Raw genomic sequence first — 55,904 nt, forward strand, 5'->3', positions numbered from 1 at the left:
GCACGTGGATACGGTGTTCTTCTCTCCCTACCTCGCAGCGCTCGCGCTGCCAAGTGACAAGCGATGCCTCGCAGGGGCCAGCTTGGTGCGCCGAAGGCGTCCCGAAGGGATGACGAGCATGCTCGTCACACAAGTAGGTCATCGTCAGGCTCTTAAATACAGAAAGGCTGTCCCGAAAGGGGGGGGCTTTTTTGGGTTGAGGATACGCTGATCTGCTCCCGCCTCCCGGCCTAAGTCAGTCATCACTCCCCGGATCTCATCAACACAGCCCCCCCTTGCCAACCCGGTCCAGCAGCGCCACCCTGTAAGCTCCCTTACCCATTTCGGGAGGCCACCATGTTCCTTAGTGATACCACCTCGGGCCACCTGGTCGAAGTACTGGACCTGACCGAACTGATCAATCCACGACATGCCAGCATGATGGGCCGTTATCACTACGGCGAGGAAGCCCAGGATGCCGAGATCTTCGAGAAGCGGCAGTTACGCTTTCCTTCCGGCGAAGCGTTGCCACGCTGCTGGACCGATGCGCATTACCGGGACCATGAATTACCCGGCGGATGACGGGGCTGCAATTAACGGGCTGTCCGCGGGCAGATGCAGCTTGAGCGCGGCATCATGCAGGCGCACCTGGAAGCGGGTGTCCTGAATCGGTTCACCGTCCAGATTCAGGTTCATGGTATCCGGCGTTTCAATGGTTAGACTGGTTAATCGCTGCCGCACGAACAGGCCTTCCTGCTCCGGATCCTCACGGGCTTCACGGTCAAACAGCTCGCGCACACCGGCAAGCAGATCCATTTGCGCTGGCAGGATGGCCACATCCAGTAGTCCATCGTTGATCAGGGCGTCCGGGCACAACTTCTGGCCGCCGCCTGCCTGGCGGCCATTGCCCAGGCCCAGGGCGAGAAACTCGCCATCCCACTCGAAATCCGGGCCGGAAAAGTGGCCGCGGGCCGGGCGGACTTCGGTGAACCGGGTCAGCCCGGTGAGCAGATAGGCGGCGCCACCCAGCATTTTTTTCAGATCTTCGGAGGTCTCCGTGGTGACCTCGGTGCCAAATCCGCCGGTGGCCATATTGAGAAAGTAGCTATCGTTGACCTGGATAACGTCAACCGGTGTCGCGGGTTGTTCCAAAAGGGAGAGCGCCTGTAAGGGATCGCTATCAATGCCGGCGGCGGTGGCCAGGTCATTGGCGGTGCCCAGGGGAAGAATGGCCAGTGCCAGGTCGTCTTTACCGCTTTCCATCATGGCATGGCAGAGATTGCGCACGGAGCCGTCACCGCCGCCGGCAATCAGGGTGCGGAAACCCAGGGCGAGAGCCTCGCTGACGAAACGTTCGGCATCACCCGCTTCCCAGGTGACACGCACGGCCAGCTCCCAGCCTCGATCACGCAGAGTCATGACTGCATCACGCACTGCCTCGTTGGTGGCCTGCTTGCCGTGAAGGATCAGTAGTGCACGCTTTTCACCCATGCTGCTCTCCTTGTTTGTTCTGTCAGCACTTTACCCATTCTTGGTGGGCGCCGGTATGGCAGGGTGCCGGTGTTTACAACAATTGATTTACGCATAGGCGCAGGCTTTCGTTCACATAGAGAAGCTGCCCCTTATCTTTGTAAACGAGAAAGATTATCGTTTGCAAAGATAAGGAGGTTGCCATGATCAAGACCTTGAGTTTCGGTGCCATGCATATCAGCGTTGCCTTTCTGGTGGTATGGGCGATGACCGGAGACTGGCGTATCGGTGGTGCGACGGCGTTGGTGGAGCCCTGTATCAATACGGTGGCCTACCATTTCCATGAAAAGGTCTGGAAGCGCCTGCGTACTGGTAGAAGCGGTCAATCGCAAGGGTTGCTGGTGGGATAAACTCGGTGTTTACTCTGGGCGCGGGCTTGATTAAGCTAGGCCAAGGTATACATTGATAGGGGTAAATGTAAAGTGCAGACCGGAAGCAGCGACATCGATGCCATTCGCCAGGTGGTCAACCAGGTTCTGGAAGTCCATGCCCGGGAAGAAGGCGGGCAGCGCTCCCAGGCGCGGGCCGAAATCCTGATTCACTCCATGCAGGTTTTTGCCCAGCGTGGTTTGCAACGAACCACGGTGCAGCATCTGTTGGATGCTTCCGATGTATCACGGCGCACGTTCTACAAGTATTTCCGCAACAAGATGGATGTGCTGGAAAGCATTTACCGTATTTTTATCGACAATATGCTGCTGCATTTCCACAAGGAGATGAAGCAGGCCGCGTCAGCCCGGGACATTATCCGCAATACCTCCAAGGTCTATTTCGACTACCACGTCAGCATGGGGCCGATCATCAAGCTGATGATGGAAGAGGCCCGCTCGTCGTCGTCGGCCCTGGCCCCGCACCGTGAGCGGGCCCAGGGGATTGCCGCGGAGGTACTGACCACTGAAATCAACCGTATTACCAACCGCAACTTTGATCCCCTGGTGTTCCGTACGGTGCTCTGGATTCTGGAAAACTATTCGCTCTACATCTTCGAAGACGGCGGCTTTTCCCAGGAGCGGCTGGACCAGTGCCAGCGCACCCTGGTGGGCATTGCCGAATCCCTGGTACTGGGCGAGCCGTCCCCGGGCATGCTGGAGAGCGTTAGTCCGGCTTGATGAACTTCAGTGTCATGCGATCGCTCTCGCCGATGGCCAGATAGTGATCGCGGTTTTGGTCCTTCAAGCGCAATGTGGGTGGTAATGTCCAGACGCCGGCCGGGTGGTCGGTGTCGTCTTTGGGGTTGGCATTGATGTCACTTTTGGCCAGCAGCTCAAAGCCGGCCCGCCGGGCGGCGTCGATCACATAAGCTTCGGTCATATAGCCATTATCGATCTGCCATTGCAGCGAGCGTCCCGGCGGTGCGCGATGCTCCACCACGCCCAGTATGCCTCCGGGTTTGAGCGCCCGGTAGAAGCTGGCAAACACGGCGTCCGTGTTACCGGCCTTGGCCCAGTTGTGCACGTTGCGAAACGTCAGTACCCGGTCGGCACTACCGGCGGGCGCAATCCGGGTGTGGGCCGGCGGGTAGAGGGCGCTGATACGGACCTGGTCGTACAGCGCGGGCCGGGCCTGCAGTTTCTCCCTGAACTGTTTGAGAGAGCGGCGGTAAAAAGGAATATCGCTGTCCGCGGGAAACTGGGCGGCATACAGGGTGCCCTGCTGACGCAGCAGGGGCGCCAGGATGGCGGTGTACCAGCCACTGGCGCCGGGCCAGACTTCCACCACCGTCATGTCTGGCTGCACATCGAAAAACGTCAGGGTCTGTTGCGGGTGACGATAGATGTCGCGGGCCTTGTCCGCGCCTGGGCGACTCTCGGCATGGATTGCCTCGCTGAGCGGGGAGGCCTGGGCAAGGGGGCACAGGCCCAGTAACAGGGCGAAGAGGAGCGCTTTCATTTATGCCTCCTGTCGCAACCCCCGAATCAGTACCTGCATGTAATCCGAGGCTTGCTGTTCCAGACTGCCTTCACCGGTGAGGGCCCAGGTGTAGGTGGTCCCCACCACCAGATTGATCATCATCAGGATGGTATCGCGGGTTGGCAGGGCGACAAAGTAGCCGTCTTTGCGCAATTCGCTGAAAAAGGCATCCGCCACCGGCAGGTTCTGTTCCATCAATGCCAGATACTGGCGCTGGATATCGCCCATGAAGTCACCGGCTTCCTGGATCAGGACCCGTGAAAAATCCTGGTTGTTTTCCAGGAACCGGGCCACATGGCGACACAGCGTTTCCAGCCGTTGCAGGGGCGCGACATCGCTAAGCAGGGCGGCCAGAATCAGATCGCGGATCTGATTGAGGTTCTCCTCGACAATGGTCAGCAGCAGCGCATCCTTGCTGGCGAAGAACTTGTAGATAGTGGCCTTGCCGACGCCGGCCCGCTCGGCAATGGTCTTCACCTCGGCGCTGCGGAAGCCTTCGGTGGCGAAGACTTCCTGGGCGCTGATGAGGATGCGGGCGCGGCGCGGGTCCGTCGGGTTCACAGGTATTTGATCTTCTCCAGCTGCTCGTCGAGGCGGGCCAGCTGGGAGCGGTAGTCATCCAGCTTGGCCTTTTCCTTTTCTACCACTGCGGCCGGGGCCTTATCCACAAAGCTGGGGTTCTTGAGCTTGCCTTCGGCGCGGCCCACTTCCTTGCGCAGCTTGTCGATTTCCCGGGACAGGCGCTCGATTTCCGCGTCCTTGTCGATCAGGCCGGCCATGGGGACCAGGATCTCCATGTCGCCTACCAGGGCGGTGGCTGACGCCGGCGCGGAATCTTCCGCGCTCAGCCAGGTGATCGATTCCAGCTTGGCCAGCTTGCTCAGGAACATCCGGTTGGCGTCCAGCAGGGCCTTGTCGCTGTCCTTGCCGTTATGCAGGTACAGCGGCAGCGCCTTGCCCAGGGGAATCCCCATCTCGCCGCGAATGTTGCGCACGGCGGTGATCACGGCCTTGATCCATTCGATGCCGGTTTCGGCCTGCTCATCCAGTTTGCCCGGCTCGGCGGCGGGGAAGGGCTGTAGCATGATGGTGTCGGGCTGATCGCCGGCGGCCGGTGCTTTGCCGGCCAGCGGCGCAATGCGCTGCCAGATTTCTTCGGAAATAAACGGCATGAACGGATGCGCCAGGCGCAGGATGGCTTCCAGAACGGTCACCAGCGTGCGGCGCGTGCCGCGCTTTTGCGCATCGGAGTAGTCGTCGCTGTAAAGCACCGGCTTGGATAGCTCCAGGTACCAGTCGCAGTACTCGTTCCAGATGAATTCATAGGCGGCATGGCTGGCCACGTCGAAACGGAAACTGTCCAGGGCGTCGCTGACCTCCTGCTCCGCCCGTTGCAGAGCAGAAATGATCCAGCGATCGGCGATGGACAATTCCACGTCGCCACTTTCTGCATGGATACCGCAATCCTCGCCTTCGGTGTTCATCATCACGTAGCGGGCGGCGTTCCAGATCTTGTTGCAGAAGTTGCGGTAGCCCTCGATGCGGCCCATGTCCCACTTGATGTCGCGCCCGGTGGAGGCCAGGGACAGGAAGGTGAAACGCAGCGCATCGGTGCCGTAGGCATTGATGCCATCAGGGAAATCCTTGCGCGTGCGCTTGGCGATCTGTTTTTCCTTCTGCGGCTGCATCAGGCCCTTGGTGCGTTTGTCTACCAGCTCCTCGAGCTGGATGCCGTCGATCATGTCCAGGGGGTCGAGCACGTTGCCCTTGGACTTGGACATCTTCTGGCCATCGTTGTCACGCACCAGACCATGTACGTAGACCTTCTTGAAGGGCACCTCACCGGTGAACTTCAGGGTCATCATGATCATCCGTGCCACCCAGAAAAAGATGATGTCGAAGCCGGTGACCAGCACGTCGGTGGGGTGGAAGGTGCGCAGGGTCTCTTCGTCGTCCGGCCAGCCCAGGGTGGAGAAGGTCCACAGGGCGGAGCTGAACCAGGTATCCAGTACGTCATCGTCCTGGCTCAGGGGGATGTCGCCCAGCTTGTTATCGGCGCGCACCTCTTCTTCCGTGCGGCCCACATAGACATTGCCGTCGGCGTCGTACCAGGCCGGAATACGGTGACCCCACCACAGCTGGCGGGAGATGCACCAGTCCTGCAGGTCACGCATCCAGGCGAAGTACATGTTTTCATAGTTCTTCGGCACGAACTGAATGTCGCCGTTTTCCACGGCAGCAATGGCGGGCTTGGCCAGCTCTTCCACGGCCACGAACCACTGGTCGGTGAGGTAGGGTTCGATGACCACGCCGGAGCGGTCACCGCGCGGTACTTGCAGGGTATGGTCGGCGACTTTTTCCAGCAGGCCCAGGGCATCCAGGTCATCGACCACTTTCTTGCGGGCATCAACGCGATCCAGGCCGCGGTAGGCTTGCGGTACTTCATCGTTGAGAGCGGCATCGATGGTCAGGATGTTGATCATCGGCAGGTCGTGACGCTTGCCCACTTCGTAATCGTTGAAATCATGGGCCGGGGTGATCTTCACACAGCCGGAGCCGAAATCCGGGTCCACGTAATCGTCGGCGATGATGGGGATTTCGCGGTCAGCCAGCGGCAGGCGAATGGTCTTGCCGATCATGTCCTTGTAGCGCGGATCTTCCGGATGCACCGCCACGGCGGTGTCGCCCAGCATGGTTTCCGGGCGGGTGGTGGCCACCACCAGGTGGCCGGAGCCATCGGACAGCGGGTAGCGGAAGTGCCACATGTGGCCCTGTTCTTCCACGTTTTCCACTTCCAGATCGGAGATGGCGGTATGCAGCTTCGGGTCCCAGTTGACCAGCCGCTTGCCGCGGTAGATCAGGCCTTCCTTGTGCAGGCGCACGAACACTTCACGCACCGCGTTGGACAGGCCCTCATCCATGGTGAAACGCTCGCGGGTCCAGTCCACGCTGGCGCCCATGCGGCGCAGCTGGCGGGTAATGGTGCCCCCGGATTCGCCCTTCCATTCCCAGACCTTCTCCAGGAATTTCTCGCGGCCCAGTTCGTGGCGGTTGGTGCCTTCCCCGGCCAGCTTGCGCTCCACCACCATCTGGGTGGCGATACCGGCGTGGTCGGTGCCCACCTGCCAGAGGGTGTTGCGACCCTGCATGCGGCGATAGCGCACCAGGGTATCCATGATGGTGTCCTGGAAGGCGTGGCCCATATGCAGGCTGCCGGTCACATTGGGCGGCGGGATCATGATGCAGAAGGAATCCCCCTGGCCGGAGGGCTTGAAATAACCGGCCTTTTCCCAGTTTTCGTACCAGGATTGCTCAATGCGATCGGGTTGGTAGGTCTTGTCCATGCTCACCGCTTCTGAAACCAGCAAAAAATGAGGGCGAATTATAGCGAAGCGGGGCCGGTTCGTCGCGGGTCAGCAGGCGGTAAAGCGCAATCGGCGCCGGTCAGCGCTGGCGCAGGCGTGCCTTGAGGCGGGCGCGCAGTTGTTGTTCCAGTTTGGGCAGCGCCTGATCCACCAGTGCATCGACCATGCGGTCAAGCTCCTGCTCGGACAAACCCGGTGAAGCGGTGGGGGTCGCCGCCCGGGGTTGGCCGGCCGCCGGTGTTGCGGCGCTGGCCGGTGCCGGCGCGGCGGGTGAGCCCAGGAAGGGGTTGGCCCGCTCGGAGGCCAGTCGGCGAATCTGTTCGGCTCGCTCGGGATGCGTGGTGGCCCGGGGCGTTGTGGCGCCTCCCCGGGTTTCCTCGTCCAGCAGCGACTGGATGTCATTGAGTTCGTCCAGAAGTGCCTGTTTTTCCTGGTCTTTATTCTGGTTCATGGGGTCAGCCCAGCTCGTGGGTGGTCACAGGGAAACCCCGTTCCCGGTAGAAACGGAACCGTTCCCGCCCTTTTTGTCGTTCATTGTCGGCACCACTGATCATTTCTGCGACACGCTGGAAACGCGAGGCAAAGTCCGGTACCTGGTCGGTCAGGTTGATCAGTACGTCATGGTGTTCCCCCGGGTCCCCGCCATGGCCCAGCATGACCGGGGCATGGGCATCCCCGCATACGGCATGGGGCAGGAACCCGCTCTTGGGAGTGTGCCAGAAATGGTTGTCCAGCTCCCGGGCGTGGTTCTCATCCCGGCAGTGGATGTAAACCTGCCGTTGCTGGCGCAGGGCCTTGTCGGCGATGCGCCAGGCCAGGGCCTGACGCACGCCATCCCCGGCCTTGCTGCTCAGGTAGAAGGTGACCTCGGTCATTTGCCCGCCAGGTTCATCAGATAGCGGGTCAGCATGGGTACCGGTCGGCCGGTGGCGCCCTTGCTCATGCCGCCGCTGATCCAGGCGGTACCGGCGATATCCAGGTGCGCCCATTTCACGTCACGGGCAAAGCGGTGCAGGAAGCAGGCCGCGGTGATGGAGCCGGCCTTGGGCCCGCCGATGTTCTGCATGTCCGCGAAGGGACTGTCCAACTGACTCTGGTAATCGTCCCACAGGGGCATCGGCCAGCCCCGGTCACCGGTTTCCTGACCGGCGGCCAGCAATGCCTGGCTGAGGTCGTCATCGTTGGCGTAGACCGCCTGGGCATGGGCGCCCAGGGCCACCACACAGGCGCCGGTGAGGGTAGCGATATCAATCACCGTATGTGGCTTGTGCTTTTGCTGCACGTAGGTAAGTGCATCGCACAGCACCAGTCGCCCCTCGGCGTCGGTATTGAGGATCTCCACGGTCTGTCCGGACAGTGTCTTGACGATGTCGCCGGGGCGGGCCGCGCTACCATCGGGCATGTTTTCCGCCGCCGCGACCACCGCCACCATGTGGAGAGGCAGATCCAGTTCGCAGACGGTTTTGACGCTGCCGAACACGCTGGCGGCACCGCCCATGTCGTATTTCATCTCATCCATGCTGGCGCCGGGCTTGAGGGAAATGCCACCGGTATCGAAGGTGATACCCTTGCCGACCAGAGCCACCGGCCCCTGTTTGCCCGGTTTGGCGCCCTTGTATTCCATGATGATCAGCTGGCCGTCCTTCTCGGAGCCACGGGCCACTGCACAGAACGCGCCCATGCCCATTTTCTCCGCCTGCGCCTCGGTCACCACCTTGACGGTGAGCTTGTCGTATTCCTTGCCCAGGTCCCGAGCCAGACCCGTCAGGTAGGCCGGGTAGCAATCGTTGGGTGGACGGTTGCCCAGGTCGCGGGCCAGGTTAACGCCGGCGCCGATGGCCTTACCGGTCTTGATGGCCTGGCTCAGGGCCGGGTTGCGCTGGTCATGCCAGAAGGTCAGTTTAGTCAGTTTCGCGGCCGGGGCCGGCTTGCTGCGGTATTCGTCAAACCGGTAGGTATTTTCCTCGGCCACGCGAGTGCCTTCGCGCACCTGCCACTCCAGGGAGGCGTCCAGCTGGTCATCCAGCAACCAGACTGCCTGCTTGACCGGGCTCTGGGTCAGCGTCTTGATGGTCTTGCCCAGCAACTGTAGCCAGCCCCGGTTGTCCAGAGCCTTGTCGCCGCTGCCCACCAGCAGCAGCCGTTTGCCATCCACGCCGTCGGGCTGATGTAGCCAGACCTGCTGACCCTTTTTGCCGGAAAAGTCGCCGGCCTTGATAAAGGCGGCCAGCTGGTCGCGGGTGGCCTGGGGCAGGCTGGCAGGCAGGTCGGCATTGCTTGCGACTACCAGCACCAGGGCGTCGGCTTTGATCTTGTCCAGGGCTTTGTGGCTTGCGGCGTAATCCATGAGTTCTCCATAAGGCTAGCGGGCCAGACCCTGGAAAAAGGGTCTCGCCCGGTTGAATGGCAGCATGCAGAAATAGTGGGGTGTGAGCAGCATAAACGCAATGAGTGTGCATAATGCCCGCCACAATTATCACCTTGGCCGGGCACTCAGTTACAATGCGGGCACTGGCGGGGTTTGTCGCTGTCCACAGACACGGCGTTTTTGATCCGCCTCCGGCCGCATCCACAGGGATGCCGTTATCGGCCGGGGTCGTCCTGCCCTATACAGCTTGGTGGAAAAGCCCTTGATTCTTCATCGCTATATCAACCGGCAAGTCTTCATGACCACAGTCATGGTCACCTTTATTCTGGTGATGGTGCTGGTCAGTGGCCGGTTCATCAAATACCTGGCCGAAGCGGCCGCCGGCGAAATTGCTGCGGATGTGCTGTTTCTGGTGATGGCCTTCCGGTTGCCTGAATTTCTGCAGATGATCGTGCCCCTGAGCCTCTATATCGCCCTGCTGCTGGCGCTGGGGCGCATGCACATGGATAACGAAATGGTGGTGCTACGCGCCGGTGGCCAGGGGGACGGCCGCGTGGTGCGCTCGCTGGTGGTGCCGCTGCTCATGTGTACCACCCTGATCGCGGCGTTTACGCTCTATGTCACGCCCCGTGGTGATGCGGAGGTCAACCGTATCTTCGAGGAACAGAAGGATCGCTCGGTACTGGAACTGCTGACGCCGGGCCGCTTTCAGGTCAAGGGCTCGGGCGATTCCCAGCGGGCCACCTACGCCGAGCACCTGAATCGGGAAAAGGGCGTGCTGGAAAATGTCTTCGTGGCCGATGCCAGTTTTCACCAGGACAAGGGGGAGGCCGACCGGTTACTGACGGTGTGGGCCAAGAGCGGCAAGATCATCACCGAGGATGGCATCAGCTATCTGTTGCTCAAGGATGGTTTCCAGTACCAGGGCAAGCCGGGCACCAACGATTACAAGGAAGTGGGTTTCAAGGATGCCAAGGTGCGTATCGGTGGCGACAAGTCCGACAGCCGCCCGCCCAAGGTGCGCGGGCGCTCCACCAGGGAGCTTATCTCCGAGCGGCACAGCAACAATGAGGCGCTGGCCGAGCTGGAATGGCGTTTGTCGCTGATTCTGACCGTGCCGATCATGGGCATTGCGGCGATCCCGCTGGCCCGCGTCAACCCTCGCCAGGGGCGTTTTTACCGGCTCATTCCGGCGGTACTGGGCTACATGCTTTATGTGGGCATGCTGCTGGTCTGCCGCAGCTGGATCAGTGACAGCAAACCCGGCGCGGTGCCCTGGTACCTGAACATGGCCTGGATCCATCTGGTAGCCATGCTGGCGGTGTCGATGCTGTACTTTGGCCCGGCGCTCTGGCGACGGAGGGCCCGCTGATGCGTTTGCTCAAGAAGTACTTCTGGCGAGCGGTGATCATGCCCACGCTGATCATTTTGCTGGTGATCGTCGGTCTGGATTGTCTGTTCGGCTTTGTCTACGAGCTGGAATTTCTGCGTGGTGACTATCAGGCCTGGCAGGCACTGCAGTTCATCCTCACCACCACGCCCCGGCGCATTCACGAATACATGCCCATGGCGATATTGCTGGGCACCCTGATCGGCCTGGGGCTGCTGGCCAACAGCGGCGAGCTGTCGGTGATCCGCGCCTCCGGGGTTTCCACCCTGCGCATCAGCTGGATGGTGTTGCGCCCGGTGCTGTTGCTGATGATCCTGTCGTTCCCGATAGGTGAGTACCTGGTACCTTACAGTGAACAGGTAGCGCAGAGTAATCGTTCGCTGGCGGAAGGCGGCGGCGAGGCGTTGCGCTCCAAATACGGTTACTGGCACCGCGAAGGGGACGAGTTCATTCATATCAACGCGGTGCAGCCCAATGGCGTGCTTTACGGTTTGACCCGCTACCACTTTGATCAGGATCAGAAGCTCACCGAAACCCAGTTCGTCAATCGGGCGATCTACCAGGGTGATTACTGGTCCCTGGAAGGGGTGCAGGGCACCCGCCTCCGCGAGGATCACGTATCCACCTATCATCACGATACCGGCAAGTGGGTCACCAAGCTGACCCCGCAGCTGCTCAGTATCGTGGTACTCAAGCCGGATTATCTGGCCATGAGCAAGCTGCTTGAATACACCCGCTATCTGAAACGCCAGGGGCTGGAAATCGCCGACTACATGCTCAGTTTCTGGCAGAAACTGTTCATGCCCCTGGCCACCATTGGCATGGTGCTGATTGCCATTTCCTTTGTGTTTGGGCCGCTGCGTGAAGTGACCATGGGCCTGCGGTTGACCGCGGGTATCGTCGCCGGCCTGGTGTTCCACTACGGCCAGCAGTTTTTCGGCCACCTGTCACTGGTGTTCCACACCGACCCGCTGGCGGCCGCCGCCGTGCCTCCCATTCTGTGTTTCATTCTCGGTATCTGGTTACTGCAGCGGGTGCGCTGATGAGTGGCTGGCATGGACAGGGACGAAGCCATGCCGGGCGGCGCGTGCGCAATGAAGATAGCTTCGTCTGCCGCGACCAGGACGGCCTCTGGGCGGTGATTGATGGCATGGGCGGCCATGACGCCGGCGCCCTGGCCGCCGACATGATCCGCGATGCCCTCTGTGGCGTGATGCTGGGGGGCGCCCTGGGCCACCGGGTGCTGGCGGTGGAGCGCGCCCTGCAGACGGTCAATTACGCCATCCGCCACCATGCCGCCCTGCACCTGGCCGGGCGCACCATGGGGGCCACGGTGGCGGTGTTGCTGATCCAGGGCGAGGAGGCAGCCTGCCTGTGGGCCGGGGATGCTCGCCTGTACCGCCTGCACGCCGATCATATCGACATGCTCAGCCGCGACCACTCGCCGGTGCAGGCACTGGTGGATGCCGGCGAACTCACCGAGCAGCAGGCCATGGACCACCCCCGTGGCCATGTGATCTGGCGGGCGGTGGGGGCGGCCGAGTCCCTGGAGGTGGCACAGTGCCGCTTTGCGCTGGAGCCGGCCGTGCGCTTTCTGCTGACCACCGACGGCGTGCACGGCAAGCTGGACCGGGCTGCGCTGCTGGCCATCAGCCAGCGCCATCAGCCGGGGGCTTTGCTGCGTGAAGCCCTGGCGCGCGGCAGCCGCGATAATGTCACCGCCTTGCTGGTCCGCCGTGGCCATGAACCGAGAGAAGGGCTGGCATTGCGTTGAACTGCTGCTATACTCGCGGCCCACTGCCAGAGTGGTGGAATTGGTAGACACGACGGATTCAAAATCCGTTGCCTTCACGGGCGTGCCGGTTCAAGTCCGGCCTCTGGTACCAAACAGTAAAAAAGCCCGCCTTGAGCGGGCTTTTTTATGGGCTATGATGGGGGCTCAACCCTGCCGGAGAATCAATGCCCACCCCTTCTTCCCCCGCTGGTCTGACGCGTCGCCTGATGGCGCTGCTCTATGACGGTTTGCTGATCCTGGCCCTGTGGTTCGTGACCGCCGGTGTCTTCGTGCTGATTTATCCCCATACCGGCCTGCCGCAGGAGTCCATCAACGGTGTTACCCGCGCCAGCAAGGAATACCTGCACGGCATTTTGCTGCCGCTTCTGCTGCTGGAAACCTGGGCCTTTTACGCGCTCTTCTGGCTGCGCGGTGGCCAGACCCTGGGCATGCGCGCCTGGCGCCTGCAGGTCTGTGATTACTGTGGCGGGCCGGTTCGACCCTGGCAAACACTGGTACGGTTTGCCGCTGCGGGCCTGTCCTGGGCGCTGTTTGGCATCGGTTATCTGCTGGTACTGTTGCCCCCCCACCAGAGTCTGCATGATCGCCTGTCACTGACGGCCACCCGGGTGCTACCGAAAACCCCGCCAAAGGCGGGCTGAGCCGCAAGCGGCGGTTTTTCCCGGGGGCCAAAGCGGGTATCCTTGCGGCCTCCTTCATTTCCGTGCCGGTACAGTACGTGAACGTCGACGATTTTGATTTTGATCTGCCGGATGGGCTGATTGCCCGTCACCCGCCCGCCCAGCGCCGCGATGCCCGCCTGCTGGCCCTGAAGCGCGACCAGTTGCTGCATCAGCAATTCCCGGATCTGCTCTCGCACCTGCGCCCCGGTGATCTGCTGGTATTCAACGACACCCGGGTGATCCCGGCGCGCCTGTATGGCCAGAAGGAAAGTGGCGGCAAGGTGGAGGTGCTGATCGAGCGGATACTGGATGAGCACCAGGCCCTGGCCCATGTGCGTGCTTCCAAGTCGCCCAAACCGGGCAGCTGGCTGCATTTTGACCAGGGGATCATCGCCCAGGTCAGTGGTCGCCGTGATGCCCTGTTTCACCTCACCTTCAGCGGTTGTGGCACCCTGCTGGATGCCCTGGAGCGCATTGGCCATGTGCCCCTGCCGCCCTATATCGACCGCCCGGACGAGCAGGGCGATCTGGAGCGCTACCAGACGGTCTATGCCCGCGAGCCCGGTGCGGTGGCGGCGCCCACCGCCGGCCTGCATTTCGATGACGAGATGCTGGCCGCGCTCACCGATGCCGGCATCGATACCGGGTTTATTACCCTGCATGTGGGGGCCGGCACTTTTCAGCCGGTGCGGGTGGACAAGGTGGAAGACCACCAGATGCACAGCGAACGCTATCAGGTGCCCGAGGCCCTGGCCGAGCAGGTGGCGCAGGCTCATGCCCGCGGAGGCCGGGTGGTGGCCGTAGGCACCACCGCGTTGCGGGCCCTGGAGGCAGCAAGCCAGAGCGGCCGGTTACAGGCCGGGCAGGGCGAGACCGATATTTTCATCTTCCCCGGCTACCGTTTTCGCCTGGTGGATGCCCTGGTAACCAACTTTCACCTGCCCCGGTCCACGTTGTTGATGCTGATCAGCGCCTTTGCCGGTCGCGAGCGGGTGATGCATGCCTACCAGGCGGCCATCGAGGCCCGTTACCGCTTTTTCAGCTACGGCGATGCGATGTTTATTGAAAGGCAGCCTGACGTCGGATGTCAGACGTCAGATGCGGGGGAAAGCCGTGTCTGATTGTCATTGTGAAGCTTGGATTATCGGTATTGTTTTTAAAGCGTCCGACGCCCGACGTCCGACGTCCGACCAGAAGGCCTTCCCATGTCCCGAATGACATTCCAGCTCAACGCCACCGATGGCGCGGCTCGCCGGGGGCAGATTACCTTCCCGCGCGGCACCGTGCAGACGCCGGCTTTCATGCCGGTGGGTACCTACGGTACGGTCAAGGCCATGTTGCCCCGGGATCTGGCCGGCACCGGCGCCGAGATCTGTCTGGGCAATACCTTCCATCTGATGCTGCGTCCGGGCACCGAGGTAATCGAGGCCCATGGCTCGCTGCACAGTTTCATGCAGTGGGACAAGCCGATTCTCACCGATTCCGGCGGTTTTCAGGTCTTCAGCCTGGGGGAAATGCGCAAGATTTCCGAGCAGGGGGTGGTGTTCAAGAACCCCATCAACGGCGACCGGGTGGAGCTGAGCCCGGAAAAGGCCATGCAGGTGCAGCGTTCGCTGGGCAGCGATATCTGCATGATTTTTGACGAATGCACGCCGTTCCCGGCCACCGAGAGGCAGGCCCGGGATTCCATGGAGCTGTCGCTGCGCTGGGCCCAGCGTTCTAGGGCCGCCCACGAGGGTAACGACGCGGCCTGTTTCGGCATTGTCCAGGGCGGTATGTACGACACCCTGCGCCAGGCCTCCCTGGCCGGGCTCACCGACATCGGTTTTGACGGCTACGCGGTGGGCGGGCTCAGCGTCGGGGAACCCCAGGAAGAAATGCTGCGTACCCTGGGCGGCATTACCCCGCACATGCCGGCGGATCGCCCCCGTTATCTGATGGGCGTGGGCAAGCCGGAGGATATCGTCGAGGCGGTGCGCCGTGGCGTGGACATGTTCGATTGCGTGATGCCCACCCGCAACGCCCGTAACGGCCACCTGTTCACCGCCGAGGGGGTGATCAAGATCCGCAATGCCCGCCATCGCCATGACCTGGCGCCGCTGGAGGCGGACTGCGACTGTTATACCTGCCAGCACTTCTCACGCAGCTACCTGCATCACCTGGACCGCTGCGGTGAAATGCTGGGCTCCCAGCTCAATACCATCCACAATCTGCGATATTACCAGCGGCTGATGGCTGGATTGCGGGGGGCCATCGAAGGCGGTACATTGTCGGCCTTTGTAAATGACTTCTATGCGGCGAGGGGCCAGCAGGCTCCCGCGCTCTAACCCTGTGTAATCTGGAGTAAATAATGAACCGGTTGATGTGTCTCACCCGCAATGCCGCGCTGGCTTCCACCCTGATGGCGGTGATGGCGCCTGCCTATGCGGCACCGGCTGCCCCCCAGGGCCCCGGTGGCATCGAGCTGATCATGCTCGTGGTGATGATGGTGGTGTTCTACTTCCTGCTGATTCGTCCGCAACAGAAGCGGGCCAAGGAGCACAAGAACCTGATCCAGGCGCTGGGCAAGGGCGATGAAGTGGTCACCAGCGGCGGCATCCTTGGCAAGGTGGTCAAGGTCACCGACGATTTCGTGGTGGTGGAAATCAGCAACAACCTGGAAATCAAACTGCAGAAAAGCAGTGTCCAGGCCACCCTGCCAAAAGGCACCATCAAGTCCATCTAAAACAACAGATAGCCCCGTCCCCGGATGGGGCTTTTCGTTTCACCGGCAACACCGGACATAATTATGACCCGCTATCCACGCTGGAAGTTTTTCCTGCTGCTGGCCGTCCTTGTTATCAGCGGCCTTTATGCTTTACCCAACCTTTATCCGGATGCGCCCGCGATTCAGATCAGCAGTGCTGAGGCTGGCGGGAAAGTGCCCGAGCAGAAATTTCAGCAGGTAATGAAGGACCTCAAAGAGGCCAATCTGAATATCGGTCGTACCGAGCAGGTCGGGGATTCCTGGCTGGTACGTCTGGACAGCAGCGAAGATCAGCTGCAGGCCCGGGATCTGGCCGCCGCCGAGCTGGGTGACGGTTACATCGTGGCCCTCAACCTGGCAGCCACCACGCCGCAATGGCTGCGCTCACTGGGTGCCGGCCCCATGAACCTGGGTCTGGACCTGCGTGGCGGGGTGCACTTCGTGCTGCAGGTGGACATGAACGCGGTGATCAAGAGCCGCATGGAAGCCTGGGCCGGCAACGCCAAGCTGGCGCTGCGTGATGCCGGTGTGCGTTATCGCTCGGTGGAGTACAAGGACACCACCATTACCGCCACCTTTGATGATCAGGTGGCCGCCGATGCGGCCCGCGCCCCGTTACGCCGCATTCTCGACAGCTTTACCATGCGCCCGGCCGGCGACACGCCGGAAGTGGTGCTCAAGCTTAATGACAGTGCTCTCAAGGGCATCCGTGATTACGCCGTGGACCAGAACCGTACGGCGCTGAACAAGCGGGTCAACGAACTGGGTGTGGCCGAGGCCGTGGTGCAGCGTCAGGGCGCCGACCGGATTCTGGTGCAGTTGCCCGGCGTGCAGGACGCCACCGTGGCCCGCCGGATTCTGGGCCGCACCGCGACCCTGGAATTCCGTCTGGTAGACCAGAGTGTCTCCCAGGCGCGTCTGAGCACCGGCATGGCGCCTCCGGGCGTGGAGTTTTTCCCGTTCAAGGGCCAGGAAGGCCGCATCGTGGCATTGCAGAAATCCAAGATCGCCACCGGCGACCAGGTCATAGATGCCAAGATGGGCTTTGATCAGCGCACCAGCCAGCCGGAAGTGAATGTGTCGCTGGATTCCGATGGTGCCCGCCGCATGCAGCGTATTACCGCCAAGAATGTGGGTAATCCCATGGCGGTACTGTTCATCGAAACCAAGACCGACATGAAGAAGGTCACCGGTGAAGACGGCAAGAGCAAACTGACGCCGGTGAGCACCACCGACCGCTACGTGATCAACGTGGCCACCATTCAGGACACCCTGGGTAGCCGTTTCCGCATTACCGGCCTGGATAACCCGGCGGAAGCGTCGGAACTGGCGTTGCTGCTGCGCGCCGGTTCCCTGGCCGCGCCGGTGACCATTGTCGAAGAGCGCACGGTAGGCCCGAGCCTGGGTAAGGAAAACATCGAGGCCGGTTTCAAATCCATGGTGCTGGGCCTGAGCCTGGTGCTGGTGTTCATGCTGGTCTGGTACAAGATTTTCGGCATCATCGCCAACATTGCCCTGCTGGGTAACCTGGTAATCATTATCGGAGTCATGTCCCTGATTCCCGGCGCCACCCTGACCCTGCCCGGCATTGCCGGTATCGTGCTGACCGTGGGTATGGCGGTGGATGCCAACGTGCTGATCTTCGAGCGCATCAAGGAGGATCTGCGTATGGGGCTGCGCCCCCTGCAGGCCATCGAAGAGGGCTACGCCCGCGCCTTTGTCACCATTTTCGATGCCAACATCACCACCCTGATTGTGGCGATCATTCTGTTCGCGGTGGGTACCGGCACGGTGAAAGGGTTTGCCGTGACGCTGTTTATCGGCATTCTCACCTCCATGTTCACGGCCATTGTCGGTACCCGTGCCATGGTGGAACTGATTTACGGTCGCGCCGGTCGCGCGCCGACCAAACTGAGCATTTGAGGCGGTTATGAGCAGAGCTACCATGAACATCAATTTTATGGCCGCACGCAAACCGCTGGGGCTGTTGTCTTTCATTCTGGTGATTGCCTCGGTGGTGCTGTTGTCCACCCGGGGCCTGAACCTGGGTCTGGATTTCACCGGTGGTACCAATGTGGTCCTGCAGAACACGGCTGACATTGACCTGGCGTCGGTGCGTGGTGACCTGGAAGGCGCCGGCTTCAATGACAGCGTGGTTCAGCATTATGGCTCGCCCAAGGAGGTGATCATCAGTGTGGCGCCCCGCGAAGGCGAGGATGCCGACCAGGTGGGTGACGAGGTCTTCACCGCTGTCACCCGGGATAACCCGGACATGACCCTGCAGAAAGTGGAGTTTGTCGGGCCCCAGGTGGGCGACGAGCTGCGCGATCAGTCCGGGGTGGCCATGCTGATGGCTCTGGGCATGGTGATGCTGTATGTCTGGTTCCGGTTCTCCAACAAGTTCGGCATCGCCAGCGTGTTGGCCCTGTTCCACGATGTGCTGATTACCCTGGGGCTGTTCTCCCTGCTGCAGTGGCAATTCGACCTGACCGTGCTGGCGGCGGTGTTGGCGTTGATCGGTTATTCCATCAACGATTCCATCGTGGTGGCCGACCGGGTGCGTGAAGACTTTCGCAACAGTCGCCTCACTGACCCGGTGGAAATCGTCAACGGCGCGGTGAACGTGACCTTCAGCCGTACCATCAACACGTCCCTGACCACCATGCTGGTACTGTTTGCCCTGTACTTTTTCGGTGGCGAAGTGATGCGGGCGTTTTCCGAGGCCTTGCTGATCGGTATTTTTGTCGGGACCTATTCGTCCATCTATGTGGTGTGCAATTTCCTGTTCGTGCTGAACGTCAGCAAGGACGATTTCCTGGTGACGCCCAAGGAAGAAATTGACGACATGCCCTGAAAAGGCAATTGATAGTTAATCAGTGATCACTGATAGTGAAGGGCCGCGAGCGATCGCGGCCCTTTTCTTTTGGCGGGGCGTGGCCGTGTCGATGGAGACAGAACATGAAAAAACATCCGACGGGAGAGACAGGATGAAAAGAATAATCGCCGCACTGTTGTTGTCCATGCTGGCCACCTGGGCCATGGCCGATGACATGGCAGCCAAGAAACAGGCTGCCATGAAGGTGCTGGAAGCCAGCAACACCGAAGCCATTTATGCCGAGGCGCGCAAACAGATTGAAACCATGGGCGAGCAGGCCCTGACCCAGAGTATTCCCGATGATCAGACGGCCATGCGCAAGCGTTATCACAAGCGTATGGAAACCGTGCTCAGTGAAGGGCTGGACTGGAAAGCCATGAAGACGCAGATGGTTAAGGTCTACATGGACACCTTCAGCCTGGAAGAGCTGAAAGACATGGCCGACTTCTATCAGTCACCCACCGGGCGCTCCATCATGAAGAAAATGCCGGCGGTGATGACCCAGTCCGTGCAGTTGTCCCAGCAGCAGATGCAGCGGGTCATGCCGGCCCTGCAACAGATGTTCTCGGACCTGGATGCCGAACTGGCCCAGCAGCAAGCCAAGGCCAGCGCGGGCAAGAACGGCGACAGTCAGGAATAATCAGCTGAACTGCTGTTTCTCCATCCAGGGGATCAGGCGGTCGAAGGCCGCCTCGATCTGTTCCAGCGAAGTGGAGTAACTGATGCGCAGTGCATTGCGGCAGGACTCCCCGAAGGTATCCCCCGACACCGTGCACACGCCGGTTTCCTTGAGCAGTTTGAGCGCCACATTGGCGCCGTCCACGCCTTCCGGTAACGACGGAAACAGGTAGAAGGCGCCATCCGGCCGGTAGCCGGTCAGGTGTGGCGTCTGCTCCACCAGCTCCACCAGCCGGTCCCGGCGCTGCTGGTATTCCCCCACCATGTTGTCGATGAAGTCACGGCTACCGCGCAGGGCGGCGACTCCGGCCCATTGGCAGGGTGTGTTGGCCACGGTGGTGGTGAACATGTGATAGCGGCGTAACTTCTTGATGGCGCCCTGGCTGGCAATCAGCCAGCCGATGCGCATGCCGGCCATGGAAAAGGTTTTCGAAAAGCTGCTGATGACCATCACATGGTCCAGATCCGAGCAGCAGGACAGTACGCTGGGATATTCCCGTTTGTCATAGATCAGATGGTCGTAGACCTCGTCACTGATGACATAGATGCCCCGGTAGGCGGCTTCCTCGACGATGGTTTCAATGGTTTCCCGCGGGTAGAGCGTCCCGGTGGGGTTGCTGGGCGAGTTGAGAATCACCGCATAGGTGTTGGGGCCCATGGCATCAATCACCGCCTGCGGGTCCAGCTGGTGGTTGTCCTCGGCCCGGGTGGGCACGGTTTTGACCACGCCACCATTCATGCGAATCAGGGGGCCGTAGAGCATGAAGGACGGGTCCGGCACGATGAACTCACGCCCCGGTGCAGAGGTGGCGGTCAGCGCCAGATAGATGGCTTCGGTGGCACCGGTGGTGACGATGATGTTTTCCGGCAGCAGCGGGCGTTGGTAGCGGTGGCCGTAGTACTCGGCCAAAGCTTCCAGCAGTTCCGGCAGTCCGGCATCCATGGTGTAGCCGGTCTGGCCCGCCTGGAAGGCATCCACGCCGGCCTGTATCACATGCTGTGGCGGTTTGAAGTCCGGCTGGCCGATGGACAGGTGGATCACATCCTCCAGGTTGGCCGCCAGGTTCACCATGCGGCGAATGCCCGGCACCGGAATGGTCAGCAGGGCCGGGTTCCAGATCGGGTCTTCGCTTTCGTAGAAATCCGTGTCCAGATTGATATTACCCATCAGCGACTCCTGTTATTTCCCGGCCCGCGCCGATGGCGACGGGCCGTACGGATAGCACCGGGCCAGGCCCGGTGACCGGGTTGCTCAATCGCTTTCCATGCCCTCCAGCATGGGCGGGCGCAGCTTGAATGGCTGGGCCCGTTCGAAGGCATGGCCGGCGGCCAGTACCGTTTCATCGGTAAAGCGCCCGCCGACAATCTGCAGCGCCATGGGCAGGCCGTCCTCGGCCAGCCCCAGTGGCAGGGACAGGGCCGGCTGGCCAGTCATGTTGAACGGGTAGGTAAAGGGGGTCCAGGTGGGCCAGCGGGTGCTGGGCCAGTCCACGGGCACCTCCCGGTTGGTGTCGAAGGCGCTGATCGGCAGGGTCGGGGTGATCAGCAGGTCGTATTTGGTGTGGAAGACAGCCATGCGTTCGCTCAGGGCCATGCGCTCGTTGACTGCGCCCAGGTAATCGAGCATGGACAGCTTTTCGGCCTTGCTGGCCACTTCCACCAGAGCCGGGTCCATTTGCTGGCGCTTGGCATCACCCAGGTCACGCATGGCATTGGCGGCACCGCTGTAGAAAAGATGGCTGAAGGCGGCCAGCGGGTTGCTGAAGCCCGGGTCCACTTCGGTGACCGTGGCGCCCAGCTCCCGGAATACCTCGGCGGCCTGGCGCACCGCCTTGTCGATATCCGCCTGCACGTCCACATAACCGAAGCTGGCACTGTAGGCGATGCGCAGCCCCTTGAGGGGGCGATCCAGGCTGGCCAGATAATCCACACCCCGGCGGGGAGCCGCCTGGCTGTCCCGGGAGTCCGCCTCACTGAGCACGTTCATCATCAGGGCGGCGTCACTCACGGTACGGGTCATGGGGCCGGCATGGGCCAGGGTGCCAAACGGGCTGGCTGGCCAGTGTGGCACTTCGCCGAAGGTGGGCTTGAAGCCGACAATGCCGCAGAACCCGGCAGGGATGCGGATGGAGCCGCCGGCATCGGTGCCCAGTGCCAGGGGGGCCATGCCCGCAGCCACTGCGGCGGCGCTGCCACCGCTACTGCCTCCGGCGGTCTTGGTCGGGTTCCAGGGGTTGTTGGTGGCGCCACACAGGGGACTGTCGGTGATGCCTTTCCAGCCGAACTCCGGGGTGGTGGTCTTGCCAAGGGGCACATAGCCGTGGCGCTCCAGGGCGGCGGTGGCCGGCGAGCGTTTGTTGAGAGTGCTGTCCGGGTCGATGGTGCGCGAGCCCTTTACGGTGGGCCACATGGGGGTCAGAAACACGTCCTTGACGGCCACCGGCACGCCATCCAGCTGGCCCATGGGTTGCTTCTTGCGGTAGCGCTGTTCCGACGCCTGGGCCCATTGCAGGGTGGTGTCGCGGTCGATCAGGCACCAGGCATTGAGGGCTTTGTCGTGGCGCTCAATATGATCCAGCAGGGCGGTGGTGACCTCCACCGGGGATAGCGCGCCGGACTGGTAGGCGGCTTTGAGCGCCAGGGCGCTCATGGTCAGTACTCCCTCACTCATTGGCGTGTCTCCTGTTTCAGGCGCGGGGCCGGCGGCGATATGCCTACCGGCGTGTTACATAGCCGTGTTCCTTGCTGACGGTGTTGTTAAGCGGCTGTCCCCGTTGCCAGCGGCGAAAATTGGCCACGAACTGTTCGCCCAGGGCGGTGCGCCAGCCGATGAAATCCCCGGCCATGTGGGCGGATAACATGACATTGGGGTGCTCCCAGAGCGGGTGCTCTTCCGGCAGGGGTTCCTGCTCGAACACATCCAGGGCGGCGCCGCCCAGACGGGTGTTCAGGGCGTGCACCAGGGCGTCCGTGTCGACGATGGGGCCGCGCCCCACGTTGATGAATATTGCGCCGGGTTTCATGCGACGGAACTGGGCCCGGTCAAACAGTCCCCGGGTATCCGGCGTCAGCGGCGCGGTGACAATCACGTAATCCGCATCCGCCAGCAGGGCGGGCAGATCCTGCTGGCGGTGTACCCGCAGAAAGGGTGGGTCGTGGCGGGCATGGCGGGCGGTGCCGACCACCTGCACGCCCAGGGCATTCAGCAGGGTGGCCACTTCCCGACCAATGGAGCCGGCGCCCACCACCAGGGCCCGGCTGCCTTGCAGCAGGCGGGTTTCCCGGTGTTGCCAGCGGTGCTGGCGTTGCAACTGCAGGTTGGTGAGCGTGTCCTTGGCAAACAGCAGCAGGGCGCCGAGCACATATTCGGCGATGCCCCGATCAAAGATGCCCTGGGCATTGGTAACCAGGATGTCACCATTGCGGATCGGCTCGATCATCAGGGCATCCACCCCGGCGCTGGTGGCGTGCACCCAGCGAATCGGGCAGTCCGTCGGCCACAGTTCGGCCAGCAGGTCGGTACGGAAGTCCGTGACCACCAGAATATCGGTGGCGGGCAGGGCATCGGCGATTTCATCGCGGGTCCGCACTTCCCGCAACCGGGCCAGGTCGGCCAGGGGTTCAAGACCCGGCAGTGCCGGTTCATCCTCGGCCAGCAGGACAGTGATGCGCGGTTGGCTCATTGGGTCTCCTTGAGAGCGTTGCGGAAGATGCCAACGGCATGATCGATCTCCTCGCGGCTACAGGTCAGGGGTGGCAACCAGCGCACCACCTGGCCGGCGCTGCCGCAGCGCAGAATCAGCAGGCCTTTCTCTTCACTGGCCCGCAGCAGGGCGGCGGCCCGCTGGCCGTCGGCTACGCCCGGGCGGCTGACAATTTCCATACCCAGCATCAGGCCCATGCCGCGGATCTCGTCAATGCAGTCGAACTCCTGTTGCAGGCCGGCCAGCTGCTCGCGCAGGTACTCGCCATGGCGGGCAGCGCCGTCTACCAGCTGCTCGCTTTCAATCACGTCCAGCGTCGCCAGGGCCGCCGCACAGGCCACCGCATTGGCGCCGTAGGTGCCGCCCTGGGAGCCCGGGTAGCCATGCTCCATCAGGTCGCGACTGGCGGCAATGGCGGACAGCGGGTAACCACTGGCCAGGCCCTTGGCGGTGATCAGGATATCCGGATTGACCTGGAAGTGGCTGTGGCTCCAGAACTTGCCGGTGCGGCCGTAGCCGGCCTGGATCTCGTCGGCAATTAGCAGGATGCCGTGTTTGTCACAGCGCTCGCGCAGCCCCTGCATGAAGGCCCGGGTGGCCGGGTAGTAGCCATATTCCCCCTGCACTGGCTCGACGATCATGGCGGCGGTATCCGCCGGGTTGCATTCGGTGACCAGCAGGTGGTCCAGTTCGCGCAGGCAGAAATCCACGCTGGTGGCCTCATCCCAGCCGTAGCGGTAACAGTGCGGAAAGGGCGCGAAGCTGACGCCGGCCATCATCGGTTGCCAGCCAGTGCGAACCTTGTTGGCCGAGGTGGTCAGCGAGGCGGCGGCCAGGGTGCGGCCGTGGAAGCCGCCGCGAAAGGCGATGATGTTGGGCCGCCCGGTGGCCTGGCGGGCGAGCCGTACCGCCGCCTCCACCGACTCGCTACCGGAGTTGGAGAAGGCCACCGCGTCGATGCCCTTGGGCAGATGGTTATAGAGCCGGTCCGTGAGCGCCAGCATGTTGGGGTGGGTGACGGTGGCATATTGGGCATGCACCAGGGTGCCCACCTGCTTGCGGGTGGCTTCCACCACATGGGGGTGGCAGTGGCCGGTGGCGGTGACGCCGATGCCGGAGGTGAAGTCCAGCCAGCGGCGGCCCTGCTCGTCGTAGAGCCAGCTGCCTTCTCCCCGTTGCGCACAGATATTGCTGGATTGCACCAGCAGTGGCGAAAGATGACTCATGAGCTTCTCCTTGTCCTCTCTGGCGTGGTTGCCGGCGCCGATTGCAGCCGCTCGTTGAGCCGCTCGCCGGTGGCGCGGGTGTGGTGATGATCGCTGTCTGCCAGGTCCGCCTTGACGGTGTCATGCAGATGTTGTGCCGCCTTTTGGCAGGCGGGCCAGCGTGGCCCCAGCCAGTCCAGCAACATGGCCAGGCTGAGCAGGGTGGCACGCGGGTCGGCCAGATCCTGGCCGGCAATGTCCGGCGCGCTGCCGTGCACCGGCTCGAACAGGGCCGGAATGGTGTCGTCCTGCGGGTTGAGGTTGGCGGAGGGCGCCAGCCCCGGCCCGCCACACAGCACCGCGGCCAGATCGGTGAGAATGTCACCGTGCAGGTTACTGGCCACCACCACATCAAAGTGCCAGGGGCACTGCACGAATTTCATGCAGGCGGCGTCCACCAGCTCGTGGTGGGTGTCCACCTCCGGGTAATCGGCGGCCAGTCGCTGGAAGGTCTCCGTGTACAGGTCGCCCCAGTGGGGCTGGGCGTTGCGTTTGGTAATCAGGCAGACCTGGGCGGCCTTGTCGCCTCTGAAGCGCCGCGGCTCGGTGCGGTCGGCGGCCCGCTGGCGGGCGCGCTCAAAGGCATGGCGGATCAGCCGTTCGGTGGCGGCGGCGGTGAAGACTTCCACCTGGGTGGCCACTTCGTCGGCCGTGCCACGGCGCAGGCGCCCGCCCTGGCCGGTGTATTCGCCCTCACTGTTCTCGCGGATCACCAGCATGTCCACGTCGCGGGCGCGCGGGTCGGCCAGGTAGCAGGGCGTGCCCGGCAGCCAGCGGGCCGGCCGCTCGCAGGCCCACAGGTCCAGCTCCTTGCGCAGGGTCAGCAGCGGCGCCAGTGACACACTATCGGACAGCAGATAGCGTTGCGGGTCATCGAGCGGGCCCGGATCGCCCAGGGCGCCCAGTAGCAAACCATCGTAGCCGCGCAGGGTGCGCACCGCGTCGGCGGGCATCATCTCGCCGTGCTGCTGGTGCCACTGGTGCGAGGGCCAGGGCAGGTTGTCCACCTCAACGGGCAGTTGGTGCTGGCGGATCAGGGTGGCCAGAATCGCGTCGGTGACGGCCATGACCTCCGGGCCAATGCCGTCGCCGGCCAGAAGGGCCAGTCTTGCGTGCCGTGTTTCCATGGCTCGCTCCCGATGCGGGGCTACCAGCAGGCAGCCCCTCTATGACATTAACTTCCCATGCACAGGTATTTGGTTTCCAGATACTCGTCCATGCCCTGGTGCGAGCCTTCCCGGCCCAGCCCGGATTCCTTGACGCCGCCAAAGGGGGCGGCGGCATTGGAGATGAGCCCTTCGTTGACACCCACCATGCCGCTTTCCAGCGCCTCGGCCACGCGCCAGCAGCGGTGGATGTTGTCGCTGTAGAAGTAGGCGGCCAGCCCGTAGGGTGTGTCATTGGCAATGCGGATGGCCTCTTCTTCGCTGGAGAAGGGGATTACCGCCGCCAGTGGGCCGAAGGTTTCTTCCTGACACAACTGGGCGTCCGGGGAGACGCCGGTGATCAGCGTTGGCTGCACGAAGCTGCCGCCCTTTTCGTGGCGCTGGCCGCCGGTGATGACCTTGGCGCCCTTGCCCAGGGCATCCTCGATGTGCTCCATGACCTTGTCGGCCGCGCCGCGATTGATCAGGGCCGCCTGGGTGACGCCGTCCTCCAGGCCGTCACCGACCTTCATGGCCTCGATGGCGGTTTTCAGCTTTTCCACGAAGGCATCATGCACGCTGTCCTGTACCAGGAAGCGGTTGACGCACACACAGGTCTGGCCGGTGTTGCGGAATTTGCTGGCCATGGCGCCGTCCACGGCCTTGTCCAGGTTGGCATCGTCAAACACGATGAAGGGGGCATTGCCGCCCAGCTCCAGGGACACCTTCTGGATATGTTTGGCGCACTGGGCCATCAGGGTGCTGCCCACCTCGGTGGAGCCGGTAAAGCTGAGCTTGCGCACCACCGGCGAGTCGGTGAGGGCCCCGGCAATGGCACTGGCACTGCCGGTGAGGACGCTGAACACGCCCTTGGGCACACCGGCCCGCTCTGCCAGTTCCGCCAGTGCCAGGGCGGAATAGGGCGTGGCGGTGGCCGGCTTGACCACCATGGTGCAGCCGGCGGCCAGGGCCGCGCCGGCCTTGCGGGTGATCATGGACGACGGAAAATTCCAGGGGGTAATGGCGGCACAGACACCGATGGGCTGCTTGATCACCACGATGCGCTGGTTGGGTTTGGGTGCCGGGATGGTATCGCCGTAGGCACGCCGGGCTTCTTCGGCAAACCATTTGAGAAAGGACGCGGCGTAGGCAATCTCGCCTTTGGCTTCGGCCAGGGGTTTGCCCTGTTCCAGGGTCATCAGCCGTCCCAGATCATCCTGGTTGGCCATCATCAGATCGAACCAGGCCATCAGGATGTCGGCCCGTTCACCGGCGGTCTTGTCGCGCCAGGCCGGCAGGGCCTGGTTGGCGGCGTTGATGGCCCGCTCGGTCTCACCGGCGCCCATGCGCGGTACGGTGCCAAGGGTCTGTTCGGTGGCCGGGTTGTCCACGTCCACGGTGGCGCCATCGTCGGCGTCACACCACTGGCCGTCGATATAGCACTGCTGACGGAACAGGCGGGAATCGGAAAGGGAGGGGGCGCTCATGAGCAACTCCTTGCTAATGTGTGCGTTCTTCTACGCTAACAAAGCAGGCTCAGATGTCTATGCCGGGGGGAGAGTTTCGTATTGGGTTCAAAGTAAACGTGCGGTTGCCGGTGCCCGGGCAGGCACCGGCAAGCACGGTTATTAACGGCGCAGACCGTCGGTGAGGTGCGGTTTGATTTTCTGCAGCAGGCCCTTGAAGACCTTGGGGCTGCCGGCAACGATGCCGCCGCTTTCCAGATATTTGTGACCACCACTGAGATCGCCCACCAGCCCGCCGGCTTCAGTGATCAGCAGGGCGCCGGCGGCCATGTCCCACTCGGCCAGGCCGAATTCAAAGAAGCCGTCGGTGCGACCGGCGGCCAGCCAGGCCAGGTCCAGCGCGGCGGAGCCGGGGCGGCGCAGGCCGGCGGTGGATTCGGCGATGGCGGCGAACATGCCCAGGTAGGCATCCATGAAGGGCGCCTGGTCCTTGCGGAACGGAAAGCCCGTACCGATCAGGCAGCCGTCCAGCCCGGCGCGGTTGGTGCAGCGAATGCGGCGCCCGTTAACGGCGGCCCCGCGACCACGGCTGGCGGTGAATTCCTCGTCCCGGTTGGGGTCGTAGATGACCGCATGCTCGACCTTGCCTTTTACTTTCAGGGCAATGGAAACGCAGTACTGGGGGAAGCCGTGGATGAAGTTGGTGGTGCCGTCCAGCGGGTCGATGACCCACTGGTAATCGGCGCCATCACCCTTGCCCTCGATGATGCCGGACTCCTCGGCCAGGATGCCGTGATCCGGATAGGCCTTGCGGATCACGTCGATGATGCGCGCCTCGGCGGCACGGTCTACTTCGGTGACGAAGTCGTTCATGCCTTTCTTGGTCACGGAAAGCGGGTCATTGCTTTCGGCGGCACGGCGAATCAGATTACCCGCCTGGCGGGCGGCTCGCAGGGCAATGTTCACTTGCGGCGCATGCATGCATCTATCCTCGGTGGTCTGGCCCCGGTGGGCGCGGGGCACAAAACGGCTGTTAAAGAACGTCAGCCCGGTACTGGCTGGGGCGCGGATTGTAGCAGAGCGCGCGCGATCAGGGCAGCGCCCATGATAACATTGCCACCTTTTCCGACCAGTTCAGGTAGTACCATGCTAGACAACGTTCGTATCGTAATGGTGGAAACCACCCATCCGGGCAATATCGGTGCCGCCGCCCGCGCCATGAAAACCATGGGGCTGTCGGATCTGCGCCTGGTTGAGCCGCAGTCCTATCCCAGCGTGGAGGCCACGGCGCGGGCGTCCGGGGCCGGTGATGTGCTGGAAGCGGCCCGTGTCTGCGCGAGCCTGGATGAGGCCCTGGAAGGCGCCACTCTGGTGATTGGCACCAGTGCCCGGCAACGGCGCATTCCCTGGCCCTGCCTGACGCCCCGCCAGCTGGCGGCGCAATTGTCCCACGAGCCAGATGACACCCGTATTGCGGTACTGTTCGGCCGCGAGGACCGGGGCCTGACCAATGACGAGCTGCGCCGTTGCAACCTGCATGTGAGCGTGCCCACCAACCCGGAGTACGGGGTGTTGAACGTGGCCTCGGCGGTGCAGCTGATCTGCTATGAACTGCGGCTGGCCCTGCTCGGTGAGGACTTCGATCTCAAGGAGGCCCGCTCGCGCCGGGAGGCCATGCCGTTGCCGGAGATGTTCTGGGACGAGCCACTGGCGACCAATGAGGCGGTGGCCGGGTTTCTCGATCACCTGGAACAGGTCATGGCGCAAAGCGGCTTTCTCAATCCGGAGCAGCCCGGCCAGGTGATGACCCGCATGCGACGTTTGTTTATGCGTGCCCGACCGGACAAAATGGAAATGAGTATTCTGCGTGGCGTGCTGGTCGCACTGGAAAAGAAAATGCAGGGGTGACAGGCTGCCCGGCCTGATCTCCGAGACGAGGTAGGTATGTTTGATCAAGTACGCGAGGACATAGCGTCGGTATTCCACCGGGACCCGGCGGCCCGCAACACCCTGGAGGTGCTGCTCAATTATCCGGGGCTGCATGCGGTGCTGTTCCATCGCCTGGCGCACTGGCTATGGGGGCGCAACTTCAAACAGCTGGCGCGGCTGATCTCCACGTTTTCCCGCTGGCTCACCGGCATCGAAATTCACCCCGGTGCCACCATCGGCCGCCGTTTCTTTATTGACCATGGCATGGGGGTGGTGATCGGCGAAACCGCGGAAATCGGTGACGATGTCACGCTTTACCACGGCGTGACCCTGGGTGGCACCAGCTGGAACAAGGGCAAACGCCATCCGACCCTGGAAGACGGTGTGGTGGTCGGTGCCGGTGCCAAGGTGCTGGGGCCCTTCGTGGTCCACAGAAACGCCAAGATCGGTTCCAATTCCGTGGTCACCAAGGAAGTGCCGGAAGGTGCCACCGTGGTGGGCATTCCCGGCCGGGTGATCAGCCAGCCGCTTACCGAGAAGGAAAAGAACCGCCAGGAAATGGCCGAGAAAATTGGCTTCCAGGCCTACGGGGTCAGCAATGACATGCCGGATCCGGTGGCCGAGGCCATTCATCTGCTGCTGGATCACATGCACGCGGTGGACGGTAAACTGGATCGTGTCTGCACCAATCTGAAAAAGCAGGGCATCCAGGGGTGCGACGAGAAACTGCCTGAGCTCAAGGACGAGGACTTCAAGCCGGTCAATGCCGGCGGCACGGACTGAAACCTGTAGCGAAACAAGGTGGCCGGTCACCGGCACCGGGAGAAACGATGGAACTGGATGTGGCGTCGATCATGTGGAGCGTGGTGTTCGGGTCCATTGGCGCCGGCATGTTTCTCTACGGCAAGAAACAGGCATCGCTGATGCCGTTGATCTGTGGCGTGTCGCTGATGATCTATCCCTGGTTTGTTACCAAGGCGCTGTGGATCGTGGTGGTGGGTGTGGTGCTGACGGCGTTGCCGTACTTCATCGCTCTTTAGGGGCTTGCCCAGCCAATAAAAAAGGCCGTGTGATGCGGCCTTTTTTGGGTTTCAGCGGCGGGCTTTATACATTGAAGCGGAAGTGCACCACATCGCCATCGGCGACAATGTAATCCTTGCCTTCCAGGCGCCACTTGCCGGCATCCTTGGCACCGGACTCGCCGTTGTGCTCGATGTAGTCGTCGTAGGCGGTGACTTCGGCGCGGATGAACCCCTTCTCGAAGTCGGTGTGGATGACACCGGCCGCCTGGGGGGCGGTGGCGCCCACGCGCACGGTCCAGGCGCGCACTTCCTTCTTGCCGGCGGTGAAGTAGGTCTGCAGGCCCAGTAGATCAAAACCGGCGCGGATCACCCGGTTCAGGCCCGGCTCCTCCATACCCAGGTCGGCCAGGAAGTCGGCTTTCTCTTCATCATCCAGCTCGGCGATTTCCGATTCGATCTTGGCGCAGATCGGCACCACCGAGGCGTTTTCCTTCTCGGCTAGGGCGCGGACGGCGTCCAGCAGGGCGTTATTCTCGAAGCCATCCTCGTCCACATTGGCGATGTACATGGTCGGCTTGAGGGTCAGAAGATTGAGGCTCTTGAGGGTCTTGCGCTCGTCGCTGTCCAGCTCCACGGAGCGGGCCGGCTCGCCTTCGTTCAGGGCCGGCAGCAGCTTGTCGAGTACCGGCAGCAGCCCCTTGGCATCCTTGTCCTGCCCCTTGGCGGCCTTGGTGGCGCGCAGGTGGGCCTTCTCCACGGTATCCAGGTCGGCCAGTGCCAGCTCGGTGTTGATCACCGCGATGTCGTCCAGTGGCGATACCTTGCCGGCCACGTGCACTACGTTCTCGTCATCGAAGCAGCGCACCACGTGGGCAATGGCGTCGGTCTCGCGGATGTTGGCAAGGAACTTGTTGCCCAGCCCTTCCCCCTTGGAGGCCCCGGCCACCAGGCCGGCAATGTCGACAAATTCCATGGTTGCCGGCATCACCCGTTCCGGGCTGACGATGGCGGCCAGTTTGTCCAGCCGCGGGTCTGGCACCGGTACCACGCCAGTGTTGGGCTCAATGGTACAGAACGGGAAGTTCTCGGCATCAATGCCGGCCTTGGTCAGCGCATTGAAGAGGGTGGATTTGCCCACATTGGGCAGCCCGACGATACCGCATTTGAAACCCATGATTGACCTCCGTTCTTCGAGGGCGCAATGCTACTGAAGGTGGCGGCAAAAAGCGACTGGCCCGGTGTTTGCCGGGGCGCCGCGGGTCGGTTGATTGACGGCGTTGCGGTTCTGTGACGGCAAGGTAGACTGCCTTCAGTCGATATTGCTGAGGCACCAGGCATGGATGAACGCGTCCTCTATCAATTTCCCATTTCCCATTATTGTGAAAAGACCCGCTGGCAGCTGACCTGCAAGGGGCTGGCCTTTACCGCCAGCAATCTGCTGCCTGGCCCCCACCGTCTGCGCAGCCAGTGGATGGCTCGCATCAATACCCTGCCGATCCTGCGTGATGGGGAGCGGGTGGTGGGTGACTCCACCAAAATTGCCTACTACCTGGAAAAGTATTACCCGTCATTGCCGTTGTTGCCCACCGAGGCCGAGGCCCGGGGCAAGGTGATCGAACTGGAGCAGCAGTTCGACCGTTACGGGGTGCATGTGCGCCGCTGGCTTTATGGCCAGGTGATTGATCGCCCGGAAGTGATGCAGGCCATGCTCGACCCTTACGGTCTGCCGGCCCCGGTGCAGAAGGTACTGACCCCGGTAACCCGGGAGGGGGTGCGGCGTCTTTATCGTATCCAGCCCAGGCCCGTCATGCGTTCTGAACAGCGGGTGGAAGAGGCGCTGACGTTGCTGGAGAACACCCTGGCCAAGGGCAATGGCCGTTATCTGGTGGGGGAGCGGCTGTCGCTGGCGGACATTACCGCCGCCAGTCTGCTGGCGCCGCTACTGACGCCGGCGGGGACTCCCTGGGATATCTTCGATGAGAATACCCTCAGTCCGGCCCTGCGCAGGCAGTTGCAGTCGTTGCGCGAGCGCCCGGCGGGGCAATGGGTGCTGGATCGTTACCGCGAAGATCGCTGACAGGGAAAGGGGCTTGTCAGGCCCGGAAGCCGTTCAAATGATTCATGGCGCCGTTCAGGTCGCCACGCAGCATGTCCGGGGTGTAATGCACCGCTTCGTCGATGGCCCGGTCAATCAAATCCCGGTCAGCCTTTGACGGCTTGTTGAGCACATGGGGCGTGACCTGGGCGGCGGAGCCCGGGTGGCCGATGCCCAGACGCAGGCGATAGAAATCCCGGCTGTTGCCGTGGCGGCTGATGATGTCGCGAAGGCCGTTGTGACCGCCATGGCCGCCGCCCTGCTTGAAACGCGCACAGCCCGGGGGCAGGTCCAGCTCGTCATGGGCGACCAGCATCTGCGTGACCGGAATCTTGAAGAAATTGGCCAATGCGGCCGTGGCCTGGCCACTGCGATTCATGAAGGTGGTGGGGACCAGCAGGCGGATGGTTTCACCCTCGAAGGTGAAGGTGCCGGTCAGGCCGAAATATTTCTTGTCTTCGGAAAGGAAAACGCCCTGGCGGCGGGCCAGGGCGTCCACATACCAGACGCCGGCATTGTGGCGGGTGTCTTCATACTCGCGGCCCGGATTGCCCAGGCCCACGATCAGTCGAACAGGATCCGCCACAGCGCGACTTATTCTTCGCTGGCAGCTTCTTCGCCTTCGCCGGCTTCGTCATCAGCAGAAGCACGGACTTTCGGCGCATGGATGGCAACTACCGGCTGGTCGTGGTCTTCGCCCAGCGCCAGCTGCGGCAGTTCCACGCCCTTGGGCAGTTTCAGGTCGGACAGGTGAACAACCTGGTTCAGCTCCACGGCCGCCATATCCACTTCGATGTACTCGGGCAGATTCTGGGGCAGACAGCTCACTTCCACTTCGGAAATGTTGTGCTGGATCTCGCCACCCTGCTTCTTCACACCTACGGAACCGGCTTCGTTGATGAAGTGCAGCGGTACCTGCATGGTGATCTTGTGGGTCTTGTCCACACGCAGGAAATCCACGTGAGTGGGATGGCCTTTGGCCGGGTGGCGCTGCATGTCACGCAGTACCGCCTGAACATCGGCACCGTCCAGCTTCAGGGTCAGCACGTGGCTGTAGAAGGCCTCGGTTTCCAGGGCTTTCTTCAGTTCGCGCAGCTCAACGCTGATCATCTGCGGCTCGGCTTCGCCACCGTAGAGGATGCCGGGAACACGCTCTTGCAGACGACGCAGGCGGCGGCTCGCACCTTTCCCCGCGTCGCTGCGGCTTTCTGCATTCAGCAGGAATTCATTGGACATGATTGTCTCCAGTATGCTCTCGGGCTTCCCGCGACCAGGTCGGCCAGAGAGGTTGATAAAGCCCACGGAGGATTCCGCGGGGGCGCGATTATGAACGAAAAGCGCGCAAGACGCCAGAACAGGGGGTGGGGGCATGGCCAAAAACACGAAACCCGCTCTGGGAGCGGGCTTCGCAACGGCAGCCGGAGAAACCGGAGTGCGCTGTCAGACCAGCTCCAGCCGGTCGAACATGGCGCTCAGGGATTCCTCGTTGTTCACCCGGCGGATGGTCTCGGCCAGCATCGGAGCCAGGCTCAGCACACGGATCTTCTCGCAGTTGCGACCGGCGTCGGACAGCGGAATGGTGTCCGTGACCACCAGCTGATCCAGGGCGCTGTTGGCAATGTTGTCGATGGCCGGGCCGGAAAGAATCGGGTGGGTACAGTAGGCGTAGACCTTGGCGGCACCGTGATCCTTGAGGGCCTGGGCGGCCTTGCAAAGGGTACCGGCGGTGTCGACCATGTCGTCCACCAGTACGCAGGTGCGGCCTTCCACTTCACCGATGATGTGCATCACCTGGGACACGTTGGCCTTGGGGCGACGCTTGTCGATGATGGCCAGGTCGGCATCGTTGAGCTGTTTGGCCAGGGCGCGGGCACGGACCACACCGCCCACATCCGGTGAGACCACCATCAGGTCGTCATGCTTTTGACGCTCGATATCGGCCACGATCAGCGGGGTGGCGTAAACGTTGTCCACCGGGATGTCGAAGAAGCCCTGGATCTGGTCGGCGTGCAGATCCACGGTCACCACCCGGTCGATGCCCACGGTGGTGATCATGTCGGCCACCACCTTGGCGGTGATCGGCACCCGGGCCGAACGCACCCGGCGGTCCTGGCGGGCATAGCCGAAGTAGGGCATGACAGCGGTGATGCGGCCGGCGGAGGAGCGACGCAGGGCGTCGGCCATGACCAGCAATTCCATCAGGTTGTTATTGGTGGGATTGCAGGTGGACTGGACGATAAAGACGTCCTTGCCGCGTACGTTTTCCTGGACTTCCACGGCCACTTCGCCATCGCTGAAGGTGCCCACATCGGCGGTACCAAGGGGCAGGTTCAGGTAGTTGACCATGGCCTGGGCCAGTTCGGGATTGGCGTTACCGGTGAATACGACGAGCTTGGACACTGGCGTCCCTCTTGTGTCGTGAATTTTGGAACCACTAAAAGGGATGGGTTAGAGGTTCCTGGAAGAAAATGGCTGGGGTACCAGGACTCGAACCTGGGAATAACGGGATCAAAACCCGCTGCCTTACCAACTTGGCTATACCCCAACACTCTTTTTCAGGCCCGCTTCTTTGCTGGAGCGTTTAGCCCGAATTCTTTGTCGCCCGAAACTTCGCCAGTGCCTCATGGAGAGGGGAAGTATTTCTGCTTCGAGCAACGAAACCTGTCCAGTGTTGTGGCAACTGTTGCAGCAATTGCTGCCCCTGTTGCGCTCCGGTCAGGCGTGCAAAGCAGCAGGCGCCTGTGCCGGTCATGCGGGCGTTCCCCGCATATTGCCTGAGCCAGTCCAGCAGTTCACCGATGACCGGGAAGTGCCGGGTTGCCACCGCTTCACAGTCGTTATGGAAGCTGTCGGTGAGCACCGCCTCAAGCGAGGCCGGTAATTTACTGATGGGGGTATCCCTTGTCAATTGCCGGTCGCCGAAAATTCGAGCAGTTGATACATGAATTCCGGGGTGAATGACCAAAAAGTGGGCATCGGGCAGCGAAACCGGCGTCAGATGCTCACCAACGCCCTCTGCCCAGGCGCTGTGGCCGTGCACGAAGACCGGCACGTCCGCGCCCAGCTCCAGCCCCAGTTGGGCCAGGGTCGGGATCGGCAGATTCAGGTCCCAGAGCGCATCCAGGCCCAGCAGGGCGGTGGCCGCATCCGAGGAGCCGCCACCCACGCCGCCGCCCATGGGCAGGCGCTTTTCCAGCCGAATGGCGGCCCCCCGGCGGCAGCCTGTGTGTTGTTGCAGCAGTGCCGCGGCCCGCAGCACCAGGTTGCTGTCATCCCGGGGCACATCGGCCTGGTCACAGCTCAGGGTGAGCGTTCCGGCCGGCTTGAAGTGCAGACGATCACCGTAATCCAGCAGGGCAAAAACGGTCTGCAACTCGTGGTAGCCGTTGTCACGCTGGCCGGTAATGTGCAGGAACAGGTTGATTTTGGCCGGTGCCGGCAGCGTCAGCATCATTGTCCCGGCTGCCAGTCCTTGATCAGCAGGGTAAAGCGGTTGCCCTGCTGGCTGGCCTTGATGCGGTGTGGCAGGGCGACCCCGGCGACGGTGTCATAGCGGTCGAAATCCAGCGACCAGCCCAGTTGGTCCAGATGGCTGAGCCGGTGGCCGTCGTCGTAGGCGGTGGTGGCCGGGGCCCCGGGCCAGGGCAGGCCGCGGGCCCAGTATTCCAGCGCCGACACCGGTAACCAGAAGCCGGTCAGGTGCCAGGCCAGTTCGCCGGGGCTGGCGGCCTGGTAGTCACCCTTGGCGGTTTTCAGGGTGGCCTGCCGACTTTGCCAGCTCAGTTCCGCGCTGCCCATGCCCAATGGCCCGGAAAAATGGATGCGGCCTTCCCGGGGGCGCTGGCGCCAGTCGAAATTGGCGCTGCCGCCGTCACTGGCGGTGCGATAACCAAGCCGGCCACTCATCTGCCACTGGGTAATCTGGCTGGCATGCTGGTAGTGGGCCGGCTGGGTTGGCGGCGTCTGGCAGGCGGCCATCACCAGGGTGACGGCCAGCAGCAGGGCTCGTTTCAAAGCTGGGCTCCCAGGCGTTGCATCAGGTCAGTAATGTAGGGGGAGTCCGGGTTGGTCTGCAGGGTGTCGCGCCAGACCTGACGGGCCTGGTTCTGGGCTCCGACCTTCCACAGTACCTCGCTGTAGTGGGCCGCCACTTCCGGGTCCGGGAACTTCTCATAGGCCCGGCGCAGGTAATCGCGGGCCTCGTCCAGCTTGCCCTGGCGATAGAGTAGCCAGCCCATGGAATCAAGAATGGCCGGGTCCCGCGGGCGCAGGGCCAGGGCCTGGCGCAGGTAGTCCTCCGCTTCCGGCAGGCGCAGGTTGCGGTCGGCCAGGGTATAGCCCAGGGCGTTAAGGGCGCTGGCGTCGTCCGGGTTGGCCTTGAGAATGTGCTTGAGGTCGGCTTCCAGCAGGGGCAGGTTGTCGAGCTTTTCGGCCACCATGGCGCGGCTGTAGCGCAGGTCGGTATTGTCCGGGTACTGGCTGAGGCCCTCGTTGAGCAGGGCCATGGCGCCCTGTGGATCGTCATGGCTGTTGCGCATTTCCGCTTCGCTGACCAGCAGGCCGGGGGCCAGCTCCGGGTGGCGCGCGCGCAGCGCCGCCAGTTGGGCATGGGCCTTGGCGGTCTGGCCTTGCTGGTAGAGCAGGCGGGCGGCCTGGACCTGGGCACGCAGCTGATGGGGGCCCTGAACCTGCAGGTAATAGTCGGTGGCGGCGGCCAGGTCGCCGCGCTGTTCGGCGGCCTGGGCCAGGTACAGGCGCACATCGTCCGGGCGGTAATCCTTGGCCAGCAGGGTCTTCAGCTGGGCCTCGGCATTGGCATCGGCGCCGGCCTCAAGGGCCAGCAGCGCCAGGGAAAATTGCAGGTCCAGATCGTCCGGGAAGCGACTGGCCATGGCGTTGAGCTGCTTTTCGGCTTCGCCGGTGCCGCCACTGGCCAGCAGCATGCGGATATAGCTGATGCGGGGCCGGCGGGCATCCGGGTATTTGCGCACCAGTTTTTTGAGATGTCGCAGCGCCTTTTTCGACTCGCCCAGGCTGTAGAGCAGCTGCGCCTTGAGCAGCAGGGCATCCTCATGGTCGGGCATCTTGTCCAGGGCTTTCTCGTCCGCTTCCAGTGCGGCCTGATAGTTTTCCTGCTGCTGTTCATAAAGCGCCCGGGCATACCAGAGCGGTGCCTGATCCGGATAACGATCGGTGAGTTGAGCCAGGGCCTTGACCAGCTGCAGGTTGCCGTCGGTGCCCAGGCCCTGGGCCTGGCTGACCAGACGAATCAGACCATCCTGGCCCTGGGTGCTCATTAGCCGGTCCAGGTAACTGGCGGCCGCATCCGGATTCTTTAGGCTGATCTGGGAGAGGATGGCCACATCCAGCGCTTCTTCATTGTCCGGCTGCAGTGTCAGCCATTGCTGGCTGAGGGCCAGGGCCTGCGGATAGTCCTCCAGATAATAAGCCAGCTGGGCGGCCTGGCTGACCACCTTGGGATCATGGGTGCTGCTGGCGGCCTGGCTGTAATAGCCGAGGGTGACATCCAGTGCCTGGCGTTGTGCGGCAACCTCTGCCACCAACAGGTTGGAGAGGGTGGCACCGTCATAGTCGATGGCCGGCGCGGTGGGGGCGGCAGCGGCGCTGGCCGTCGAGTCAGTGGCCGCAGGGTGGCTGGCGCAACCGGCCAGCAGCAGGGCGCACAGTGGCAAAACAGGAAGTCGTATCATCAGAATTAAGGCATGCCTGATTGTTATTGAGCCGGAAAAGGGACGGCCATGGCTGTCTGCCGGCGCTGGTCCACTATCATGGCACAGCTTTTCGGGCTTGCCCAAGCCCGAGCCCGGAGGGTGACCGGGTTTGTGGCACCGGCGTGCGGCGCTATCATTGTGTTGCCTGGCGCTTTGCCGCAAAATGCCAGCCCCTTGCAGGGCCGAGTTTTCGCCGATGTAGGCAGTGTTGAACGCTGCGGGGACGGCTCGAGCGCAGGGCAGAAACAGACAGACGGGGTGCGATGGCCTGGCGGCTGACGGCGGCGGGCATGATTACCTATGAACTTGATCGCAGTTGGCGTGAATCACACCACCGCAGACGTGGAACTCCGTGAGCGGCTGGCATTCTCCGCCGAGCAGGCGGACGTGGCGTTGTCGTCGCTGCGCCAGGTGCCCGGTGTGCGCGAAGCGGCATTGCTGTCCACCTGCAATCGCACCGAACTCTACTGTCTGGTGGAGGGCGGCGACATTGCTCCGGATTTTGTCCACTGGTTGGCCGAACGACGCCAGCTGCCTTGCGAACAACTCAGTGATGCCTTGTATCAGTACCAGGGCGAGCATGCCCTGGAGCACATGATGCGAGTGGCCGGCGGGCTGGACTCGCTGGTGTTGGGCGAGCCCCAGATTCTTGGCCAGATGCGCGAGGCCTATGCCCGTGCCACCGAGGCCGGCCTGCTCAATGGCGAGTTGTCGCGCCTGTTTCAGGAAGTGTTTTCAGTGGCCAAGCGAATCCGCACGGAAACCGGCATCGGTGCCAACCCGGTGTCGGTGGCCTACGCCGCCGTGTCATTTGCCCGCCATATTTTTGCCGACCTGAAGAAAAGCCGCGCCCTGCTGATTGGCGCCGGCGAGATGATCGAGTTGGTGGCCCGCCACCTCAGCGAACAGCAGGTGGCGGACATTACCGTGGCCAACCGCACCCGCGAACGGGCGGTGGAGCTGGCCGGCACCGTCGGCGGCCATGGCATCGGGCTGGAGGCATTGCCCGATGCACTGGAACATGCAGATATCCTGATTTCCTGTACCGCCGCCCCACAGCCGATACTGAGTCGGGCGATGGTGGAGCGGGCTCTGAAAAAGCGCCGTCACCGGCCCATGTTCATGGTCGACATAGCGGTGCCACGCGACATCGATCCGGACGTGGGCGAGCTGGATGACGTCTACCTGTACACGGTGGATCATCTGCAGGAGGCCATCCAGGAAAACGTGCGGGCCCGCCAGCAGGCTGCCCGGGATGCCAGTGACCTGATTCGCGATGCCATCGTCCGCCATCGGCGCAGCCGCCGTGAGCAGGATGCCGTGGACGTGCTGCGTGAATACCGTCTGCAGCGCACCACCCTGGCCGATGAAGAACTGGGCAAGGCGCTGCAACAGCTCAACAATGGCGGCGATCCGGAGCAGGTGCTACGCCGTTTCCAGCATTCGCTGGTCAACAAGTGGCTGCATGAGCCCAGTGTGACCCTGCGGCGCATGGCCGCGGAAGGCCGTGCCGAGGCCCTGCTGGTGGCCCGTGAGCTGTTGCTCGGTGACGACGAAACCCCTTCTGACCCGGAATAGAATTTCCTATGAAAGCCTCCCTTCAAGGCAAGCTTGACAAGCTGGCCGATCGTTTCGAGGAACTGGCCGGCCTGTTGTCCGACCCGGATGTGATCAGCAGCCAGAACCGGTTTCGGGATCTGTCCCGTGAATATGCGGAAATCGACCCGGTGGTGAAGTGCTACCGGATCTACCAGCAAGCCGCGGAAAACCTGCAGGCTGCACGCGCCATGCAGGAAGACAGCGACCCGGACATGCGCGAAATGGGCCATGAGGAGGCCCGCGAGGCCGAGGCTCGCATGGCGGAGCTGGGCGATGAGTTGCAAAAGCTGATGCTGCCCCGCGACCCCCGTGACGGTGCCAACGTGTTTCTGGAGGTGCGTGCCGGCACCGGTGGTGACGAAGCCGCCCTGTTTGCCGGTGATCTGTTTCGCATGTATTCGCGTTACGCCGACCGCATGGGCTGGAAGGTGGAACTGGTCAGCGCCAGCGAAGGCGAGCACGGCGGTTACAAGGAGGTGATTGCCCGGGTGATCGGTGACGGCGTCTACTCGCGACTGAAGTTCGAATCCGGTGCCCATCGTGTGCAGCGGGTGCCGGCCACGGAATCCCAGGGGCGCATCCATACTTCCGCCTGTACCGTGGCGATCATGGCGGAAGCCGAGGATCTGGGCGATATCCAGATCCGCAACGAGGACCTGCGCATCGATACCTACCGTTCTTCCGGTGCCGGTGGCCAGCACGTCAACACCACAGACTCCGCCGTGCGCATTACCCACCTGCCCACCGGGGTGGTGGTGGAATGCCAGGACGAGCGCAGCCAGCACAAGAACAAGGCCAAGGCCATGAGCCTGCTCAGTGCCAGACTCTACGATGCCCAGCAAAATGCCGCCCATGCCGAGCAGGCCGCCGAGCGCAAATCCCTGGTTGGCTCCGGTGATCGCTCCGAGCGTATCCGCACCTATAATTTCCCCCAGGGGCGGGTTACCGATCATCGCATCAATCTGACGCTTTACCGCCTGGGCGAAGTCATGGAAGGGGACCTGGACGAGGTGCTGGGCGCGCTACTGGCCGAGTATCAGGCCGACCAGCTGGCGGCCCTGGGCGAGCAGTAACATGCGCATCGATGCCGCCCTGCGCCAGGCGCGTAGTCGGCTGGAGGGGTCGCCGTCCGCCGCCCTGGATGCCCAGTTGCTGCTTTGCCATGTGCTGGGCCAGACCCGCACCTGGCTGTTTACCTGGCCGGAGCGGGAGTTGAATGCCGACCAGCTGGCCCGTTTCCAGTCGCTGCTGGCCCGCCGTGAAAACGGTGAGCCGGTGGCGCACCTGACCGGGGAGCGGGAATTCTTTGGCCGCCCCTTTCGCGTCACCGCCGATACCCTGATTCCGCGCCCGGACACCGAAACCCTGATCGACCTGGCCCTGGGCCTGCCCCTGGCGGAGGATGCCCGGGTGGTGGATCTGGGCACCGGCAGCGGTGCCATCGGCATTACCCTGGCCCTGGAGCAACCCGGCTGGCAGGTGACGCTGGTGGACCTCAGCGAGGCGGCCCTGCAAGTGGCACAGACGAACGCTCACGAACTGGGTGCCACCGTGATCTGCCAGCCCGGCAGCTGGCTGGCACCCTGTGAGGGCCGGTTCGATCTGATCGTCAGCAATCCGCCCTATATCGAAGACAACGACCGCCATCTGCAAGAGGGCGATGTGCGTTTCGAGCCCCGCTCCGCCCTGGTGGCCGGGCAACAGGGGCTGGCGGATCTGGCCACCATTATCCAGCAGGCGTCTGACAAGCTGGTTGATGGCGGCTGGCTGTTGCTTGAGCATGGGTTCGAGCAGGGCGAGGCCGTGCGTGCCTTGCTGGCCGATGCGGGTTTTGGCCAGGTGCGCACCGAGACGGATCTGGGCGGCAATGATCGCGTGACCCTGGGGCAAAACCCGATGTAGGAGCGTAATAACGTTCACTTAAGTTCAGGAGCTCTGTGGGAGCGTGCTTGCACGCGAATGGAGCACGCTGAAATAAAGGCTTCGCGTGCAAGCACGCTCCCACAAAAAAACCAAAATCACGACCTAAATGAACAGCATTACGATGTAGGAGCGAGCCTGCTCGCGATCCGTCGCCTGCAGTGACTTTCGTAGACCGGCTTTGTGCGCGTGCCGCGACAAGCGTGTTGCGTGCCAGCGAGAGAACCATGTTTAACGACGAACAGCTTGAACGCTACAGTCGCCAGTTGATGGTGGATGAGATGGACCTGGCCGGCCAGGAGGCCCTGGCCGCTGCGCGGGTGCTGCTGATTGGTTGTGGCGGGCTGGCCAACCCGGCGGCGCTCTATCTGGCCGGGGCCGGCGTCGGTCAGCTGGTGCTGGCCGATGACGATCGGGTCGAACTGAGTAATCTGCACCGCCAGGTGGCGTTCCGCGGTGGGCAGATCGATCAGCCCAAGGCCGAGGCCCTGCGCGATCAGCTGCAGACCCTCAATCCGGAGGTGGATGTGCGTGCCTGTGTGGTACGCGTGGATGACGCCTGGCTGGATGAGGAGGTGGGCGCGGCCACCCTGGTGCTGGACTGCACCGACAACTTCGCCACCCGTCAGGCGATCAACCGGGCCTGCGTGCGCCATCGTCGCCCGCTGGTGAGTGGCGCCGCCGTGCGGCTGGATGGCCAGCTGGCGGTGTTCGACCTGCGTCAGCCAGGGGCGGCCTGCTATGCCTGTGTTTATGGTGATGGCGTGGACGGTGACCTGGCCTGCAATCAGGCTGGCATCGTCGGCCCGGTGGTGGGCGTGATCGGTACCCTGCAGGCCCAGGCGGCCCTGCAACTGCTGATCGGCCAGTCCCTGCCCCAGCGGTTACAACTGTTTGACGGGCGCCGGCTGGACTGGCGTCAGGTCACCTTCCGGCGCGATCCGGCCTGCCCGGTGTGCGCCGCTCACTGAGCGGTTGACGGGCGCTCCGCCTGCTCGGCTTTTTCCTGCTCCAGCACGGCCTCCGGGGAAACCGGGGCGTCATCACTCTGTTTTTCCATCATGGTGGGCGCCGGCTCGGACAGCGTGTTGTCGTTAATGGTGGGGCTGGGCGCCGAGAAGAAATAGAGCGCACAGATAATGATCAGGCTGAGAATGATCGCCACACTGAGAATGTGTCGCATGGTACGGCCCTCCCTGATTCGGGCGCCGACCGGGTGGCCGACGCCGAAAAACGTCCTGCCTGGTACCAATATAGGCCCCTGACGCGGGCCGCACAACGGCACCGCGTTCAGGCGGACAGTTGCACTACCTGACTGTTGAGCTGGGTGATCTGGCGGGCCATGTCCGTGAGCAGGCCGTGGATCATGCCCGGGTTGGAACGGATCAGATTCTTGAACTGGTGCTTGGGGACCTTGACCACCGAACAGCGGCTGCGGGCCCGCACGGTGGCGTTGCGCGGTGACTGGGTAAGCACGGCGATGGCGCCCAGCACTTCCCCTTCGCCCACATGACCTACCACCACATCATCCACCAGCACATCCGCTTCACCCTCGAACAGGCTGAAGACATAGTCGGCGGTTTCCCCCTGGCGAATGATGGTGGCGCCGGCCTCGAAATAGTCGAAACCGGGGGTGGCGTGATTGTCCTCCGGCATCTGGCTGGCCAACAGGCGAATCAGCAGAGCCTGGTGGGTGGTGAGAATCCGCGTCCACAGGCGCGCCAGTTCCGGACGTGACAGTACCGCCTTGACCAGCTCCACCGTCGGGTAGCCGGCCAGTAGCACCGCGCCCTCGGCATAGTAGCCGATGTCATCTGCGCAGGCGTCGGGCAGAATCAGGTCGCCCTCGTCCCAGGTGAACAGGCGCCGCTCATGGCAGCGCATGCCCAGCATGCCGCCCTTCACCAGGTAGGTGGTGTCACTGTCCATGCCGTGGCGTTCGGCGTCCTCGGTGGGCGGCAGGGAGAGAATATCCGGGTGCAGGGGCAGCTGACTGATCAGTTCATTGACCAGCCGTTTGTACATGCGAATCAGTGCGGGAAAGCCACCGCTGGCTTCGGCCAGAGATATCATTCGTGTTGCCTCTTGGGTGCCGGTTGGGCGATCTTCAGGGAGTATGCAACAAGAAGCGGTTTATGATCCACACGCGGCCGGGGCGGTGTTCATTTTTGTCATGGAGTCGTGTTTTCCCGTGTGTCTTGTGTCGACTCGATACAGAGAGGCAGGCCAGTGAGCATGTCGGCCGCTAGCGGGTGGCGTTGCGCCACCCGGGGGGCTGATCAGTAATCGCGCTCGCGGGGGCTGAATTGCGGTGCCTGTTTCTTCTGCCCGGCCTGCAGGGCGCGGCGGTAATTCTTGCCGCGCAGCAGTTTGAATTGCAGCTTGCTCTCCACATCAAAGGCCTGGGCTTGCGGCGCATTCCAGGTCTGGTGGAAGAGGCTCTTGGCGGCACTGATACCATCCGGTGAGCGGGTCTTGATGGCTTCGGCCAGCTTTTCCGCTTCGGCCAGTGGGTCCTCTGCCACCCGGGTCACCAGGTTCAGGGTTTTCGCCTCGTCGCCCTTGAACAGGCGTCCGGTCATGGTCAGTTCCTTGGCCACATCCATGGGCACCAGTTCACGCAGGGTCACGGTGCCGGTCATGTCCGGGATCAGGCCCCACTTGATTTCCATGATCGACATTTCGCAATCCGGTGTGCTGATACGGAAATCCGCCGCCAGGGCAATCTGCATGCCACCGCCATAGCAGTAGCCGTGCAGCACCGCGATCACCGGAATTGGCAGTTCACGCCAGCACCAGCAAACCTGCTGGAACAGGTTGGTTTTCTTGACGCCGTATTTGGTGAAGCCTTTCAGCAGCTTCATCGGTTGCTTCATGACCGTGCCGAAATCCAGACCGGCGCAGAATGCCTTGCCCTCACCTTGCAGAATGACCGCGCGCAATTCGCGATCCTTGCGCACCGCCTTGGCGGCCTCAACCAGGCCTTCCATCATGGCGAAGTCCAGGCCGTTGTACTTGTCGGCCCGGTTCAGGGTGACGTAGGCGATGGCATTTTTCTTTTCCAGCGTGACGCGGTTCTGGAAGGTTTGCGTGGTCATGGTTGGATCCTGTTAGAGGTCGCACGTCGGAAGTCTGACGTCGGACGCAAAGTCAAAACCCGGCGCGGCAGGGTTTGCAGTGAACGCATTGCTGCCGTACGGATTGTTTTTCAGGCGTCAGACGTCCGACTTCAGACGTCCGACCCTCCATCACTTTTCCAGCTTATCCTTCAGCAACTGATTCAACTGCTGCGGATTTGCCTTGCCCTGGGTGGCCTTCATGGCCTGGCCCACAAAGAAACCGATTTTCTTCTTTTTCTTGGCGTCGTCGGAGTTGCGGTAATCCTCAACCTGGGGCGTATTGTTGGCGATGATGTCGTCAACGATTTTTTCCAGTTCACCGCTGTCGCTCATCTGCTTGAGGCCCTTGGCTTCAATGATGGCGTCCGGGTCGCCTTCACCGGCCCAGCACGCTTCGAATACCTGCTTGGCAATCTTGGAGCTGATGGTGCCGTCTTTCAGGCGCGCGATCAGCTGACCCAGTTGCTCGGCGCTGACCGGGCTGTCGGTAATATCCTTTTCGTCGGCGTTCAGTTTGGCGGCCAGTTCGCCCATCACCCAGTTGGCGGCCAGCTTGGCATCGCCGCCGGCTTTGGCTGCGCCTTCGAAGAAGGCCGCTGTGGCGATGGAGCCGGACAGCAGGTCCGCATCGTAATCGGACAGCTGGTAGTCGGCCATGAAGCGCTCCTTGCGGGCGCCGGGCAGTTCCGGCATGGCCGCTTTCAGCGTCTCGATGTCCTTGTCGGTGATGGCCACCGGCAGCAGGTCCGGGCAGGGGAAGTAACGGTAATCGTTGGCGTCTTCCTTGCTGCGCATGGAGCGGGCGGTATGGGTGTCGCCGTTATACAAACGGGTTTCCTGCACGATCTCGCCGCCATCTTCGAGAACGTCGATCTGGCGCTCCACTTCCAGCTTGATGGCCTTTTCCATGAAGCGGAAGGAGTTCAGGTTTTTGGTTTCGGTGCGGGTGCCCAGCGGCTCGCCGGGTTTGCGGATGGAGACGTTCACGTCGAAGCGCATGTTGCCTTGCGACATGTCGCCATCGCAGATGCCGATGGAGGTGACAATGGCGTGCAGTTTTCTGGCAAAGGCGACGGCCTCTTCGGCGTTGCGCATGTCCGGTTCGGTAACCACTTCGATCAGCGGCGTGCCGGCCCGGTTCAGGTCGATGCCGGTCATGCCATGAAAGTCTTCATGCAGGGATTTGCCGGCATCTTCTTCCAGATGCGCATGATGAATGCGAACGATTTTTTTCTCGCCACTTTCGAGCTGAATTTCCACCTCGCCGGCGCCGACAATCGGCTCGGCCAGCTGGGTAGTCTGATAGCCCTTGGGCAGGTCCGGATAAAAATAATTTTTTCGCTCGAACACGCTGTGGCGACAGATATCGGCGTTGATGGCCAGACCAAAAAGCGCGGCTTTGCGCACGGCTTCCCTGTTGACCACCGGCAGAGTGCCGGGCATGCCCAGATCCACCAGTGACGCCTGGGTATTGGGCTCGGCACCGGTGGACAGTTTACTGCCGGAGAACAGTTTGCTGTTGGTATTGAGCTGGACGTGAATTTCCAGACCGATCACGACTTCCCAACTCATTGTTCACCTCCAAATGCCGGAGCCTGTTTGTGCCAGTCGGTGGCTTGTTGATATTTGTGTGCCACGTTGAGGATCTGGCCTTCACGGAAGTAGTTGCCGATGATCTGGGTGCCGGTGGGCAGGCCGTTGATAAAGCCGGTGGGCATGGACAGGGCCGGCAGGCCGGCCAGGTTGACACCGATGGTGAATACGTCGGCCATGTACATGCTGACCGGATCATCTTTCTTGTCGCCCAGTTTGAAGGCGGTTTCCGGTGCGGTGGGGCCCATCAGCACATCCACTTTTTCAAAGGCGCGGGCGAAATCGTCACGGATCAGGCGGCGCACCTGCTGGGCGCGGCGGTAGTAGGCGTCGTAGTAGCCGGCAGACAGGGCATAGGTGCCCACCAGGATGCGGCGCTTTACTTCGTCGCCAAAGCCTTCCGAGCGGGAGCGCTTGTAAAGGTCTTCCAGATCCTGCGGGTCCTCGCAGCGATGACCAAAACGTACGCCGTCGAAGCGGCTCAGGTTGGAGCTGGCTTCGGCCGGGGCAATCACGTAGTAGGCCGGTACCGACAGCTTGATGCTGGGCAGCGACACGGACACGACTTTCGCGCCGAGCTTTTCCAGCTCGCGAATGGCTTCGCGGCTGTTGTCGGCAATGGCGCCGTCCAGGGTATCGGGGAAGAACTCTTCCGGAATACCGATGGTCAGGCCGCTGATGTCGCCGCTCAGGGCGCCCAGATAATCGTCCACCTTTTCGTTGAGGCTGGTGGAGTCACGGTGATCATGGCCGGCCATGGCCTGCAGCATCAGCGCGCAGTCTTCGGCGCTCTGGCCCATGGGGCCGGCCTGATCCAGGCTGGAGGCAAAGGCAATCATGCCCCAGCGCGACACCCGGCCGTAGGTGGGCTTGAGGCCGGTGATATTGTTCAGGGCGGCAGGCTGGCGGATGGAGCCGCCAGTGTCGGTGCCGGTGGCGCCGGGGGCCAGGCGCGCGCCCAGGCAGGCGGCCGCGCCGCCGGAGGAGCCGCCGGGTACCCGCTCAAGGTCCCAGGGGTTCTTCACCGGGCCGTAATAGCTGGTTTCGTTGGAGGAGCCCATGGCGAACTCGTCCATGTTGGTCTTGCCCAGCATCACCGCGCCTTCGGCGGCCATCTTTTCCACCACGGTAGCGGTGTAGGGGGCAATGAAGGTATCCAGCATCTTCGAGCCGCAGCTGGTGCGCACGCCCTCGGTGCAGAAGATGTCCTTGTGGGCAATGGGCAGGCCGGTGAGCAGGCCGGCGTTGCCGGCGGCCAGTGCCGCATCGGCGGCGTCAGCCTGGGCCAGCGCCGTGTCGGCGGTGACGGTGATAAAGCTGTTGAGCTCGCCGTCATACTGCTGGATGCGGGCCAGGAAGTGCTCGGTGAGCTCCCGGGAGGAGAAGTCGCGGTTGGCCAGGCCAGCCTTGAGTTCGGTGAGGGTTTTAGTGTGCATGGTATTGGATCACTCGCTGCAAGCGGAAAGGCTCTGCCAGTCGGGTGGCGTCCGACGTCAGACGTCTGACGTCAGACGCTGTAATCAGGGCGCCAAGATTCAAGTAAGGCAGGGCATTCATTCGATCACCCGGGGAACCAGGAAGCAGCCGTCTTCGGCGGCGGGGGCGATATCCATCGCCTTGTCACGCACGTTCGGCTCGCTGACTTCGTCGTCTCGCAGGGGCTGGGTCACGTCCAGCGGGTGGGCCATGGGCGCCACATCGGCCACGTCGGCCTGTTGCAGCTGGTCCACCATGGCAAGAATGTCATTGAGTCGGTCGGACAGGGCGGCGCTGTCGCCCTCGTCCACTTTCAGGCGCGCCAGATGGGCCACCTGGGCAACCACCTTGGAATCAATGGCCATGGTTCTCTCCGTAGGCGCCCTTTGCCGCAGGCAGGCAAAGGGTAGGTAAGGGGCTTGAAAGGCGCAAAAAGTACCATAGACCGCCTGTCCGGGGCCACTGTCCGCCGGGGAGGGGGCGGGGCCCGGAGTGACCGGTTCGCTTGCCCAATGCCCCCGCCGTTGCTAGAGTTGCGCCATCTTGTCTTCGCCCGGCTTGTTGCCGCCGGGGATACCTTTTCGCGAAAAATTCAGGAAACTGGCCAGGATGTCCATGATTAAGCGTATTCGGGGGATGTTCTCCACCGATCTGTCCATTGATTTGGGGACCGCTAACACCCTTATTTATGTACGTGGCCGCGGCATCGTGCTGGATGAGCCTTCCGTTGTGGCTATCCGTCACCATGGCGCCCAGAAAAGCGTCGCCGCAGTCGGGGTGGATGCCAAGCGCATGCTGGGCCGTACCCCGGGTAACATCACTGCCATCCGGCCCATGAAAGACGGCGTGATCGCCGATTTCGATGTTACCGAGAAAATGTTGCAGTACTTCATCAAGAAAGTGCACGACACCGGCTTTTTCCCGCCGGCGCCCCGTGTACTGGTCTGTGTGCCCTGCAAATCCACCCAGGTGGAGCGCCGGGCCATCCAGGATTCCGCCTATGGCGCCGGTGCCCGGGATGTCTACCTGATCGAAGAGCCCATGGCGGCGGCCATCGGTGCCGGCCTGCCAGTGGAAGAAGCCCGCGGTTCCATGGTGGTGGATATCGGTGGGGGTACCACCGAAATCGCCCTGATTTCCCTGAACGGGGTGGTTTACTCCGAGTCCGTGCGCATCGGGGGTGACCGTTTCGACGAGGCCATCGTGGCCTTTGTGCGCAAGGAATACGGCTCGCTGATCGGTGAGTCCACCGCCGAGCGCATCAAGCACGAAATCGGCACGGCCTACCCGGGCGCGGAAATCCGCGAGATCGATGTGCGTGGCCGTAACCTGGCTGAAGGGGTGCCGCGCAGCTTTACGCTCAACTCCGAGGAAATTCTGGAGGCACTCAAGGAGCCGCTGGCGGCCATCGTCAATGCGGTCAAGAATGCCCTGGAAGCTTCTCCGCCGGAGCTGGCCTCCGATATCGCCGAGCGCGGTCTGGTGATCACCGGTGGCGGTGCGCTGCTGCGTGATATCGACCGTCTGCTGTCCGAGGAAACCGGCCTGCCGGTGATCGTTGCCGATGACCCGCTGACCTGCGTGGCCCGTGGTGGCGGCAAGGCGCTGGAACTGATGGATAGCCAAGGCTTCGACATGCTGGCCATGGGTTAATTCCCATGGTGGCGCCGGCCAACCCGTCCTATCGTCTGCTGATAGCCCTGATCCTCGCCGTCGTTCTGATGGTGCTGGATCAGCGCACCCCCTGGGCCAAGCCGGTTCGTTACTGGCTGGGCTACCTGACTGCGCCGGTGCACTACCTGGCCCATTTGCCGGTGGATACCGGGGAATGGCTGTCAGAGCAGACCCAGAGCCGCTCCGATCTGATCAGCGACAATAACCACCTCAAGCGTCAGGTACTGATTCTCGAGCAGAAGGTTCAGCGCCTGGCAGTGCTGGAGGCGGAGAACGTGCGCCTGCGCGAGCTGCTCAATTCCTCCGCGGACCTGGGTGCCAATGTGCTGGTGGCGGAAATCATCGGGGTGGACCCGGATCCCAACCGTCAGGAAATGATCATCAACAAGGGCGCCGGCGATGCGGTGGCCGAGGGCCAGGCGGTACTGGATGCCCAGGGCCTGATCGGCCAGGTGATCAGTGCCGGGCCGCTCAGTGCGCGGGTGCTGCTGATCACCGATGCCAGCCACGCCATGAGTGTGCAGGTCAATCGTAACGGCGTGCGAGCGGTGCTGGCGGGCACCGGCCAGTCTGGTCTGCTGCGGCTGCTTTACGTACCGGATACCACCGATATCAAGGTCGGCGACCTGCTGGTGAGCACCGGTCTGGGGCAGCGTTATCCGCGCGGCTACCCGGTGGCCAGAGTGACCGACATCAGCCACCGGGCCGGTACCCCCTTTGCGCAGATTACCGCGCTGCCCACCGCCCATATCGACCGGGCCAGCCATGTCCTGCTGGTGCAGCCGGTGGATGACGACAATGCGGTACTCAAACCCGCCACCGGGGAGGAGCAGCCATGAATGATCGCCCCGCCGGCACCGGCGTAATCCTGGTGACCTTTTTTGTGGCTGCGTTGCTGGAAGTGATTCCCATGCCCGGCCAGCTGGACTGGGTGCGCCCGGAGTGGCTGTTGCTGGTGCTGATCTACTGGGTACTGGTACTGCCACAACGTATCGGCGTGCTGTGGGGCTTCTTCGTCGGCCTTTACCACGATGTGCTGGTGGGCACCACGCTGGGTCAATGGGGGCTGGCCTACGCCCTGGGCGCCTTCGTGATGCTGGCGGCCTACAAGCGCATGCGGGTGTTCAACGGCCTGCAGCAGAGTGCGGTGGTGTTCCTGCTGGTGGGCACGGCCAGCCTGCTGGCCTTCCTGGTGCAGGAATCTGTGGGGCACACCCTGTATCCCCCCTATACCATCCTATATGCTTCAGCGACCAGCGCCCTGTTCTGGCGCTTGGTGGTGGCTGTCCTGCACTGGGTACAGCTGCGTTTTCTGGTGCGCTGACACCGTTTTTTTTGTCTTTCAGCCTTCTGGAGGCTTGTCCATGGAGTTGCTGCTGGCATCCGGCTCGCCCCGGCGTGCGGAGCTTTTGCGCCAGATTGGTGTCCCTTTCCGGGTGTTGAAGGCCCCGGATATCGATGAAACCCCGCAGCCGGGAGAAGCGCCACTGGCCTACGTACGCCGCATGGCCCGTGAAAAGGCCGCTGCCGGCGCTACCGGCCAGAGCGACCAGGCGGTGATGGGCGCCGATACCGCGGTGGTTCTGGGTGAGCAGATTCTTGGCAAGCCCCGTGATGACGCCCATGCCCTTGCCATGCTCACGGCCCTGTCTGGCAGGGAGCACCAGGTGATTTCCGCTGTCTGTATTCACTGCGCGGCCGGCGAGAACGTACAGCAGAGCCTTACCCGGGTTCATTTCCGGGCACTGGACAAGGCCACTTTGCAGGCCTACGTGGCCACCGGCGAAGGCCGCGACAAGGCCGGGGCCTATGGCATTCAGGGCCTCGGCGGTGCGCTGGTGGCGACCCTCAACGGCAGCTACAGTGGTGTGGTGGGGCTCCCGCTGGAGCAAACAGTAACCCTGCTGGACTGGGCCGGTATCCCGTACTGGCAACGACTCTGATCTATGGCAGCTGCAAGCGAGATGGGCTCGCGCCGCTGGTGGCGGCGAATACAGACCTGGCTGTTATGGCTGTTGGCCATTCTGGCCCTGCTCACCGCCGTTTACGTGGTGGTGGCCCGACAACTGATGGCCGAGGTGCCGCAGTACCGTGAACGACTGATCTCGCTACTGGAAGAGCGTATCAAGACCCCCCTGGATATCGGCGAGCTGAATGGCGCCATGGATGGGCTGACGCCCCGGTTCGTGGCCCGTCGCATCCGCTTGCCGGCCCCGGAGGGGGAGGCGCCGCTGGAACTGGGTGAAGTGGTGATGAGCGTGGATGTGCTCTGTTCCCTGCTGCATCGGGACCTGTGCCTCAAGGAGCTGCATATCCAGGGCGTGGACTTGCAGCTGGTTCGTGATGAGCAGGGCAAGATTCGGCTGCGAGGCCTGGAAACACTGGGGGGCAACAGCGACGACAAACCCCCGGTGGAGCGCCTGCTGACCATCTTCTACCGGCAGCAGCGGCTGATTATCAGTGATGCCCGTCTGTCGCTGAGCTGGCCGGACATGCCGCCGCTGGCGGCCTCTTCGCTGAATGCGTCGCTGATCAATGAGGGCAGCGAGCACCAGCTGGCGGTGCGGCTGGATGCCCGTGATCGCCCCCTGCACCTGGATGTTCGCATGCACCTGCATGGCGATGCCTTCCGGCTGCAGGATGTGGATGCGGACGTCTATGCCAGTGTCTCCGGTGAGCGCCTGCAGGAGTGGTTACCACAACACCGTCAGTGGCCCCTGGACGTGACCGCTCTGGATGGCACCGTAGGGCTCTGGGCGACCCTCGAGGACGGCGAACCGGACCACGCCCAGCTACAGCTGAAGATGCCGTTGCTGACCTTTTCCGACGGCCAGCACCAGTGGCCGCTCAAGGCCTTGCAGGTCAACCTGGCCCTGCAGCGCCAGGCGGACCAGGCAAAGCTGACAGTCTATGATCTGGCCGGCCAGTCGCCGGCGGGGTCGCTGGCCCTGGGGACCGCCACGCTGGGCTGGCAGACCCGTGGGGACGACCGCCAGTGGCGGCTGCGGGTCAATGATCTGCCGGTCCATGCCCTGGCCCAGCAGTTCCTCAAGTGGCCTTTCCCGCTGCCCGAGGCGGTGGGCAAAAGCCGGGATCTGCTGGCCAAGCTGTCTCCACGGGGGCTGGTCAACGCGGTATACCTGCAGGGCCATGCCCGTGAGCTGGGTCAGTTCCAGGCCCGGGTCACCGGCCTGACCAGCCAGGCGGATGACCGTATTCCCGGTGTCAGTGGTCTCAATGGCTGGCTGGCCGGCACGCCGGACAACGGTCTGGCCCGCCTCTACGGTGACAATTTCAGCGTTACCATGCCGCGCCTTTATGACCATGCCCTGGCGCTCAATCTGGATGGCCTGCTCCACTGGCAGCGTCAGGGAGATCACCTGGCCGTGCGCAGTAATCGTATGCAGATGGGCAACCTGGATGCCCACGGCGAGGCCATGATGGCCGTGGACCTGGTCGCCGGCCAGATCCCCGATCTGCGCCTGGCTGCCGAGATTCGCGACGGCGACGGCGGCAAAGCCAACCAGTACATTCCCCTGCAACGGTTGCCTGACGGGCTGGCGGACTGGCTGGGTCAGGCCATTCGCGGCGGTCACCTGCGGCGCGGCCAGATCCTCTATCAGGGTCCGGTGAAAATCGACAAGTCCCGTCAGCAGGATCGCACCCTGCAGATGCGCTACCAGGGCAGCAATGTGAGCCTGTCGTTTCTGCCTGACTGGCCGCAGGCCACCGGCATCGACGCGGATGTGCTGATCAATGGTCGCGACGTCAGTGCCGTGGCCGCCCGTGGCCAGTTGTTCGACAGCCAGCTCCGGGATGTCTATGTGGATGTGCCCGGCGTGTTACCCGGGCAGGTGCCGCACCTGATCATCAGCGGCCAGGTCAGTGGCCCGGTGAAGGACCTGGACGCCCTGTTCCAGAACACGCCCCTCAAGCAGCAACTGCCTGCGGCGTTGACCGACTGGCGCTTCAATGCCGGCAGCATGGATGGCCATTTGTTGCTGGACATGCCACTGAAGAAGGGCGAAGGCACGCCGGCGGTGATCGTGGATGCCCGCGCCAGGGACGCCACGGTGAACAATGCCGGCCAGCACCTTGCCGTCACGCACCTGGATGCGCCGGTGTATTTCCATCTGCAAAAGGGGATTGCCATTGAGCACCTGACAGCGCAGGTCATGGGTGGGCAGTTTACCGGCCAGTGGCTCACCCGTGACGGCAAGAGTCGCTTGCAGCTGGATGGCAAGGCCCCGGTGAAGGCCGTGCGCGACTGGCTGGGCTTTCCCTGGCTGGAGCCAGTCACGGGCCAGATGCCGCTGGGCATCACCGTGGATGTGCCCTTCCATGGCGGTGACTTTGCGGTAAGGGCGGTGTCGTCCATGAAAGGGGTGAGCGTCAATGTGCCGGCACCACTGGGCAAGGGGGCCGATGAGACCCGGCCACTGGATGTGCATTTCCGGGATGCCGGCGCGGCCAGGCAGTTGACGGTCAGTTACGGCGACCAGCTCAGCGGTGCTTTCCGGTTGGGCTCGTCGGTGGCCGGTGAGCTTTTGCTGGGTCCCGGCAAGCCGGTGGTGCCCGAGCGTGGGGTGGCGGTTCACGGTCAGGTGGCTGCGGCGTCCGTGGAACCCTGGCTGGATTACCTCAGTGACCGTTTGATTCCGGCCTTTTCCGGCGGTGGTGACGGCGGCGGTGATGGCGGGCTGTCTGACAGCCGTCTGGCGCGGGTATCGGTGAAAGTGGGGCAGCTGGATCTGTTTGATGTGCCGGTGGCCGATGCCACCGTCTCCGCCGCCCCCCAGGGCAATGACTGGAATCTGGCGCTGAGCAGCCCGTCGGTGGCCGGTTCGGTACGTATTCCCGATGGCTACACCCAGCGTGGCGACAAGCCGTTACAGGTATCGGTCAGCAAGCTGCACATCCGTTTACCCGATGACAGCCAGGATCAGGGCGGGCCGCGCCTGTCCCCCCTGCAGATTCCGGTGATGGATGTGAAAGCCCAGAACCTGCGTATCGACGGTGAGGATTTCGGCCAGTGGCGTGGCGCGGTGCGGGCCAGCAACAGCGGGGTGCGTATCAACGATCTGCAGGGTCAGTGGCGTCACACGGACTTCGACGGCACCCTGGACTGGACCGCCGAAGATGATGGCCAGTACACCCGCTACAACGGGGCCCTGCGCTCCGATAACCTGGGGCAGGCGCTCAAGGACTGGGACCTGCCAGCCCTGATCGAGTCGAAACATGCCACGGCGAAGGTGGTGCTGGGCTGGCATGACTGGCCCTTCGAGCCTGACTACCTGGCGCTGGATGGCCAGGCCAATGTGGATATCGGTGAGTGCCGCATTCCCGATACCGACACCAAAACCTCTTTCCTGCGGGTGCTGGGCGTGCTCAACATCGGCACCATCCAGCGACGCCTGCGGCTGGATTTCTCCGACCTGTACAAGAAGGGTCTCAGTTGCGACGGTATCAGCGGCGACTTCAGTATCAACGGCCCCCGGGTTTCCACCAGTAACCTGCGTATCAATTCACCTTCCGCGGCCATCGAAGTAAAAGGTGAAATGAACCTGGACAAGGAAACGCTCAACCACCAGATGAAGGTCACCTTGCCCATTTCCAGTAACCTTTATGCCGGCTGTCTGGCCGGGCCGGCCGCCTGTGCCGGGATCTTTGTGGTGGAGCGCATCTGGGGCGACAAACTGGACAAGACCACGACCATGGAATTCAAGGTCACCGGTAACTGGTCAAACCCGAACGTGAAAGAAACGGAGGGGATTTTCTGATGACCACGCTTGCAGCCATTCAGATGACCAGCACGCGCTCGCTGGATGACAACCTGGCCCAGGCCGATGCCCTGTTGCAGCAGGCGGCCGGGCAGGGGGCCTCGCTGGCCGTGCTGCCGGAGAACTTCGCCGGCTACGGCGTCGATTACCGCCAGCTGGCCGGCCAGTACCCCCGGCTGGTGGACTGGCTGTCCGACCAGGCACGCCGCCATCGCCTGGCGATTGTCGGCGGCAGTATTCCGGCCATCGAGCGGCCGGATGGCAGCCAGGTGCCAGCACCGCGGGTGCGCACCCGCTCGCTGGCCTTCAGTGAGGATGGCACCCTGCTGGCTGGTTACGACAAGCTTCACCTGTTTGATGCCCAGGTCAACGATGCCCAGGGCAGTTATCTGGAATCACGGGTGTTCGAGCCCGGCGAACAGGTGATCACCGTGCCACTGGCCGGTCTGCAGGTGGGGCTGGCGATCTGCTATGACCTGCGGTTCCCGGCGCTGGCGCAGGCGCTGGCCGGCCAGGGCGCCGAGCTGCTGGTGTATCCGTCCGCCTTTACCGCGGTGACCGGCGCCGCCCACTGGCAGCTACTGCTGCGAGCCACCGCCGTGCAGACCGGGTGTTTTGTGTTGGGCGCCAATCAGTGTGGTCAGCACAGTGAACGCCGGGCCAGCTTTGGCCATTCCATGCTGGTGGACCCCTGGGGCACGGTGCAGGCCAGCCTGGAGGAGAAACCGGGTGTGCTTGTGGCCACGCCGGACCTTGCTACCATGGACAGTGTTCGCCAGCGCATGCCGGTCATGCGCCATCAACGATTCAGCCCAGAAGGACCCTATGAACTCTGACGCCGACAACCTTGCCATTGCCCGGGAAATGCTGCTCGCTCCCGCCTCCCTGCAGCCCAGCCAGCTGGAAGGCCTGCTCAATGGCCAGCTGACCGGGCAGGCGGATTATGCCGACATCTATTTCCAGCACAGCCGGCACGAAAGCTGGGTGCTGGAAGACGGCATCGTGCGGGACGCCAGTTTCAACACCGAGCGGGGCGCGGGTGTACGTATTGTCAGTGGTGACAAGACCGGCTTTGCCTATAGCGAT

The 55,904-nt window shown here is 62.8% G+C and carries 55 protein-coding genes and 2 tRNA genes (1 of these 57 running past the window's edge); 29 read left to right on the forward strand and 28 right to left on the reverse strand.

All coding sequences use genetic code 11. The features are described from left to right. Positions 1–336 precede the first annotated feature (336 nt). Positions 337–561 carry a hypothetical protein gene (locus tag A11A3_RS09850; RefSeq protein ID WP_008929147.1) on the forward strand — a complete coding sequence of 75 codons (225 nt, stop codon included), beginning with the start codon at positions 337–339 and terminating at the stop codon, positions 559–561. On the opposite strand, the gene yegS is transcribed toward A11A3_RS09850, so the two are convergent. Next, complete coding sequence (yegS, locus tag A11A3_RS09855; RefSeq protein WP_008929148.1) at positions 547–1,470, reverse strand: lipid kinase YegS; 924 nt, start codon at positions 1,468–1,470, stop codon at positions 547–549. The genes A11A3_RS09850 and yegS overlap by 15 nt on opposite strands. 182 nt (positions 1,471–1,652) lie before the next feature. Here yegS and A11A3_RS09860 point away from each other — a divergent pair, with 182 nt between their 5' ends. Together A11A3_RS09860 and A11A3_RS09865 are read left to right on the forward strand one after the other, a co-directional pair. Next, positions 1,653–1,859 (forward strand): DUF2061 domain-containing protein, encoded by a 207-nt coding sequence (locus A11A3_RS09860; protein ID WP_008929149.1) that lies wholly within the window; start codon positions 1,653–1,655, stop codon positions 1,857–1,859. Positions 1,860–1,931: 72 nt separating this feature from the next. Next, positions 1,932–2,618: a TetR/AcrR family transcriptional regulator gene (locus A11A3_RS09865; RefSeq protein WP_008929150.1), complete on the forward strand. Its 687-nt coding sequence runs from the start codon at positions 1,932–1,934 to the stop codon at positions 2,616–2,618. On the opposite strand, the gene A11A3_RS09870 is transcribed toward A11A3_RS09865, so the two are convergent. From A11A3_RS09870 to A11A3_RS09895, 6 genes are all read right to left on the reverse strand, one after another. Then, the gene (locus A11A3_RS09870; protein WP_008929151.1) at positions 2,605–3,399 is read right to left on the reverse strand and encodes a class I SAM-dependent methyltransferase; all 795 of its coding nucleotides are present in this window, start codon (positions 3,397–3,399) and stop codon (positions 2,605–2,607) included. The two genes, A11A3_RS09865 and A11A3_RS09870, sit on opposite strands and share 14 nt — an antisense overlap. Then, positions 3,400–3,981: a TetR/AcrR family transcriptional regulator gene (locus tag A11A3_RS09875; protein ID WP_008929152.1), complete on the reverse strand. Its 582-nt coding sequence runs from the start codon at positions 3,979–3,981 to the stop codon at positions 3,400–3,402. Then, positions 3,978–6,764, reverse strand: coding sequence for a valine--tRNA ligase (locus A11A3_RS09880; RefSeq protein ID WP_008929153.1), 2,787 nt, complete (start codon positions 6,762–6,764; stop codon positions 3,978–3,980). Before A11A3_RS09880 ends, A11A3_RS09875 begins: the two co-directional genes overlap by 4 nt. A gap of 100 nt (positions 6,765–6,864) precedes the next feature. Continuing rightward, positions 6,865–7,236, reverse strand: a complete 372-nt coding sequence (locus tag A11A3_RS09885; protein ID WP_008929154.1) for a hypothetical protein — start codon at positions 7,234–7,236, stop codon at positions 6,865–6,867. Between the two features lie 4 nt (positions 7,237–7,240). Continuing rightward, positions 7,241–7,660 carry a DNA polymerase III subunit chi gene (locus A11A3_RS09890; protein WP_008929155.1) on the reverse strand — a complete coding sequence of 140 codons (420 nt, stop codon included), beginning with the start codon at positions 7,658–7,660 and terminating at the stop codon, positions 7,241–7,243. Further along, on the reverse strand, positions 7,657–9,132 hold the full coding sequence (locus A11A3_RS09895) for a leucyl aminopeptidase (protein WP_008929156.1): 1,476 nt from the start codon (positions 9,130–9,132) through the stop codon (positions 7,657–7,659). The genes A11A3_RS09890 and A11A3_RS09895 overlap by 4 nt, the downstream gene beginning before the upstream one ends. Before the next feature lie 283 nt (positions 9,133–9,415). On the opposite strand from A11A3_RS09895, the gene lptF reads away from it, so the two are divergent. The 11 genes from lptF to A11A3_RS09950 all read left to right on the forward strand — a co-directional run bounded on the left by lptF (position 9,416) and on the right by A11A3_RS09950 (position 19,261). After that, positions 9,416–10,525, forward strand: a complete 1,110-nt coding sequence (gene lptF, locus A11A3_RS09900) for an LPS export ABC transporter permease LptF (protein ID WP_008929157.1) — start codon at positions 9,416–9,418, stop codon at positions 10,523–10,525. Next, positions 10,525–11,586 (forward strand): LPS export ABC transporter permease LptG, encoded by a 1,062-nt coding sequence (lptG, locus tag A11A3_RS09905; protein WP_008929158.1) that lies wholly within the window; start codon positions 10,525–10,527, stop codon positions 11,584–11,586. Before lptF ends, lptG begins: the two co-directional genes overlap by 1 nt. Beyond that, positions 11,586–12,317, forward strand: a complete 732-nt coding sequence (locus A11A3_RS09910) for a PP2C family protein-serine/threonine phosphatase (RefSeq protein ID WP_008929159.1) — start codon at positions 11,586–11,588, stop codon at positions 12,315–12,317. The genes lptG and A11A3_RS09910 overlap by 1 nt, the downstream gene beginning before the upstream one ends. A gap of 25 nt (positions 12,318–12,342) precedes the next feature. Continuing rightward, a tRNA-Leu gene (locus A11A3_RS09915) sits at positions 12,343–12,429 on the forward strand. A gap of 73 nt (positions 12,430–12,502) precedes the next feature. Beyond that, entirely contained in the window at positions 12,503–12,979 is a 477-nt protein-coding gene (locus A11A3_RS09920) for an RDD family protein (protein ID WP_008929160.1), read from the forward strand. A gap of 77 nt (positions 12,980–13,056) precedes the next feature. Further along, complete coding sequence (gene queA, locus A11A3_RS09925) at positions 13,057–14,121, forward strand: tRNA preQ1(34) S-adenosylmethionine ribosyltransferase-isomerase QueA (protein WP_008929161.1); 1,065 nt, start codon at positions 13,057–13,059, stop codon at positions 14,119–14,121. Positions 14,122–14,214: 93 nt separating this feature from the next. Continuing rightward, a complete protein-coding gene (gene tgt, locus A11A3_RS09930; RefSeq protein WP_008929162.1) occupies positions 14,215–15,327 on the forward strand; it encodes a tRNA guanosine(34) transglycosylase Tgt in 1,113 nt (370 codons plus the stop codon). Between the two features lie 23 nt (positions 15,328–15,350). Then, entirely contained in the window at positions 15,351–15,725 is a 375-nt protein-coding gene (gene yajC, locus A11A3_RS09935; RefSeq protein WP_008929163.1) for a preprotein translocase subunit YajC, read from the forward strand. A gap of 63 nt (positions 15,726–15,788) precedes the next feature. Further along, a complete protein-coding gene (gene secD / locus A11A3_RS09940; RefSeq protein WP_008929164.1) occupies positions 15,789–17,669 on the forward strand; it encodes a protein translocase subunit SecD in 1,881 nt (626 codons plus the stop codon). 22 nt (positions 17,670–17,691) lie between these two features. Then, positions 17,692–18,600, forward strand: coding sequence for a protein translocase subunit SecF (gene secF, locus A11A3_RS09945; protein WP_008929165.1), 909 nt, complete (start codon positions 17,692–17,694; stop codon positions 18,598–18,600). 133 nt (positions 18,601–18,733) lie between these two features. Next, positions 18,734–19,261 carry a DUF2059 domain-containing protein gene (locus tag A11A3_RS09950; protein WP_008929166.1) on the forward strand — a complete coding sequence of 176 codons (528 nt, stop codon included), beginning with the start codon at positions 18,734–18,736 and terminating at the stop codon, positions 19,259–19,261. Here A11A3_RS09950 and A11A3_RS09955 read toward each other — a convergent pair whose 3' ends face one another. The 7 genes from A11A3_RS09955 to suhB form a co-directional block, all read right to left on the reverse strand. Beyond that, on the reverse strand, positions 19,262–20,467 hold the full coding sequence (locus tag A11A3_RS09955) for a pyridoxal phosphate-dependent aminotransferase (protein ID WP_008929167.1): 1,206 nt from the start codon (positions 20,465–20,467) through the stop codon (positions 19,262–19,264). Positions 20,468–20,551: 84 nt separating this feature from the next. Continuing rightward, positions 20,552–21,970 (reverse strand): amidase, encoded by a 1,419-nt coding sequence (locus A11A3_RS09960; protein ID WP_008929168.1) that lies wholly within the window; start codon positions 21,968–21,970, stop codon positions 20,552–20,554. A 43-nt stretch (positions 21,971–22,013) separates the two neighbouring features. Further along, entirely contained in the window at positions 22,014–22,982 is a 969-nt protein-coding gene (locus A11A3_RS09965) for a D-2-hydroxyacid dehydrogenase (protein WP_008929169.1), read from the reverse strand. Continuing rightward, positions 22,979–24,229: an aspartate aminotransferase family protein gene (locus A11A3_RS09970; RefSeq protein ID WP_008929170.1), complete on the reverse strand. Its 1,251-nt coding sequence runs from the start codon at positions 24,227–24,229 to the stop codon at positions 22,979–22,981. Before A11A3_RS09970 ends, A11A3_RS09965 begins: the two co-directional genes overlap by 4 nt. Next, positions 24,226–25,395 carry an isocitrate/isopropylmalate dehydrogenase family protein gene (locus A11A3_RS09975; protein ID WP_008929171.1) on the reverse strand — a complete coding sequence of 390 codons (1,170 nt, stop codon included), beginning with the start codon at positions 25,393–25,395 and terminating at the stop codon, positions 24,226–24,228. Before A11A3_RS09975 ends, A11A3_RS09970 begins: the two co-directional genes overlap by 4 nt. A 47-nt stretch (positions 25,396–25,442) precedes the next feature. Beyond that, positions 25,443–26,900 carry an NAD-dependent succinate-semialdehyde dehydrogenase gene (locus A11A3_RS09980; RefSeq protein ID WP_008929172.1) on the reverse strand — a complete coding sequence of 486 codons (1,458 nt, stop codon included), beginning with the start codon at positions 26,898–26,900 and terminating at the stop codon, positions 25,443–25,445. 141 nt (positions 26,901–27,041) lie between these two features. After that, entirely contained in the window at positions 27,042–27,860 is an 819-nt protein-coding gene (gene suhB / locus A11A3_RS09985; protein WP_008929173.1) for an inositol-1-monophosphatase, read from the reverse strand. 165 nt (positions 27,861–28,025) lie between these two features. Here suhB and A11A3_RS09990 point away from each other — a divergent pair, with 165 nt between their 5' ends. The 3 genes from A11A3_RS09990 to A11A3_RS10000 are packed head-to-tail and all read left to right on the forward strand — an operon-like array spanning position 28,026 to position 29,848. Continuing rightward, on the forward strand, positions 28,026–28,787 hold the full coding sequence (locus A11A3_RS09990) for an RNA methyltransferase (RefSeq protein WP_040297015.1): 762 nt from the start codon (positions 28,026–28,028) through the stop codon (positions 28,785–28,787). 36 nt (positions 28,788–28,823) lie between these two features. Beyond that, positions 28,824–29,591, forward strand: coding sequence for a serine O-acetyltransferase (gene cysE / locus A11A3_RS09995; RefSeq protein WP_008929175.1), 768 nt, complete (start codon positions 28,824–28,826; stop codon positions 29,589–29,591). Between the two features lie 47 nt (positions 29,592–29,638). Further along, positions 29,639–29,848 carry a hypothetical protein gene (locus A11A3_RS10000; RefSeq protein ID WP_008929176.1) on the forward strand — a complete coding sequence of 70 codons (210 nt, stop codon included), beginning with the start codon at positions 29,639–29,641 and terminating at the stop codon, positions 29,846–29,848. Between the two features lie 64 nt (positions 29,849–29,912). Here the strand turns inward: A11A3_RS10000 and ychF are convergent, their stop codons facing one another. Next, positions 29,913–31,004 carry a redox-regulated ATPase YchF gene (gene ychF, locus A11A3_RS10005; RefSeq protein ID WP_008929177.1) on the reverse strand — a complete coding sequence of 364 codons (1,092 nt, stop codon included), beginning with the start codon at positions 31,002–31,004 and terminating at the stop codon, positions 29,913–29,915. Between the two features lie 162 nt (positions 31,005–31,166). Between ychF and A11A3_RS10010 the strand changes: the two genes are divergently transcribed. Beyond that, complete coding sequence (locus tag A11A3_RS10010) at positions 31,167–31,907, forward strand: glutathione S-transferase family protein (protein WP_008929178.1); 741 nt, start codon at positions 31,167–31,169, stop codon at positions 31,905–31,907. Between the two features lie 16 nt (positions 31,908–31,923). Here A11A3_RS10010 and pth read toward each other — a convergent pair whose 3' ends face one another. The 7 genes from pth to A11A3_RS10045 form a co-directional block, all read right to left on the reverse strand. Beyond that, positions 31,924–32,511: an aminoacyl-tRNA hydrolase gene (gene pth / locus A11A3_RS10015; RefSeq protein WP_008929179.1), complete on the reverse strand. Its 588-nt coding sequence runs from the start codon at positions 32,509–32,511 to the stop codon at positions 31,924–31,926. Positions 32,512–32,519: 8 nt separating this feature from the next. Further along, entirely contained in the window at positions 32,520–33,161 is a 642-nt protein-coding gene (locus A11A3_RS10020) for a 50S ribosomal protein L25/general stress protein Ctc (protein ID WP_008929180.1), read from the reverse strand. Between the two features lie 204 nt (positions 33,162–33,365). Further along, positions 33,366–34,325, reverse strand: a complete 960-nt coding sequence (locus A11A3_RS10025) for a ribose-phosphate diphosphokinase (protein WP_008929181.1) — start codon at positions 34,323–34,325, stop codon at positions 33,366–33,368. Between the two features lie 69 nt (positions 34,326–34,394). Beyond that, positions 34,395–34,470 (reverse strand) — tRNA-Gln (locus A11A3_RS10030). 36 nt (positions 34,471–34,506) lie between these two features. Continuing rightward, positions 34,507–35,379 (reverse strand): 4-(cytidine 5'-diphospho)-2-C-methyl-D-erythritol kinase, encoded by an 873-nt coding sequence (gene ispE / locus A11A3_RS10035; protein WP_040297016.1) that lies wholly within the window; start codon positions 35,377–35,379, stop codon positions 34,507–34,509. After that, entirely contained in the window at positions 35,376–35,939 is a 564-nt protein-coding gene (gene lolB / locus A11A3_RS10040) for a lipoprotein insertase outer membrane protein LolB (protein WP_008929183.1), read from the reverse strand. The genes ispE and lolB overlap by 4 nt, the downstream gene beginning before the upstream one ends. Further along, entirely contained in the window at positions 35,936–37,636 is a 1,701-nt protein-coding gene (locus tag A11A3_RS10045; RefSeq protein WP_040297017.1) for a tetratricopeptide repeat protein, read from the reverse strand. The genes lolB and A11A3_RS10045 overlap by 4 nt, the downstream gene beginning before the upstream one ends. Before the next feature lie 321 nt (positions 37,637–37,957). Here A11A3_RS10045 and hemA point away from each other — a divergent pair, with 321 nt between their 5' ends. The 4 genes from hemA (at position 37,958) to A11A3_RS10065 (ending at position 42,147) form a co-directional block, all read left to right on the forward strand. After that, positions 37,958–39,235 carry a glutamyl-tRNA reductase gene (hemA, locus tag A11A3_RS10050; RefSeq protein WP_008929185.1) on the forward strand — a complete coding sequence of 426 codons (1,278 nt, stop codon included), beginning with the start codon at positions 37,958–37,960 and terminating at the stop codon, positions 39,233–39,235. A gap of 8 nt (positions 39,236–39,243) precedes the next feature. Beyond that, the gene (gene prfA / locus A11A3_RS10055; RefSeq protein WP_008929186.1) at positions 39,244–40,329 is read left to right on the forward strand and encodes a peptide chain release factor 1; all 1,086 of its coding nucleotides are present in this window, start codon (positions 39,244–39,246) and stop codon (positions 40,327–40,329) included. 1 nt (position 40,330) lies between these two features. Then, on the forward strand, positions 40,331–41,158 hold the full coding sequence (prmC, locus tag A11A3_RS10060; RefSeq protein WP_008929187.1) for a peptide chain release factor N(5)-glutamine methyltransferase: 828 nt from the start codon (positions 40,331–40,333) through the stop codon (positions 41,156–41,158). 245 nt (positions 41,159–41,403) lie between these two features. After that, entirely contained in the window at positions 41,404–42,147 is a 744-nt protein-coding gene (locus A11A3_RS10065) for a HesA/MoeB/ThiF family protein (protein WP_008929188.1), read from the forward strand. Here the strand turns inward: A11A3_RS10065 and A11A3_RS10070 are convergent. The 6 genes from A11A3_RS10070 to gatC form a co-directional block, all read right to left on the reverse strand. Next, complete coding sequence (locus A11A3_RS10070; protein WP_008929189.1) at positions 42,141–42,359, reverse strand: hypothetical protein; 219 nt, start codon at positions 42,357–42,359, stop codon at positions 42,141–42,143. The genes A11A3_RS10065 and A11A3_RS10070 overlap by 7 nt on opposite strands. A gap of 107 nt (positions 42,360–42,466) precedes the next feature. Then, positions 42,467–43,249, reverse strand: a complete 783-nt coding sequence (locus A11A3_RS10075; RefSeq protein ID WP_008929190.1) for a Crp/Fnr family transcriptional regulator — start codon at positions 43,247–43,249, stop codon at positions 42,467–42,469. A 206-nt stretch (positions 43,250–43,455) separates the two neighbouring features. Beyond that, positions 43,456–44,274 carry a crotonase/enoyl-CoA hydratase family protein gene (locus tag A11A3_RS10080; RefSeq protein WP_008929191.1) on the reverse strand — a complete coding sequence of 273 codons (819 nt, stop codon included), beginning with the start codon at positions 44,272–44,274 and terminating at the stop codon, positions 43,456–43,458. 150 nt (positions 44,275–44,424) lie between these two features. Continuing rightward, complete coding sequence (gatB, locus tag A11A3_RS10085; protein ID WP_008929192.1) at positions 44,425–45,867, reverse strand: Asp-tRNA(Asn)/Glu-tRNA(Gln) amidotransferase subunit GatB; 1,443 nt, start codon at positions 45,865–45,867, stop codon at positions 44,425–44,427. Beyond that, positions 45,864–47,324, reverse strand: coding sequence for an Asp-tRNA(Asn)/Glu-tRNA(Gln) amidotransferase subunit GatA (gene gatA, locus A11A3_RS10090; protein WP_008929193.1), 1,461 nt, complete (start codon positions 47,322–47,324; stop codon positions 45,864–45,866). The genes gatB and gatA overlap by 4 nt, the downstream gene beginning before the upstream one ends. A 117-nt stretch (positions 47,325–47,441) precedes the next feature. After that, positions 47,442–47,729, reverse strand: coding sequence for an Asp-tRNA(Asn)/Glu-tRNA(Gln) amidotransferase subunit GatC (gene gatC / locus A11A3_RS10095; RefSeq protein ID WP_008929194.1), 288 nt, complete (start codon positions 47,727–47,729; stop codon positions 47,442–47,444). A 250-nt stretch (positions 47,730–47,979) separates the two neighbouring features. On the opposite strand from gatC, the gene A11A3_RS10100 reads away from it, so the two are divergent. The 7 genes in view from A11A3_RS10100 to tldD are tightly spaced (at most 40 nt apart) and all read left to right on the forward strand, a layout consistent with a single transcriptional unit that may run on beyond the window. Next, positions 47,980–49,017 carry a rod shape-determining protein gene (locus A11A3_RS10100; protein WP_008929195.1) on the forward strand — a complete coding sequence of 346 codons (1,038 nt, stop codon included), beginning with the start codon at positions 47,980–47,982 and terminating at the stop codon, positions 49,015–49,017. Positions 49,018–49,022: 5 nt separating this feature from the next. Continuing rightward, entirely contained in the window at positions 49,023–49,877 is an 855-nt protein-coding gene (mreC, locus tag A11A3_RS10105; RefSeq protein WP_008929196.1) for a rod shape-determining protein MreC, read from the forward strand. Then, complete coding sequence (gene mreD, locus A11A3_RS10110; protein WP_008929197.1) at positions 49,874–50,362, forward strand: rod shape-determining protein MreD; 489 nt, start codon at positions 49,874–49,876, stop codon at positions 50,360–50,362. Before mreC ends, mreD begins: the two co-directional genes overlap by 4 nt. A 40-nt stretch (positions 50,363–50,402) precedes the next feature. After that, positions 50,403–50,981 (forward strand): Maf family protein, encoded by a 579-nt coding sequence (locus A11A3_RS10115; protein ID WP_008929198.1) that lies wholly within the window; start codon positions 50,403–50,405, stop codon positions 50,979–50,981. A 3-nt stretch (positions 50,982–50,984) separates the two neighbouring features. Continuing rightward, positions 50,985–54,818, forward strand: a complete 3,834-nt coding sequence (locus tag A11A3_RS10120; protein WP_237738852.1) for a YhdP family protein — start codon at positions 50,985–50,987, stop codon at positions 54,816–54,818. Continuing rightward, entirely contained in the window at positions 54,818–55,654 is an 837-nt protein-coding gene (locus A11A3_RS10125; protein ID WP_008929200.1) for a carbon-nitrogen hydrolase family protein, read from the forward strand. The genes A11A3_RS10120 and A11A3_RS10125 overlap by 1 nt, the downstream gene beginning before the upstream one ends. Beyond that, a protein-coding gene (tldD, locus tag A11A3_RS10130) for a metalloprotease TldD (protein WP_008929201.1) crosses the window boundary here: on the forward strand, positions 55,644–55,904 show its 5' portion. Its footprint extends 1,185 nt past the window's final position; only the first 261 of its 1,446 coding nucleotides appear in the window; its start codon is at positions 55,644–55,646; its stop codon lies beyond the right edge, outside the window. The genes A11A3_RS10125 and tldD overlap by 11 nt, the downstream gene beginning before the upstream one ends.

The sequence above is a fragment of the Alcanivorax hongdengensis A-11-3 genome, from assembly GCF_000300995.1.
Classification (GTDB): domain Bacteria; phylum Pseudomonadota; class Gammaproteobacteria; order Pseudomonadales; family Alcanivoracaceae; genus Alcanivorax; species Alcanivorax hongdengensis.

Coding starts and splice junctions, on each gene's coding strand:
- A11A3_RS09850 (WP_008929147.1), top strand. CDS start 337: ATGTTCCTTAGTGATACCACCTCGGGCCACCTGGTCGAAGTACTGGAC.
- yegS (WP_008929148.1), bottom strand. CDS start 1,470: ATGGGTGAAAAGCGTGCACTACTGATCCTTCACGGCAAGCAGGCCACC.
- A11A3_RS09860 (WP_008929149.1), top strand. CDS start 1,653: ATGATCAAGACCTTGAGTTTCGGTGCCATGCATATCAGCGTTGCCTTT.
- A11A3_RS09870 (WP_008929151.1), bottom strand. CDS start 3,399: ATGAAAGCGCTCCTCTTCGCCCTGTTACTGGGCCTGTGCCCCCTTGCC.
- A11A3_RS09880 (WP_008929153.1), bottom strand. CDS start 6,764: ATGGACAAGACCTACCAACCCGATCGCATTGAGCAATCCTGGTACGAA.
- A11A3_RS09885 (WP_008929154.1), bottom strand. CDS start 7,236: ATGAACCAGAATAAAGACCAGGAAAAACAGGCACTTCTGGACGAACTC.
- A11A3_RS09890 (WP_008929155.1), bottom strand. CDS start 7,660: ATGACCGAGGTCACCTTCTACCTGAGCAGCAAGGCCGGGGATGGCGTG.
- A11A3_RS09895 (WP_008929156.1), bottom strand. CDS start 9,132: ATGGATTACGCCGCAAGCCACAAAGCCCTGGACAAGATCAAAGCCGAC.
- lptG (WP_008929158.1), top strand. CDS start 10,525: ATGCGTTTGCTCAAGAAGTACTTCTGGCGAGCGGTGATCATGCCCACG.
- A11A3_RS09910 (WP_008929159.1), top strand. CDS start 11,586: ATGAGTGGCTGGCATGGACAGGGACGAAGCCATGCCGGGCGGCGCGTG.
- A11A3_RS09920 (WP_008929160.1), top strand. CDS start 12,503: ATGCCCACCCCTTCTTCCCCCGCTGGTCTGACGCGTCGCCTGATGGCG.
- tgt (WP_008929162.1), top strand. CDS start 14,215: ATGACATTCCAGCTCAACGCCACCGATGGCGCGGCTCGCCGGGGGCAG.
- yajC (WP_008929163.1), top strand. CDS start 15,351: ATGAACCGGTTGATGTGTCTCACCCGCAATGCCGCGCTGGCTTCCACC.
- secD (WP_008929164.1), top strand. CDS start 15,789: ATGACCCGCTATCCACGCTGGAAGTTTTTCCTGCTGCTGGCCGTCCTT.
- secF (WP_008929165.1), top strand. CDS start 17,692: ATGAACATCAATTTTATGGCCGCACGCAAACCGCTGGGGCTGTTGTCT.
- A11A3_RS09950 (WP_008929166.1), top strand. CDS start 18,734: ATGAAAAGAATAATCGCCGCACTGTTGTTGTCCATGCTGGCCACCTGG.
- A11A3_RS09955 (WP_008929167.1), bottom strand. CDS start 20,467: ATGGGTAATATCAATCTGGACACGGATTTCTACGAAAGCGAAGACCCG.
- A11A3_RS09960 (WP_008929168.1), bottom strand. CDS start 21,970: ATGAGTGAGGGAGTACTGACCATGAGCGCCCTGGCGCTCAAAGCCGCC.
- A11A3_RS09965 (WP_008929169.1), bottom strand. CDS start 22,982: ATGAGCCAACCGCGCATCACTGTCCTGCTGGCCGAGGATGAACCGGCA.
- A11A3_RS09970 (WP_008929170.1), bottom strand. CDS start 24,229: ATGAGTCATCTTTCGCCACTGCTGGTGCAATCCAGCAATATCTGTGCG.
- A11A3_RS09975 (WP_008929171.1), bottom strand. CDS start 25,395: ATGGAAACACGGCACGCAAGACTGGCCCTTCTGGCCGGCGACGGCATT.
- A11A3_RS09980 (WP_008929172.1), bottom strand. CDS start 26,900: ATGAGCGCCCCCTCCCTTTCCGATTCCCGCCTGTTCCGTCAGCAGTGC.
- suhB (WP_008929173.1), bottom strand. CDS start 27,860: ATGCATGCGCCGCAAGTGAACATTGCCCTGCGAGCCGCCCGCCAGGCG.
- A11A3_RS09990 (WP_040297015.1), top strand. CDS start 28,026: ATGCTAGACAACGTTCGTATCGTAATGGTGGAAACCACCCATCCGGGC.
- cysE (WP_008929175.1), top strand. CDS start 28,824: ATGTTTGATCAAGTACGCGAGGACATAGCGTCGGTATTCCACCGGGAC.
- A11A3_RS10000 (WP_008929176.1), top strand. CDS start 29,639: ATGGAACTGGATGTGGCGTCGATCATGTGGAGCGTGGTGTTCGGGTCC.
- ychF (WP_008929177.1), bottom strand. CDS start 31,004: ATGGGTTTCAAATGCGGTATCGTCGGGCTGCCCAATGTGGGCAAATCC.
- A11A3_RS10010 (WP_008929178.1), top strand. CDS start 31,167: ATGGATGAACGCGTCCTCTATCAATTTCCCATTTCCCATTATTGTGAA.
- A11A3_RS10020 (WP_008929180.1), bottom strand. CDS start 33,161: ATGTCCAATGAATTCCTGCTGAATGCAGAAAGCCGCAGCGACGCGGGG.
- ispE (WP_040297016.1), bottom strand. CDS start 35,379: ATGATGCTGACGCTGCCGGCACCGGCCAAAATCAACCTGTTCCTGCAC.
- A11A3_RS10045 (WP_040297017.1), bottom strand. CDS start 37,636: ATGATACGACTTCCTGTTTTGCCACTGTGCGCCCTGCTGCTGGCCGGT.
- hemA (WP_008929185.1), top strand. CDS start 37,958: ATGAACTTGATCGCAGTTGGCGTGAATCACACCACCGCAGACGTGGAA.
- prfA (WP_008929186.1), top strand. CDS start 39,244: ATGAAAGCCTCCCTTCAAGGCAAGCTTGACAAGCTGGCCGATCGTTTC.
- prmC (WP_008929187.1), top strand. CDS start 40,331: ATGCGCATCGATGCCGCCCTGCGCCAGGCGCGTAGTCGGCTGGAGGGG.
- A11A3_RS10065 (WP_008929188.1), top strand. CDS start 41,404: ATGTTTAACGACGAACAGCTTGAACGCTACAGTCGCCAGTTGATGGTG.
- A11A3_RS10070 (WP_008929189.1), bottom strand. CDS start 42,359: ATGCGACACATTCTCAGTGTGGCGATCATTCTCAGCCTGATCATTATC.
- A11A3_RS10075 (WP_008929190.1), bottom strand. CDS start 43,249: ATGATATCTCTGGCCGAAGCCAGCGGTGGCTTTCCCGCACTGATTCGC.
- A11A3_RS10080 (WP_008929191.1), bottom strand. CDS start 44,274: ATGACCACGCAAACCTTCCAGAACCGCGTCACGCTGGAAAAGAAAAAT.
- gatB (WP_008929192.1), bottom strand. CDS start 45,867: ATGAGTTGGGAAGTCGTGATCGGTCTGGAAATTCACGTCCAGCTCAAT.
- gatA (WP_008929193.1), bottom strand. CDS start 47,324: ATGCACACTAAAACCCTCACCGAACTCAAGGCTGGCCTGGCCAACCGC.
- gatC (WP_008929194.1), bottom strand. CDS start 47,729: ATGGCCATTGATTCCAAGGTGGTTGCCCAGGTGGCCCATCTGGCGCGC.
- A11A3_RS10100 (WP_008929195.1), top strand. CDS start 47,980: ATGATTAAGCGTATTCGGGGGATGTTCTCCACCGATCTGTCCATTGAT.
- mreC (WP_008929196.1), top strand. CDS start 49,023: ATGGTGGCGCCGGCCAACCCGTCCTATCGTCTGCTGATAGCCCTGATC.
- mreD (WP_008929197.1), top strand. CDS start 49,874: ATGAATGATCGCCCCGCCGGCACCGGCGTAATCCTGGTGACCTTTTTT.
- A11A3_RS10115 (WP_008929198.1), top strand. CDS start 50,403: ATGGAGTTGCTGCTGGCATCCGGCTCGCCCCGGCGTGCGGAGCTTTTG.
- A11A3_RS10120 (WP_237738852.1), top strand. CDS start 50,985: ATGGCAGCTGCAAGCGAGATGGGCTCGCGCCGCTGGTGGCGGCGAATA.
- A11A3_RS10125 (WP_008929200.1), top strand. CDS start 54,818: ATGACCACGCTTGCAGCCATTCAGATGACCAGCACGCGCTCGCTGGAT.